At 73.1% G+C, this 56,887-nt stretch carries 47 protein-coding genes and 1 pseudogene (1 of these 48 cut by a window edge); 30 read left to right on the forward strand and 18 right to left on the reverse strand.

The features are described 5' to 3' along the window. The 3 genes and pseudogenes from AB0J72_RS39810 to AB0J72_RS39820 all read right to left on the reverse strand — a co-directional run. A pseudogene (locus tag AB0J72_RS39810) lies at positions 1-329 on the reverse strand (hypothetical protein); the annotation flags it as partial. Between the two features lie 80 nt (positions 330-409). After that, complete coding sequence (locus tag AB0J72_RS39815; protein WP_363408774.1) at positions 410-1,351, reverse strand: S41 family peptidase; 942 nt, start codon at positions 1,349-1,351, stop codon at positions 410-412. Positions 1,352-1,486: 135 nt separating this feature from the next. Continuing rightward, positions 1,487-2,245: a nucleotide disphospho-sugar-binding domain-containing protein gene (locus AB0J72_RS39820; RefSeq protein WP_363408777.1), complete on the reverse strand. Its 759-nt coding sequence runs from the start codon at positions 2,243-2,245 to the stop codon at positions 1,487-1,489. 148 nt (positions 2,246-2,393) lie between these two features. Here AB0J72_RS39820 and AB0J72_RS39825 point away from each other — a divergent pair, with 148 nt between their 5' ends. From AB0J72_RS39825 to AB0J72_RS39835, 3 genes are read left to right on the forward strand one after another with little or no spacing between them, the layout of a single operon-like run. Further along, complete coding sequence (locus AB0J72_RS39825; RefSeq protein WP_363408780.1) at positions 2,394-3,158, forward strand: SDR family oxidoreductase; 765 nt, start codon at positions 2,394-2,396, stop codon at positions 3,156-3,158. After that, the gene (locus tag AB0J72_RS39830; RefSeq protein WP_363408783.1) at positions 3,155-3,940 is read left to right on the forward strand and encodes an SDR family oxidoreductase; all 786 of its coding nucleotides are present in this window, start codon (positions 3,155-3,157) and stop codon (positions 3,938-3,940) included. The genes AB0J72_RS39825 and AB0J72_RS39830 overlap by 4 nt, the downstream gene beginning before the upstream one ends. Continuing rightward, complete coding sequence (locus tag AB0J72_RS39835) at positions 3,940-5,118, forward strand: acyl-CoA dehydrogenase family protein (protein WP_363408786.1); 1,179 nt, start codon at positions 3,940-3,942, stop codon at positions 5,116-5,118. The genes AB0J72_RS39830 and AB0J72_RS39835 overlap by 1 nt, the downstream gene beginning before the upstream one ends. On the opposite strand, the gene AB0J72_RS39840 is transcribed toward AB0J72_RS39835, so the two are convergent. Beyond that, positions 5,108-5,875 (reverse strand): alpha/beta fold hydrolase, encoded by a 768-nt coding sequence (locus AB0J72_RS39840; RefSeq protein ID WP_363408789.1) that lies wholly within the window; start codon positions 5,873-5,875, stop codon positions 5,108-5,110. The genes AB0J72_RS39835 and AB0J72_RS39840 overlap by 11 nt on opposite strands. 47 nt (positions 5,876-5,922) lie before the next feature. Here AB0J72_RS39840 and AB0J72_RS39845 point away from each other — a divergent pair, with 47 nt between their 5' ends. The 7 genes from AB0J72_RS39845 to AB0J72_RS39875 all read left to right on the forward strand — a co-directional run bounded on the left by AB0J72_RS39845 (position 5,923) and on the right by AB0J72_RS39875 (position 15,066). Further along, positions 5,923-7,095 (forward strand): acyl-CoA dehydrogenase family protein, encoded by a 1,173-nt coding sequence (locus AB0J72_RS39845; RefSeq protein WP_363408792.1) that lies wholly within the window; start codon positions 5,923-5,925, stop codon positions 7,093-7,095. A 73-nt stretch (positions 7,096-7,168) separates the two neighbouring features. After that, positions 7,169-8,668, forward strand: coding sequence for a long-chain fatty acid--CoA ligase (locus AB0J72_RS39850; protein WP_363408795.1), 1,500 nt, complete (start codon positions 7,169-7,171; stop codon positions 8,666-8,668). Between the two features lie 11 nt (positions 8,669-8,679). Further along, positions 8,680-12,075, forward strand: a complete 3,396-nt coding sequence (locus AB0J72_RS39855) for a helix-turn-helix transcriptional regulator (protein WP_363408798.1) — start codon at positions 8,680-8,682, stop codon at positions 12,073-12,075. A 179-nt stretch (positions 12,076-12,254) separates the two neighbouring features. After that, positions 12,255-12,755, forward strand: a complete 501-nt coding sequence (locus AB0J72_RS39860; RefSeq protein WP_363408801.1) for a SigE family RNA polymerase sigma factor — start codon at positions 12,255-12,257, stop codon at positions 12,753-12,755. Continuing rightward, positions 12,748-13,584: a hypothetical protein gene (locus AB0J72_RS39865; RefSeq protein ID WP_363408804.1), complete on the forward strand. Its 837-nt coding sequence runs from the start codon at positions 12,748-12,750 to the stop codon at positions 13,582-13,584. The genes AB0J72_RS39860 and AB0J72_RS39865 overlap by 8 nt, the downstream gene beginning before the upstream one ends. 94 nt (positions 13,585-13,678) lie before the next feature. After that, positions 13,679-14,773 (forward strand): exo-alpha-sialidase, encoded by a 1,095-nt coding sequence (locus AB0J72_RS39870; RefSeq protein WP_363408806.1) that lies wholly within the window; start codon positions 13,679-13,681, stop codon positions 14,771-14,773. After that, positions 14,770-15,066 carry a MoaD/ThiS family protein gene (locus tag AB0J72_RS39875; RefSeq protein WP_363408809.1) on the forward strand — a complete coding sequence of 99 codons (297 nt, stop codon included), beginning with the start codon at positions 14,770-14,772 and terminating at the stop codon, positions 15,064-15,066. Before AB0J72_RS39870 ends, AB0J72_RS39875 begins: the two co-directional genes overlap by 4 nt. A 101-nt stretch (positions 15,067-15,167) precedes the next feature. On the opposite strand, the gene AB0J72_RS39880 is transcribed toward AB0J72_RS39875, so the two are convergent. Continuing rightward, positions 15,168-16,007 (reverse strand): alpha/beta hydrolase, encoded by an 840-nt coding sequence (locus tag AB0J72_RS39880; protein ID WP_363408812.1) that lies wholly within the window; start codon positions 16,005-16,007, stop codon positions 15,168-15,170. 127 nt (positions 16,008-16,134) lie between these two features. On the opposite strand from AB0J72_RS39880, the gene AB0J72_RS39885 reads away from it, so the two are divergent. Beyond that, complete coding sequence (locus tag AB0J72_RS39885) at positions 16,135-17,295, forward strand: hypothetical protein (RefSeq protein WP_363408814.1); 1,161 nt, start codon at positions 16,135-16,137, stop codon at positions 17,293-17,295. 6 nt (positions 17,296-17,301) lie between these two features. On the opposite strand, the gene AB0J72_RS39890 is transcribed toward AB0J72_RS39885, so the two are convergent. Continuing rightward, positions 17,302-18,087 carry an LPXTG cell wall anchor domain-containing protein gene (locus AB0J72_RS39890; RefSeq protein WP_363408817.1) on the reverse strand — a complete coding sequence of 262 codons (786 nt, stop codon included), beginning with the start codon at positions 18,085-18,087 and terminating at the stop codon, positions 17,302-17,304. A 149-nt stretch (positions 18,088-18,236) separates the two neighbouring features. Next, complete coding sequence (locus tag AB0J72_RS39895) at positions 18,237-18,641, reverse strand: hypothetical protein (RefSeq protein WP_363408820.1); 405 nt, start codon at positions 18,639-18,641, stop codon at positions 18,237-18,239. A 77-nt stretch (positions 18,642-18,718) separates the two neighbouring features. On the opposite strand from AB0J72_RS39895, the gene AB0J72_RS39900 reads away from it, so the two are divergent. After that, positions 18,719-19,957 carry a serine hydrolase domain-containing protein gene (locus AB0J72_RS39900; RefSeq protein ID WP_363408823.1) on the forward strand — a complete coding sequence of 413 codons (1,239 nt, stop codon included), beginning with the start codon at positions 18,719-18,721 and terminating at the stop codon, positions 19,955-19,957. Here the strand turns inward: AB0J72_RS39900 and AB0J72_RS39905 are convergent. After that, a complete protein-coding gene (locus AB0J72_RS39905; RefSeq protein ID WP_363408826.1) occupies positions 19,954-21,606 on the reverse strand; it encodes a methyl-accepting chemotaxis protein in 1,653 nt (550 codons plus the stop codon). The two genes, AB0J72_RS39900 and AB0J72_RS39905, sit on opposite strands and share 4 nt — an antisense overlap. Positions 21,607-21,679: 73 nt before the next feature. Next, a complete protein-coding gene (locus AB0J72_RS39910) occupies positions 21,680-23,038 on the reverse strand; it encodes a condensation domain-containing protein (protein ID WP_363408829.1) in 1,359 nt (452 codons plus the stop codon). Positions 23,039-23,387: 349 nt separating this feature from the next. Here AB0J72_RS39910 and AB0J72_RS39915 point away from each other — a divergent pair, with 349 nt between their 5' ends. Beyond that, entirely contained in the window at positions 23,388-24,410 is a 1,023-nt protein-coding gene (locus AB0J72_RS39915) for a LacI family DNA-binding transcriptional regulator (RefSeq protein ID WP_344501949.1), read from the forward strand. 228 nt (positions 24,411-24,638) lie between these two features. Here AB0J72_RS39915 and yicI read toward each other — a convergent pair whose 3' ends face one another. Continuing rightward, positions 24,639-27,053 (reverse strand): alpha-xylosidase, encoded by a 2,415-nt coding sequence (gene yicI, locus AB0J72_RS39920; RefSeq protein ID WP_363408833.1) that lies wholly within the window; start codon positions 27,051-27,053, stop codon positions 24,639-24,641. Positions 27,054-27,172: 119 nt separating this feature from the next. Between yicI and AB0J72_RS39925 the strand changes: the two genes are divergently transcribed. The 3 genes from AB0J72_RS39925 to AB0J72_RS39935 all read left to right on the forward strand — a co-directional run bounded on the left by AB0J72_RS39925 (position 27,173) and on the right by AB0J72_RS39935 (position 30,430). Further along, entirely contained in the window at positions 27,173-27,517 is a 345-nt protein-coding gene (locus tag AB0J72_RS39925; RefSeq protein WP_363408836.1) for an MmcQ/YjbR family DNA-binding protein, read from the forward strand. 10 nt (positions 27,518-27,527) lie between these two features. Next, the gene (locus tag AB0J72_RS39930; protein ID WP_363408839.1) at positions 27,528-27,782 is read left to right on the forward strand and encodes an acyl-CoA-binding protein; all 255 of its coding nucleotides are present in this window, start codon (positions 27,528-27,530) and stop codon (positions 27,780-27,782) included. A 1,430-nt stretch (positions 27,783-29,212) separates the two neighbouring features. Next, on the forward strand, positions 29,213-30,430 hold the full coding sequence (locus tag AB0J72_RS39935) for a family 16 glycosylhydrolase (protein ID WP_363409013.1): 1,218 nt from the start codon (positions 29,213-29,215) through the stop codon (positions 30,428-30,430). Between the two features lie 6 nt (positions 30,431-30,436). On the opposite strand, the gene AB0J72_RS39940 is transcribed toward AB0J72_RS39935, so the two are convergent. Next, positions 30,437-31,648 (reverse strand): PucR family transcriptional regulator, encoded by a 1,212-nt coding sequence (locus tag AB0J72_RS39940; protein WP_363408843.1) that lies wholly within the window; start codon positions 31,646-31,648, stop codon positions 30,437-30,439. Positions 31,649-31,713: 65 nt separating this feature from the next. Here AB0J72_RS39940 and AB0J72_RS39945 point away from each other — a divergent pair, with 65 nt between their 5' ends. From AB0J72_RS39945 to AB0J72_RS39965, 5 genes are read left to right on the forward strand one after another with little or no spacing between them, the layout of a single operon-like run. Then, on the forward strand, positions 31,714-33,198 hold the full coding sequence (locus tag AB0J72_RS39945) for an NAD(P)/FAD-dependent oxidoreductase (RefSeq protein WP_363408846.1): 1,485 nt from the start codon (positions 31,714-31,716) through the stop codon (positions 33,196-33,198). Further along, positions 33,195-34,100: an alpha/beta hydrolase gene (locus AB0J72_RS39950; protein ID WP_363408849.1), complete on the forward strand. Its 906-nt coding sequence runs from the start codon at positions 33,195-33,197 to the stop codon at positions 34,098-34,100. Before AB0J72_RS39945 ends, AB0J72_RS39950 begins: the two co-directional genes overlap by 4 nt. Beyond that, positions 34,097-34,948: an SDR family NAD(P)-dependent oxidoreductase gene (locus AB0J72_RS39955; protein ID WP_354891057.1), complete on the forward strand. Its 852-nt coding sequence runs from the start codon at positions 34,097-34,099 to the stop codon at positions 34,946-34,948. Before AB0J72_RS39950 ends, AB0J72_RS39955 begins: the two co-directional genes overlap by 4 nt. A gap of 32 nt (positions 34,949-34,980) precedes the next feature. Then, entirely contained in the window at positions 34,981-35,784 is an 804-nt protein-coding gene (locus tag AB0J72_RS39960; protein WP_363408853.1) for a sterol desaturase family protein, read from the forward strand. Between the two features lie 47 nt (positions 35,785-35,831). Then, on the forward strand, positions 35,832-36,191 hold the full coding sequence (locus tag AB0J72_RS39965; protein ID WP_363408856.1) for a hypothetical protein: 360 nt from the start codon (positions 35,832-35,834) through the stop codon (positions 36,189-36,191). Positions 36,192-36,205: 14 nt separating this feature from the next. Here the strand turns inward: AB0J72_RS39965 and AB0J72_RS39970 are convergent, their stop codons facing one another. From AB0J72_RS39970 to AB0J72_RS39985, 4 genes are all read right to left on the reverse strand, one after another. After that, positions 36,206-37,309, reverse strand: a complete 1,104-nt coding sequence (locus AB0J72_RS39970) for an RNA ligase RtcB family protein (RefSeq protein WP_363408859.1) — start codon at positions 37,307-37,309, stop codon at positions 36,206-36,208. A 171-nt stretch (positions 37,310-37,480) separates the two neighbouring features. Beyond that, positions 37,481-38,926, reverse strand: a complete 1,446-nt coding sequence (locus AB0J72_RS39975; protein WP_363408863.1) for a family 43 glycosylhydrolase — start codon at positions 38,924-38,926, stop codon at positions 37,481-37,483. 121 nt (positions 38,927-39,047) lie between these two features. Next, positions 39,048-39,464: a membrane protein insertion efficiency factor YidD gene (yidD, locus tag AB0J72_RS39980; RefSeq protein ID WP_363408866.1), complete on the reverse strand. Its 417-nt coding sequence runs from the start codon at positions 39,462-39,464 to the stop codon at positions 39,048-39,050. A 93-nt stretch (positions 39,465-39,557) separates the two neighbouring features. Next, positions 39,558-41,045: an MFS transporter gene (locus AB0J72_RS39985; protein ID WP_363408869.1), complete on the reverse strand. Its 1,488-nt coding sequence runs from the start codon at positions 41,043-41,045 to the stop codon at positions 39,558-39,560. 110 nt (positions 41,046-41,155) lie between these two features. Between AB0J72_RS39985 and AB0J72_RS39990 the strand changes: the two genes are divergently transcribed. The 4 genes from AB0J72_RS39990 to AB0J72_RS40005 all read left to right on the forward strand — a co-directional run bounded on the left by AB0J72_RS39990 (position 41,156) and on the right by AB0J72_RS40005 (position 45,505). Next, positions 41,156-41,749: a TetR family transcriptional regulator gene (locus AB0J72_RS39990; protein ID WP_363408872.1), complete on the forward strand. Its 594-nt coding sequence runs from the start codon at positions 41,156-41,158 to the stop codon at positions 41,747-41,749. Between the two features lie 60 nt (positions 41,750-41,809). Beyond that, positions 41,810-42,334, forward strand: a complete 525-nt coding sequence (locus AB0J72_RS39995) for a toxin-antitoxin system HicB family antitoxin (RefSeq protein WP_363408875.1) — start codon at positions 41,810-41,812, stop codon at positions 42,332-42,334. Positions 42,335-42,477: 143 nt separating this feature from the next. Further along, positions 42,478-43,323, forward strand: coding sequence for a DUF4097 family beta strand repeat-containing protein (locus AB0J72_RS40000; protein ID WP_363408878.1), 846 nt, complete (start codon positions 42,478-42,480; stop codon positions 43,321-43,323). Between the two features lie 25 nt (positions 43,324-43,348). Next, positions 43,349-45,505, forward strand: coding sequence for an MMPL family transporter (locus AB0J72_RS40005; protein ID WP_363408881.1), 2,157 nt, complete (start codon positions 43,349-43,351; stop codon positions 45,503-45,505). Between the two features lie 91 nt (positions 45,506-45,596). Here AB0J72_RS40005 and AB0J72_RS40010 read toward each other — a convergent pair whose 3' ends face one another. Further along, positions 45,597-47,357, reverse strand: coding sequence for a TerD family protein (locus AB0J72_RS40010; protein WP_363409016.1), 1,761 nt, complete (start codon positions 47,355-47,357; stop codon positions 45,597-45,599). A 189-nt stretch (positions 47,358-47,546) separates the two neighbouring features. Here AB0J72_RS40010 and AB0J72_RS40015 point away from each other — a divergent pair, with 189 nt between their 5' ends. Next, a complete protein-coding gene (locus AB0J72_RS40015) occupies positions 47,547-49,127 on the forward strand; it encodes a DUF4139 domain-containing protein (RefSeq protein WP_363408884.1) in 1,581 nt (526 codons plus the stop codon). Positions 49,128-49,216: 89 nt separating this feature from the next. Next, positions 49,217-50,317, forward strand: a complete 1,101-nt coding sequence (locus AB0J72_RS40020) for a hypothetical protein (RefSeq protein ID WP_363408887.1) — start codon at positions 49,217-49,219, stop codon at positions 50,315-50,317. Positions 50,318-50,420: 103 nt separating this feature from the next. Here AB0J72_RS40020 and AB0J72_RS40025 read toward each other — a convergent pair whose 3' ends face one another. Then, the gene (locus AB0J72_RS40025; protein WP_363408890.1) at positions 50,421-51,689 is read right to left on the reverse strand and encodes an MFS transporter; all 1,269 of its coding nucleotides are present in this window, start codon (positions 51,687-51,689) and stop codon (positions 50,421-50,423) included. A 101-nt stretch (positions 51,690-51,790) separates the two neighbouring features. Between AB0J72_RS40025 and AB0J72_RS40030 the strand changes: the two genes are divergently transcribed. The 3 genes from AB0J72_RS40030 (at position 51,791) to AB0J72_RS40040 (ending at position 54,595) form a co-directional block, all read left to right on the forward strand. After that, entirely contained in the window at positions 51,791-52,318 is a 528-nt protein-coding gene (locus tag AB0J72_RS40030; RefSeq protein WP_363408893.1) for a hypothetical protein, read from the forward strand. 69 nt (positions 52,319-52,387) lie between these two features. Further along, positions 52,388-53,716: a hypothetical protein gene (locus AB0J72_RS40035; protein WP_363408896.1), complete on the forward strand. Its 1,329-nt coding sequence runs from the start codon at positions 52,388-52,390 to the stop codon at positions 53,714-53,716. Between the two features lie 27 nt (positions 53,717-53,743). Beyond that, positions 53,744-54,595 (forward strand): alpha/beta hydrolase, encoded by an 852-nt coding sequence (locus AB0J72_RS40040; protein WP_363408899.1) that lies wholly within the window; start codon positions 53,744-53,746, stop codon positions 54,593-54,595. 45 nt (positions 54,596-54,640) lie between these two features. On the opposite strand, the gene AB0J72_RS40045 is transcribed toward AB0J72_RS40040, so the two are convergent. Next, positions 54,641-56,887: the 3' portion of a glycosyl hydrolase family 18 protein gene (locus AB0J72_RS40045; RefSeq protein ID WP_363408902.1), read on the reverse strand. The gene runs 342 nt beyond the window's last position; the window shows 2,247 of its 2,589 coding nt (coding positions 343-2,589); its start codon lies beyond the right edge, outside the window; it ends in the stop codon at positions 54,641-54,643.

Genomic DNA, 56,887 nt, shown 5'->3' on the forward strand with positions numbered 1-56,887 from the left:
GTCCGGAGCGGGGCCGCGGGGGCCGCGTGGGCCGCGGGCGGCGGTTCCGCCGCCCAGACCGGCTCGCCCGGCGCGGGGTCGGCCGGGGCGGCCGCGGCCGGGGCTGCGGCTTGCGGCGCGGCGGCAGCGGCGGCCGGGGCAGTAGTGGCCGGGGTGGCAGCAGATGCAGCGGTAGCGGGCGCGCCGGCAGCCGGAGCGGCCAGGGGAGCGGTGGTCGGGGGCGTGGCGGCTGGGTCGCTGTGGGCGGGGGTGCTCACCGTCGGGGCGTCCCGGGTCGGGTCGGCGGCGGGCCGGTCCGGGTCGTCCGGGAGTGGTTTCGTGTCGCTCATCAGTGGTCCTCCGGTGCGGGGCGGTGTGGGGCCGACGCTGCCAGCATCGGCCCCGCACCTAAGAGCGCCGGTCCGCGACCTTAAGAGTTGGATGAGAAAACGAGCGCTTCCCGTGCCTCGGTGAGCACGGTGTGCGACGTCGACGTGGTCAGGATGTGTTCGAGCGCCTTGCGGTGCGCGACGGTGAGCGCCTCGCCGGCCGCGACCGCGATGTCGGGGACGACGCCGGTGCCTTCCCAGTTGGTGCCGGTGACCGGGTTGACCGAGCGGGCGTTGGGCACCGCGACCTCCAGCGTCGGCGAGACGGGGAAGCGCTCGGTCGGGTGCGCGCCGCCCCGGGTCACCTCGCCGATGAGCGTGGCCCGGCCCAGGGCCTTGAGGTCGTAGGCGAACTCCTCCCCGCCGGAGAAGGTGAAGGAGCTGGTCAGCACGTAGACGGGGCGGTCGAGGTAGCGGCTGCCCGGCACGTACGCGAGGGTCCAGAACTGGCGGGTGCGGGCCGTGCCGCCGTCGTAGATGTCGTTGAGGTGCGTGTCGGAGTCGGGGAACAGGTAGCTGAGCCACAGCTGGACGCCTTCGGGGTCGCCGCCCTTGTTGCGGCGCAGGTCGAAGATGAGGGCGCCGGTGTGGGCGACGAGCTCCATCGCGGCGGTGATCGCGGCGCCGGCGGTGCCCGGTGACGCGACGCCGCGCAGGTCGATGTAGCCGACGTTGCCGTCGAGCCGCTGCACGGCCGCGATGTGGTGGCCGGCGAGCCGCTGCGCCTCCAGCCAGGCGGCCTCGGCCTCCTCCGGGTTGGTGGCGGCGCGGTGGTCGGGGGAGCGGACGAGCAGCCGCAGGTGCTTGTCGCCGCTGACCGCGTGGAAGCACTCGGTGACGCGCGCGGCCAGGGCGTCGTCGTCGAGGCCGGCGAACTCACCGCCCGCGGCACGGGTCTCGATCGCGGTGGCGACCTCGGCGGCGACGGACGGGAAGATGTAGTGCCGCCGGACGAGGTCGAGCATGTCGTTGAGCAGGTGCATGGGTGGATCCCTTTCGCACTCGGGTCACTGGTGGTCGGGTGACCCGGGCGGCCGCAGCACCGCGAGCAGGGCTCAGCGGCGGACGGTGACGCCCGGGCGGTCACATCGGCGCTCCACGGCGTCACCTCCTTCGCACTAGGGACTCGCAGTATAGCGAGGCAGCTCGCGGGCGACCTCGGCCGGTGACGGCATGGCGGCGATCTCGTGGGCGAGCGCGCGGGACGCCTCGCGGTGGCCGCCGCGCCCCGCGAGCAGGGTCAGCACCTCGTCGGCGACGGCGTCCGTGGTCACCGCGTCCGGGAGGAGCCGGAGCCCGGCGCCGGCGGCCGTGACGGCGTCGGCGTTGGCGTGCTGGTCGGCGCCCTGCGGCAGGAGCAGCTGCGGGACGCCGGCGGCCAGGGCGCCGAGGGTGGTGCCGCTGCCGCCGTGGTGCACGACGACGGCGGCGTGCGGCAGGACCGCGGCCTGGTCGACCCAGGGTTCGGCGGTGACGTTCGCGGGCAGGGCGCCGAGCTCGTGCGGCGGGACCCGCCCGGTGGCGACGACGACGGTCACGCCGAGCTGGGCGAGCCCGTTGATCGCCGTGGTCAGCAGTTCCGCCGTGCCGAACGCGGTGCCGAGCGTCAGGTAGACCAGCGCGCCGGCGGGAGGCGTGAAGCCCGGCCGTGGCGGCGGCGGGGCGTACATGACGGGGCGCAGCGGGATCCGCTCGGCGGTGGCCAGGAAATCCTTGTCCTGCAGCGAGGGCGGGCAGATGTCGAGGTGCGGGCGGCCCGGTGCCTCGGCGACGCGGGCCGGGTGCCGCAGGCCGATGCCTTCCGGGAACATGCGGCCGAAACCGTGCCACAGTCCGGGGATGCCGCGCCGGTACGCGGCGGCGGCCGCCCCGGGCACGCCCCACCCGTGCACGACGAGGTCGGGGCGCAGCCGGTCGAGCTCAGCCCGGCGAACAGGACGCGCACGCGGGCAGCTTGCCAGTTGACGGGGGCGGTGAAAAACATACACTCCAAGTGCAAATACTCCGGCGGATTGAAGGAGGGGCATGAGCGCTCAGGAAGGGCGGCTGGCCGGAAGGGTCGCCGTCGTGACCGGCGCGAGCCGGGGCATCGGCTTCGGCATCGCCCGGCGGTTCGTGGAGGAAGGCGCCAAGGTCTGCATCACCGCCCGCAAGCCGGACGCCCTGGAGGAGGCGGTCGGCGCGCTCGGCGGGCCGGTCAACGCGGTCGCCGTGGCGGGGCGCGCCGACGATCCGGAGCACCGCGCCGAGACGGTCCGGCGCGTCGCGGACCTGTTCGGGCCGCCCGACATCCTCGTCAACAACACCGGGATCAACCCCGTCTACGGGTCGCTGCTGGAGCTCGACCTCGACGCCGCCCGCAAGATCTTCGAGGTCAACGTGGTCAGCGCGCTCGGCTGGGTGCAGGAGGTGTTCCGCAAGCCGCCACCGCGGGGCGGGGCGGTCGTGAACGTGTCGTCGGTGTCGGCGATCCACCCGCCGGCCGGGATCGCGTTCTACGGCGTCACCAAGGCGGCGCTCAACCACCTGACGTCGTGCCTGGCGGCCGAGCTGGCGCCGGCGGTGCGGGTCAACGCGGTCGCGCCGGCCGTGGTGAAGACGCGCTTCGCCGCCGCGCTGTACGAGGGGCGCGAGGAGGACGTCGCCGCGCTGTACCCGATGCGCAGGCTCGGCGTGCCCGGCGACGTGGCGGGTGCCGTGGCGTACCTGGCCTCCGACGAGGCGAGCTGGGTCACCGGCCAGACCCTCGTCGTCGACGGCGGCGTCACCCTGGCGAGGCGGGCCGGATGAGCGGGCTGCAGCTCAACGGCGCCGCGGTCGTCATCACCGGGGGCGGGTCCGGGATCGGCGCCGCCCTCGCCCGCCGGCTCGCCGGCCTCGGCGCGCAGGTCGTCGTCAACGACCTCGACGCCGGCGCCGCCCGCCGCGTCGCGTACGAGATCGACGGCCTCGCGTTCTCCGGCGACGTCGCCGACCCCGACGAGGTGGACCGGCTCGTCGACTTCGCCTGGGACAAGCTCGGCGCCCTCGACCTGTTCTGCGCCAACGCCGGCGTCGCCCCAGGCGGCGACGCGACCGCCCCCGACGCCGCCTGGCAGCGGGCCTGGCAGGTGAACGTGATGGCGCACGTGTACGCCTCCCGGGCGCTGCTGCCCCGCTGGCTCGCCAAGGGCCGCGGCCGGCTCCTCGCCACCGTGTCCGCGGCGGGCATGCTGACGCTGCTCGGCAAGGCGCCGTACGCGGTCACCAAGCACGCCGCGTTCGCCTATGCGGAGTGGCTGCGGGTCACGTACGCCCACCGCGGCATCGTCGTGCAGGCGCTGTGCCCGCAAGGGGTGAAGACGCCGATGCTGGCCCGCGGCGAGGGGCCCAGCCGCGGCCTGCTGGACCGGTCGGCGCTCACCCCGGAGCAGGTCGCGGACCGGGTCGTCGAGGGGCTCGCGGGCGAGGAGTTCCTGATCCTGCCGCACCCCGAGGTGGCCACGTACTACGCCCGCCGCGCCGAGGACCCCGACCGGTGGCTCAACGGCATGAACCGGCTCCAGCAGAAGATCGACCAGGGCAGGCTGTGATGGACTTCGAATTCGACGCCGTGACGCAGGGCTACCGCGAGCGGCTCCTGGCGTTCATGGACGAGCACGTGTACCCGGCGGAGGCGCGGCCGCACGCGGAGGCCCTCGACGAACTGCGGCTGGAGGCCCGCCGGCGCGGGCTGTGGAACCTGTTCCTGACCGGCGAACACGGACCCGGGTTGACGAACCTGCAGTACGCGCCCCTCGCCGAGATCATGGGTCGCAGCCCGTCGCTGGCCCCCGCCGCCCTCAACTGCGCCGCCCCCGACACAGGCAACATGGAGCTCCTCGCCGAGTTCGGCACCGGGGAGCAGCGCGACCGGTGGCTGAAACCGTTGCTGGACGCCCGGATCCGGTCCGCGTTCTGCATGACGGAGCCCGACGTCGCCTCCTCGGACGCCACGAACATCGCCACCCGCATCGAGCGCGACGGCGACTCGTACGTCGTCAACGGCCGGAAGTGGTTCGCCACCGGCGCCATGAGCCCGCGGTGCGAGCTGCTGATCGTGATGGGCAAGTCTGATCCGGCGGCCGACCGGCACCGGCAGCAGAGCATGATCCTGGTGCCGCGCGGCACCCCCGGCGTCGTCATCCGCCGCGGCCTGCGCACCTTCGGCTACGACGACGGCGACCACGGCGGTCATGCCGAGATCGAGTTCGCCGGTGTACGGGTCCCCGCCGGCCATCTGATCGGCGGCGAGGGCGACGGCTTCGCGATCGCCCAGGCGCGCCTCGGCCCGGGCCGCATCCACCACTGCATGCGGCTCATCGGCATGGCCGAACGCGCCCTGGAGCTCATGTGCCGGCGGGTCACGGCCCGGGTCGCGTTCGGCCGGCCCCTCGCGGAGCAGGGCGTCGTGCGGGACTGGATCGCGGAGTCGCGGGTCCGCATCGAGCAGGCCCGGCTGCTGGTGCTCAAGACCGCGTGGCTGATGGACCGCGTGGGCAACCAGGGCGCCCACACGGAGATCCAGGCCATCAAGATCGCGGTACCGTCCACTGTGGAATGGATCGTGGACAAGGCGGTCCAGGCGCACGGCGCGGCCGGCGTCAGCCAGGACACGCCCCTCGCCGGGCTGTGGGCGAAGGCCCGCACGATCCGCATCGCCGACGGGCCCGACGAGGTGCACCGGCGCTCGCTCGCCCGCCGCGAGCTGCGCCGGTGGGTCAGCTCTTGAGGAAGTCGACGAGGGCCGGCGCGTACGCGGGGGACCGCAGCGCGGTCATGTGGTCGCCGCTCACCGCCTTCCAGCGCGCGTCCGGGATCGCCGCGGCGAGCACCTCGGGCCGCGCGGCGAGGACGTCGTCCTGCCCGACCAGGACGAGCGTCGGCGCGGTGATCCGGTCCAGCGCGATCGGCGTGCGGTGCGCGGCGTGGACCTGCGCGGCGAGGGCGGCCCGGTCCGCGCCGACCGCGTCGGCGAGCATGCGGAACGCGGCGGCCGGGGACGCCTCGACCGCCGCCGGCGACGACGTGAGCAGCACCGCGGCGACCTCGGCCGGCGGCATGACCCGGGTGTCGAGGCCGCCGAGCTCGACGACCCCCGCGCCGACCCCGGACAGCACCAGCCGCCGCACCCGCGGGCCGTTGCCGGCGGCGAAGATGGCCGACACGACCGCGCCCATCGAATACCCGACCAGGTCCACCGTGCCGAGGCCGAGGACGTCGAGCAGGCAGCCGAGGTCGCGGGCCATGGCGGGCTCGCCGTACCGGGCCGGGTCGTGGGGCTTGTCGGAGGCGCCGTGCCCGCGCGCGTCGGGTGCGACGACTTGCCGGCCGGCCGCGACCAGCGCGCCGACGACGCCGGGGACGGCGAAGTTGGTGGTGGCGTCGACCACGAAACCGTGGTGCAGCACCACGGTTGGCGCCTCGGAAGGCTCGCCCCACACCTGGTAGGCGATGCCGGCACCGTCAAACGAAGTGAACCGCTCCATGTCGGCGAAGATTAGTGCACTCGAAGTGCAAATAGGAGAGGAAAGCGATGGATTTCTCGCTCAGCGACGAGGAGAAGGCGGTCCGGGACACCGCCCGGACCTTCATCCACAAGGAGGTCGAGCCCCTCGAGCAGGAGGTGCTGCGCCGCGAGCGCGAGCACCGGACCGGCCTGGACCGCAGCGAGCTGCGCGAGTTGCAGCTCAAGGCGAAGCAGTTCGGGTTCTGGGGGCTGTCGACGCCGCAGGAGTTCGGCGGGATGGACCTGCCGGCGGTGCTGCAGTCGCTCGTCTGGACCGAGGTCGGCCGGTCGTTCGTGCCGTTCCGCTTCGGCGGCGAGGCCGACAACATCCTGTACTTCGCCAACGACGAGCAGCGCCGCGAGTACCTCGTGCCGACCATCGAGGGCGAGCGGATCTCCTGCTTCGCGATCACCGAGCCCGGCGCGGGCTCCGACGCGGCGAACATCAGGTTCACCGCCCGCCGCGACGGCGACGACTGGGTGCTCAACGGCGAGAAGACGTTCATCACCAACGGCAACGACGCCGACTTCACGATCGTCATCGCCGTCACCGACCGCGACAAGGACGTCCGCAAGGGCGGCGCGACCGCGTTCCTGGTCGACCGGGCGATGGGCTGGCGCTCCGAGTTCATCCAGACGATGGGCGAGGGCGGCCCCGCGTCGCTGGTCTTCGACGACGTCCGCGTGCCCGGCCGCAACGTCCTCGGCGAGATCGGGCAGGGCTTCGACCTCGCGATGCGCTGGATCGGCAAGGGTCGGTACATCATCCCCTCGCACGCCCTCGGCATCGCCGAACGCGCGCTGCGCATGGCGATCGAGCACGCGAACACCCGCCACACCTTCGGCCGACCGATCGGGCAGAACCAGGCGATCCAGTGGATGATCGCGGACTCGGAGGTCGAGCTGGAGGCGGCCCGCTGGCTCGTGCTCCGCGCCGCGTGGACCGTCGACCAGGGGATCGACCCGCGCCACACGTCGTCGATGGCCAAGCTGTACGGCGCGAGCATGGTCAACAACGTCGTCGACCGGGTCATGCAGATCCACGGCGGCATGGGGTACACCCGCGAACTGCCGATCGAGCGCTGGTACCGCTCCGTGCGTCTCCTGCGCATCTTCGAGGGCACCGACGAGATGCAGCGCATGATCATCGCGCGGGACCTGCTGCGCGGCTACACGCAGATCGGCGGGCATCTCGCATGAGCGGCCAGCGAAGCGGCTCGGGCCGCTCATCATGGACGCAGTGTTGGGTCAGGCCGACGCCGGAGGCGGCGGAATGACCGCAACGCTGTCCGTCGCGGCGATCCTTGCCGAGTCGTCTCGCCGGTACCCGCGGCGCACGGCCGTCGTGGACGGGGACCTCCGGGTCACGTACGCCGACCTGTGGCGCGAGGCGCTGTCCGTCGCGGGCGCCCTGCGCGACCTCGGGGTGCGGCCCGGCGACCGGGTCGCGCTGCAGTGCCCGAACACGGTGGACTTCCCGCGGGCGTACTACGGCATCCTCGCCCTCGGCGCCGTCGTCGTGCCGGTGCACCTGCTGCTGACGCCGGCGGAGGTGGCGTACACGCTGCGGGACAGCGGCGCGCGGCTGCTCGTCGCGCACCCGGCCGTCGCCGCCGGGGACTTCGACATCCCGGTCGTGGCGCCGTCGTCGCTCCTGGCCGCCGGACCGCTGCGCTCCTACGCGTCGCGGGATCCGTCGGACCCGGCGGTCGTGCTGTACACCAGCGGCACCACCGGACGGCCGAAGGGTGCCGTGCTGTCGCACCTGAACCTCGTCATGAACGCGACCGTCAACGTCTTCGACGCCAACGACGCCCGCCCCTCCGACGTGGTGCTCGGGTGCCTGCCGCTGTTCCACACGTTCGGGCAGACCGTCGGCATGAACGGCACCTTCCGCCTCGGCGCCACCCTCGTCATGCTGGCCCGCTTCACGGGCCCGGCGGCCCTCGACCTCATGGTGGCCGAGGGCGTGGACGTGTTCCACGGCGTGCCGACCATGTACCTGGCGCTGCTCGACGCCGCCGCGGGACGGACCGACCTGCCAAGGCTGCGGCTGTGCATCTCCGGCGGCGCGTCGCTGCCGGTCGCGGTGCTGGAGCGGTTCAACGCGGCCTTCTCGACGTCGATCTTCGAGGGGTACGGCCTGTCGGAGACCTCACCGACCGCCACCACCAACCAGCCCCACTTCGGCACGCGGGCCGGCACCGTCGGCCACGCGGTCTGGGGCGTGGAGGTCCAGGTCGCCGACGCCGCCGTCGACGAGCGGATCGACCTGCTGTTGCCCGGAGCGTTCGGCGAGATCGTCGTGCGCGGGCACAACGTCTTCTCCGGCTACCTGGACCGGCCCGAGGACACCGCCCTGGCGGTCGTGGACGGCTGGTTCCGCACCGGCGACCTGGGCACGGTCGACGAGGAAGGCTTCGTCACGATCGTCGACCGCAAGAAGGACCTCGTGATCCGGGGCGGTTTCAACGTGTACCCGCGGGAGGTCGAGGAGGTCCTGGCCCGCCATCCCGGGGTCGCGCAGGTGGCGGTGATCGGCGTGCCCGACCCGGTGCACGGCGAGGAGATCTGCGCGGTGGTCGTGCCGGGCTCTTCCGCGCCGTCGGGGGACGAGCTCATCGCCTGGTCGAAGGAGCGTCTCGGCCGGCACAAGTACCCGCGCCAGGTCAGGTTCGTGGAGTCGCTGCCGCTCGGCCCGAGCCACAAGGTCCTGAAACGGGAACTGCGCAAGGCCGTCGTTGCCTCTTCCATTGGTGTTACCGAGGCGTAACACTGGCTGGCATGGTTAGTGCATCGACCGTGCAGAAAGTTTTGTTGCGAGGCCGGGACGCCGACCGTGCCGCCGTCGCCGCCCTGCTGACCGCCGCGGCCGCCGGGCACGGCGGCGCCCTCGTCGTCGCCGGCCCAACTGGCATCGGCAGGACCGCCCTGCTCGCGGACGCTCCTGACGATGCCGCCGTCGCGCTGACGGTGACCGGCTGCCCGGCGGAGGCGGCGCTGCCGTACGCCGGCCTGCACCGCCTGCTCGCCGGCTGCCCGCCGTCCCACCGCCCACCGCTCGACGGGCGCCCGGCGCACCCGGCGCCGCGCGAGGGCTGCCGGCCGGCTCCCGCTTCGGGTTTGGCGCTGGCTTCGGCTTCGAGGCTGGGCTCGGAGCCGGGTTCGGGGCGCGGGGATGCGGGCCGGCAGGGCGGCGCGGTGCAGGACCAGCTTGCCGCGGGGATGGCGACCCTGGCCGCGCTGCGGGCCCTGGCGGCGAAGGCGCGCGGGCCCGTGCTGTGCCGGATCGACGACGCCCAGTGGCTGGACAAGCCGTCGCTGGACGCCCTGGCGGTGGCGGCCCGGCGGGCGGGCGGGGACCGGATCGCGTTCCTGTTCGCGCTGCGTGACACCCCCGCGTGCCCGGCCGCCGAGGCGTCCCTCGCCGGCCTGCCGGTCCTGCGGCCGGCGCCCCTGGACCTGCGCGACAGCCGCGACCTGCTCACCGCCGCCCTGCCCGACCTTGCCGGCGACGTGGCGGGCGTCCTGGCCGGGATGGCGTCCGGCAACCCCCGCGCCCTCACCGAGCTGGCCGCCGCCCTCACCGCCGAGCAGCGCCGCGGTCAGGCCGCCCCGCCCGCCACGCTGCCCCGGGACAGCCCGCTGCGCCGCGAGTACCGCACCGTGCTCCGCGCCCTGCCCGCGCCGACCCGCCGCGCCCTGCTGCTGGCCGCCACCGCGGCGCTCACCGGCCCCCAGGACCCCACCGCCGGCGCCCCTACCTGCCCCGTCGCCCCACTGCTCGCCGCCGGCCACCACCCCGCCGACCTCACCCCCGCCGAAGACGCCGACCTCATCCACATCGACGCCGACCTCATCCGCTTCGCGCCGCCCCTGTTCGCCCAGGTCCTCTACGCCGAGGCCGCCCTCGCCGACCGCCACACCGCCCACCACCGCCTCGCCGCCCTGACCCCCGCCCCGCCCTCCGCCCCAACCCCCAGCGGTCCGCCACCCGCCCCCACGCCTTCCATACCGCCACCCGCCGCCACGCCCACCGCTTCCACCTCTGCAGCGGCCTCGCCCGCCGCCACACCCCCCGCTCCGCCACCCGCCGCCGCTCCGCCCGCTCCATCACCTGCCGCTACGCCCACCGCTTCCACATCCGCAGCGGCTCCGCCCGCCGCCACGTCCGCCGCGACGCCGGTCCTCACATCCACCGCGTCGCCATCTGATTCCACGTCCGCTGCACCGCCGGCCGCTTCCACCGCTGCGCCGCAGCCGGTCGCTGGTCCGGCCGCGCCGCAAGCTGCCGCCATGTCCGCCGCGCCGCCATCCGCTGCCACGTATGCTGCGCCGCTGTCCGACTCCTTGTCCGCTGCGGCTCCGCCCGTCGCCGTGGCTGTCGTGGCGCCGGTCCTCACACCCACCGAGGCGACGGCCGATTGCACGTCCGCCGTGGCGCCGTCCGATTCCATGCCGGGTGATTGCGCGGCCGCTGAGGTGCTTGGCGGGTTGACTGCCGCGTTGCACCGGGCTGCTGTTGCCGATGGGTTTGACGATGCGCTGGCCAGTACACTCGCCGCCGCTGCTGAAGGAGTGCCGCCGGCGCTCGCGGCCACGGCGCTGCGGCATGCGGCGGTGCTCACCAGCGGGGCGGTGCTGGCGGCCGAGCGGACCCTGGCGGCGGCCGGGCTCGCGTGGCGGGGCGGGGAGCCGCACCAGGCGAGGATGCTGCTGCGGTCGGTGTTCGGGCCCGGGGTGCCGGAGCACCTGCACGCGGAGCGCGAGCTGCTGCTCGGCGAGATCGACCTGCGCACCGGGGCGAGCGGCGGGGAGCAGCACACCCTCATCGCCGCGGCGGGTCGGCTCATCGCGCGCGACCGGCAGCGCAGCCTCGGGGCGCTCATTCTGGCCGGGGAGGCGCTGCTCGCGACCGGGCGGCACGACCAGTTCGGCGCGCTCGCCGAGCGGGCGCTGCGGCTGCGGAGGCCCGGCGACCCGGTCGGCGCGGTGCTGCTCTTCGAGCATCTCACCGGGCTCGCCGCGATCTTCGCCGGTGAGCCGGCGCGGGCCGGTGAGCCGATGCGGCGGGTCCTGCACCTGGCCGCCGCGGTGGACGACCCGCCGACGCTGGTCCGCGCGGCCGGCGCCGGGATCCTGATCGGCGAGGACCAGCAGGCGTACCGGCTCGCGGTCCGCGCCGCCCGGCTCGCGGGCGGGGCCGGCGACCGGGTCACCGTGCCGCACGCGCTCGACCTCGCCGCGACGGCCGCGTTCGCGCTCGGGGACCTGGACCTCGCCGTGGCGACCGCGACCGAGGGGCAGCGGCTCGCCGCCGCCACCGGGCAGGACACGGTCGCCGACAACTGCCGCGGCATGCTCGCCGTCGTGCTCGGCATGCTCGGCGACGGGCCGGCCAGCCAGGCGTGGGCGCGCAGGTGCCGGGCCAGGGCGGGGGTCGACGTCGACAGCCAGGCCCGGGCGATGTGCGTGTGGGCCGCGGCGCTGCTCGACGTCGCGGAGGGCCGGTACGCCGACGCCGCCGGCCGGCTCTGGGGCGTCATGTGCACCGCGGGCGGCCGCGGGCACCTCGGCGTGCAGATCCCGGCGACGCCGACGCTGATCGAGGCGGTCGCCCGCTGCGGCGACCGGGCCCCCGCGCGGGAGATCCTGCGCGCGTACGACGTCTGGGCCTCCAGCACCGCGAACCCCACCTGGCTCGCCCTCTCGGCCCGCTGCCACGCCCTGCTCGCCGACACCGACGACGAGGCCGACGACCGCTTCCGCGCGGCGATCCGGCTGCACCTGGCGGGGGACTCGCCGTTCGCCCGCGCCCGCACCGAGCTGCTCTACGGCGAGGAGCTGCGCCGGCGCCGCCACCCGGCCGCGGCCCGTGCGCACCTGCGCCGCGCCCTGGCGACGTTCGAGCAGTTCGGCGCGGTGCCGTGGGCCCAGCGCACCGCCGCCGAGCTGCGGGCCGCCGGCGACCACGTGGCCGCGGCGGCGCCGGAGGACACCAGGGCGGCGCTCACCGCGCAGCAGGCCCGCATCGCGGAGCTGGTCGCGGGCGGCGCCACCAACCGCGAGGTCGCCGAGGTGCTGTTCCTGAGCCCGCGCACCGTCGACCACCACCTGCGCAACATCTTCACCCGGCTCGGCGTCCGCTCCCGCACCGAGCTCGCCAAGGTCGTCTCGTAGGCCGGTGATTTCGCCGATGCCCGGCGCTTCCACGGACGCCAGGATGGGCTGACGGCCCGGGTACGCACATCGACGTGCGTGCCCGGGTTTGCGTTTGCTCAAATTTGACGGCGCGGGGGTCAACCGCGCCGGTCTCCGGCGGGTGTTGCCTTCAAGTGGATGCCGGAAGGGGACACGGGGTGGCCGAGGAAGACGGCTTCGAAGAGTTCTATCGGGGGACCCGGCAACGGGTCATGACATTTCTGTACGCCATGACCGGCGACCGCGTCGAAGCACAGGACGCGGCGCAGGAGGCGTACGTCCGGGCGTGGCAGCGGTGGAGCACCATCCGCGGCTACGACGACCCGGAGGCGTGGGTCCGCACCGTCGGGTACCGGCTGTGCGTGAGCCGCTGGCGCAAGGCCCGCAACGCGATCACCGCCCACCGGCGCCACGGCACCGACGCACCGGCGGAGCCGCCGAGCGAGAACACCGTCGCGCTCGTGCGGGCGCTGCGGCAGCTGCCGGCGGCGGACCGCGAGGCGATCGTCATGCACCACCTGCTGGACCTGACGGTCGCGGACGTGTCCGCCCACACGGGCGTGCCCGCCAACACGATCAAGACGCGGCTCGTCCGGGGTCGCAAGGCGCTCGCCGGGCTGCTCGGCACGGATCTGACGGGGGACTACACCAATGCCTGACCCGCTGTTCCAGACACTGTTCGACGACACCGAAGCGGTCCCGTGGGCGCCGAGCGGCGTCGTGCGTGACCGGGCCCGCGCCCGGACCCGCCGGACCCGGGCCGCGGCCCTCGCGGCCGCGACGGTCGCGGTGGTGATGGTCCTCGGCGGGGTGGCGCTCGCCGGCCGCGGCCCGGAGAGGCACGTCCAGCCCGGCATCTCGCCCACCGCCGCACCGTCGGCGACGCCGTCGCAGCCGGCACCGACGACGCCGGCCGCCCCGTCGACCGGCGCGTCCTCGACGAGCGCGTCGTCGCAGCCCGCCGTCGAGCCGACGGCGATCGTCGACAGCCTGTTCCTGCAGCTCGCCGACGTCGGCACCGGCTACAAGTGGGCCGCCACGGAGGACTCCGGCGGCGGTGACTGGACCGTCGAGTACGCCTTCTCCGCGCTGCAGTGCACCGGCAGCAGCATGTCGGGCCTCGGCGACAGCAAGGAGAGGACGATGGTCAAAGGCACCGGCCCGAACGCGTCCGGCGTAACTCAGTTCGTGGCCCGGTTCAAGCCCGGCACCGCCGCCCGGTACCTCGACGAGCTCCGTACGAAGATCCCGGCGTGCAAGCCCTCCAACGGCAAGTCGATCAAGATCACCGACCAGCGCTTCGCCGGCCAGGACGCGCTGCGGGTCGAGGTGACGTACGGCGAGGGGTACACGCCCGTCGCGCTGATCGTCGTCCGGCAAGGTGACCTGGTGTCGCAGTTCTCCGCGCGCGCGGCCGACCGCGACCAGGCGGCAGCACTCGCCCGCAAGGCGGCCGCGCGCATGTGCGGCGGCACCCCGGTCTGCTGACCCGGCGACCCCGGCTCCCGCAAGTGGGTGAACCCCGCTTGCGGGAGCCGGCGTGCGTGGCAGGATGCGAAATATGAGCGGCGTAAGAGTGCTGGTGGGAACACGCAAAGGTGCGTTCGTCCTGACCGCGGACGGCGCGCGACGCGACTGGAGGATCGACGGGCCGCACTTCGGCGGCTGGGAGGTCTACCACGTCAACGGTTCACCCGCAGACCCCGACCGGCTGTGGGCGTCGCAGTCCGGCGGCTGGTTCGGCCAGCTGATCCAGCGCTCCGACGACGGCGGCGCCACCTGGGAGCCGGTCGGCAACGACTTCACCTACGAGGGCAAGGTCGGCGACCACCTCTGGTACGACGGCACCCCGCGCCCGTGGGAGTTCAAGCGGATCTGGCACCTGGAGCCGTCCCGGGACGACCCCGACACGGTCTACGCCGGCGCCGAGGACGCCGCGCTCTTCCGCTCGACCGACGGCGGGCACCAGTGGCAGGAGCTGACGGGCCTGCGCACGCACGAGTCCGGCCCGCGCTGGCAGCCCGGCGCCGGCGGCATGTGCCTGCACACGATCATCCTCGACCCGGTCAACCGGGACCGGATCTTCGTGGCGATCTCGGCGGCCGGGGCGTTCCGCTCCGACGACGCCGGCGTGACCTGGCAGCCGATCAACCGCGGTCTCGTGTCGGGGCAGATCCCTGACCCGGACGCCGAGGTGGGGCACTGCGTCCACCGGCTGGCGATGCACCCGTCCCGCCCCGACGTGCTGTTCATGCAGAAGCACTGGGACGTGCTGCGCACCGACGACGCCGGCGGGCAGTGGCGCGAGATCAGCGGCGACCTGCCGACGGACTTCGGCTTCCCGATCGCGGTGCACGCGCACGAGCCCGAGACGGTCTACGTCGTGCCGATCACCAGCGACTCGGAGCACTACGTGCCCGGCGGCAGGCTCCGGGTGTACCGCAGCCGCTCCGGCGGCGACGAGTGGCAGCCGCTCGGCGAGGGCCTGCCGCAGGAGCACTGCTACGTCAACGTGCTGCGCGACGCGATGGCCGTCGACACCCTCGACGACTGCGGCATCTACTTCGGCACGACCGGCGGGCAGGTGTACGTGTCGCCGGACGGCGGTGACAGCTGGTCGGCGATCGTGCGGGACCTTCCGGCGGTGCTGTCGGTGGAGGTGCAGACGCTGCCATGATCCGCGTCGTGCTCCCCGCGCACCTGCGGCAGCTGGCGAAGGTCGACGGCGAGGTGCGCTTCGACCTCGACGGACCGGTCACCCAGCGCCTCGTCCTCGACGCCCTGGAGGAGCGCTTCCCGGTGCTGCGCGGCACCATCCGGGACCGGGCCAGCGGTCAGCGTCGCGCGTTCGTCCGCCTGTACGGCTGCGAGGAGGACCTCTCCAACGAGTCCCCGGACGCGCCGCTGCCGGAACGGGTCGCCAGCGGCAGCGAACCGCTGCTCATCATCGGCGCGATGGCCGGCGGCTGAGTCGGCGCGATGGCCGGGCGGCTGAGTCGGCGCGATGGCCGGCGGCTGACACGGGTGTCCCCGGTGCCCGAACGGACACCGGGGACGTCGTGACGGGTGGATCAGCAGGCGTTGCTGCGGAAGTCCGACACCGCCAGCCCGGAGAAGCCGCACGTGTACGGCGTGAACCGGGAGTCCTGGTTGAGCCAGCGCTTGAACCAGGAGACCAGCGCGCGGGACGTCGTCGCGTTCGTCGACTGCGGGAAGAAGTGGCTCGCCCCGGTCAGCTCGACGTACGTCTTCGGCCCGGCGAGGGTCGAGTAGAACGGCAGCGAGTGGCTGGAGACCGGCGCGATGGTGTCGGACTGTCCGCCCACGATCAGGACCGGCTCGCTGACGTTGTTCCACGTCTTGTCGCTGTTCCAGGGCGCGAGCGGCACCCCGGCCTTGACCAGCCCGCTGGTGTCGGCGGCGAGCGCCTCCAGCGTGCCGCCGCCACCCATCGAGTGGCCGGCGACGCCACGGCGGCTGCCGTCGGCGCGGGCCCGCACGGCAGACGACGAGGAGCTGACGGCCCAGTTCAGCGCGGCGAGGAGCTGGTTGCCGCGGCTGCCGGGCTGGTCGTAGATGCTGTTCGTCTCGATGCCGACGACCACGAAGCCCCACGACGACAGCCGCGGGCCGATCCACGCGAGGCTCGACCAGGTGGCGGTGAACCCGGGCGAGACGGCGATCACCGGGTACTTGCCGGAGGCCGTCGGGTAGTACACCCGGCCGCCGCCGAACCCGGAGACCAGGCTGGAGATGCTCTCGGACGTGGTCGCGAAGCTGCCGTTGCCGGTGATGTTGGCGGCGGTGGGTGCCTGGCCGATCTCGTCAGCGACCGCCGGACTGGCGACCGCCGCGACCCCACCACCCATGAGCGTGAGGACGACGGCCAGCCTGAGCAGGATGGTTCGCAACGCTGCACTCCTCTCGAAACACCTTCGTAACTTCGATGGGTGTCAGTGTGTGCAGCTCCCGGCCCCGTCCGTATCGGCGAAATCACCGGTGTTCGCCGGTGAACCTCCGTTCGGCTACCGTACGGACATGATCAGCGTCGGCGCCGGGGTCGACCTGCTCGTCGTCGCGTCGGTCCTGGCCGGCGTGCCCCTGGCCCTGCGCGCGACGCCCCGCCCCGGCGGCGGCCGCGGCCCGGGCTTCTGGCTGGCGCTCACGGTGGCGGCCATCTATCTCAATCAGGCGCTGTTCACCGTGTACGTGCTGCGCGTGCACCGCGGTGACCCGGCCTTCATCGCCCGCCACCTGCCGCCCGGCTGGTTCGACCTCGCCGATGGTGCGGCGGTGCGGGCCGTCGCGGACGCGTTCCCCGCGCCGGAAGTCCTCGAGTTCAGCGTGCTGCGCGTGCAGGCGTTCCTCGAGCTGCCGTTCGTGATCCTCGCCTACCTGTGCGTGTGCCGGTGGCTGGACCCCGTCCGGGCCAGGGCGCTGACCGCGCCCGCGGTGCTGTGGGCCGCCTGCGTCGCGTACTCCGTGGTGTTCGGGCTCGTCGAGTGGGGGCTGCGCAACCCGTACACGACGGACGACCTCGTGCTGCGGGCCGCCTCCTGCGTCGTGACGGCGGCGCTGCTCACCCGCCGGCCGCCGCGGCTCACCGGCAGGGCGCCGGCGTCGGGGGTGGAGGTGCTCCTCGCGGTCGGGTCCGCCGCGGCGCTCGGCGTGCTGGTGCTGGTGGTGTACGACACCGCGCTGCTCTACAACCTCGGCCACCTGCCGCGCCTGCTGCCGGTCGCGGCCGCGGCGGGCGGCGTCCTCGCGCTCGCCCGCGGGCTGACCCGCCGGGCCGGGACGCCCCGCGAGCCGGGCCCCGGGATCCGGACCGTCTCGGCAGGGCTGGCCTGGTTCGCGGCGCTGTTCTTCGTGCCGGCGCTGCCCATCCGGTACGCCATGGACCTCGGCACCCCGTGGCTCACCGTCGCCGGCGCGTCCGTCGTCGCCGGCGCGGCACTCGTGGTGACGGTGCGCGACGTGGTGGACCGGGCCGGCGCCGGGCGGTGGCTGGCGCGGATGGCGGTGGCGGTCCTGGCCGGCCTCGTCGCGGCGAGCGCCGCGCTGCTGCCCCCGCCGACCTTCCCCGAGGTGCGGATCCTGCTGGCCGCGGCGCTGTTCCTCACCGCGCTGACCGCGGTGTGCGCCGCGACGGACAGGGCCGCCGCGCGGGGTCGACCCCGCCCGGCGGCCCTGGACTGACGGGCGTTACGCGACGAACTTGACCCGCTGGCGACGGCGGTACGCGACGAACAGGAACGCGCCGGCGGCGACGAGAGCGGCACCCGCGCCGGTGAGGACCCAGACGTTCGTGCCGGTGACCGGCAGCTGCGGGCCGGCGCCGGGGGCGGGGGAGCTGGGGACGACCGGGCTCGGGGAGGCCGGGCTGGAGGGCTCCGCGGCGGCGGCGCAGGCCCGGACCAGGTTGAACGTGCCCTCCTGCAGCGGGTCGGTGAGCGCGACGCCGACGGCGAGGGCCCAGCCGGCGGGGGTCTTCAGCCAGCCGCCGCCGTCGGCGAGCGACCCGCTGACGCCGGCCGGAGCCGGGCCGGTCGGGAGGGGCAGCTTCTCGGCCTTGGTGTTGGCGAGGGCGTTCGCCGTCAGCCTCTTGGCCAGCGCGGTGGGGTCGGTCTCGACGAACGTGTAGACGCCCTCGTCGTCGAGGACGAGCACGACGAGGTCGTCGTACGACTGGCCGCCGTTCTTGACGAACAGGAAGATGTACTGCAGGTCCGTCCACCGGCCCTCGGGCTTGTCGAACAGCCAGCCGTCCTTGTCGGCGACGGCCTTGCCGGTGTCGATGCCGGCGCAGCCCTTGGTCGGCGCGGTGGCGGCGTAGACGGGCTCCTCGAACACGAGCGCCGCGCCGGGGAAGTCGATGTCGCCGAGGTCGTCGCCGGCCGCGGCGGACGAGGGGGCGGCGAGCCCGCCGACGAGCAGTGCGGTGGCGGTGGCGGCCGCGGCGGCGAGCCTGACGATTCCCCGGAGCTTCATGCGGTCCTCTTCTGTGATCGACGACGGACCTGGGGAATCTCCCAGCAAACTCCCAGTGCGGCAACACGCACCATTCGGACGCAAGGCGGCATACGCCCGCAGGGTGGATCGGCCACGTGGCAGGTCTGACCGAAAGTACGAGCGTCCGGTCAACGCAGCGTGGTGAGCCTGGCCCTGATCCGTTGCGGCAGCGAGGGGCGCGTGACCGGTGGGGCCGGTGGGGCTGGTGCCGTCATCGTGGGGAACGCGCCCTCGTCGACCCGCACCACCGTCTGCGTGGCGGGTGGGGCCGGGGCGGTCGGGTGCGGGCCGGCCGGGAGCGCCTCCGGAGGGTGCACGGTGACCCCGTGGAGCCGGCGCAGCTCGTCACGGACCTCGACCCGGGTCCAGTCGCCGGGGGCCCGGACCGTGTGGTCGCGGAGGCGCTGCTCGTACCAGAGCGACACCTCGGCCGGAGGGGCCGCCGTCGCGAACCAGGTCGTGGTGATGTGCCCGCCCGCCGCGGCGTGGGTGCGCAGCGTGTCGAACGGCGTCAGCCCCGGGAAGTGCTCCACCCCCGTCAGCCTAGGCGCAAACTTCCTGCACCCATCGTGCCGAAACAGGTGTACTGTCAGCCCCCAGGAGGCCCGCGATGGTGTTCACGGTGGACGTTCCGGCCGAGCTCGTGCAGGGCGACGCCGACGAGGGCTACGGCGCGGTCGCCGACGCGTTCCGCCGCAACTTCGCCGAGCGGGGCGAGATCGGGGCGGCCTGCGCCGTGTACCGCGACGGGCGCAAGGTCGTCGACCTGTGGGGCGGCTACCGCGACGGCCGCACCAGGGCGCCGTGGCGGTCCGACACGCTGGTCACCGTGTTCTCCTCCACGAAGGGCGTGTCGGGGCTCGCGATCGCGGTCGCCCACTCCCGTGGCTGGATCGACTACGACGCGACGGTCGCCACGTACTGGCCCGAGTTCGCGCGCAACGGCAAGGAGACGGTGACGGTCCGGCAGCTCCTCGCGCACCAGGCCGGGCTCGCCGCGATCGACCGCCCGCTCACCCTCGCCGACCTGGCCGACCTCGACGTGGTCGCCGGCGCGCTCGCCGACCAGCGCCCGGCGTGGCGGCCCGGCACCCGGCACGGCTACCACGCGATCTCGCTCGGCTGGTACGAGGGCGAGCTGCTGCGCCGCGTCGACCCCGCCGGCCGGACGCTCGGCCGGTTCTTCGCCGAGGAGATCGCCGCGCCGCTCGGCGTCGAGTTCCACGTCGGCGTGCCGGACTCCGTCGACCCGGACCGGATCGCGTTCCTGCACGGGTACCGCCCGGCCGAGCTCCTGCTGCACCTGGGCACCATGCCGCGCGGGTTCGTGTTCGGGTTCCTCAACCCGCGCAGCGTGACCGCCCGGTCGTTCGCCAACCCGAAGGTCCTGTCGGAGATCGGCAACTACAACCTGCCCGAGGTGCGCCGCCTGGAGCTGCCCGCGGCCAACGGCACCGGCGAGGTCCGCGCGGTCGCCCGCGCCTACGGCGACGCGGCCACCGGCGGCGCCGCCCTCGGCCTGGCGCCGTCCACATTGGACGCCCTGACCCGCCCGGCCGCGCCGCCGGCCGGTGGCGTGCGGGACGTGGTGCTGCGCGTGGACACCGCGTTCTCGCTCGGCTACCTGAAACCGTTCCCGCGCCTGCGGTTCGGCGCCGCCGGCGACCGGGCGTTCGGCACCCCGGGCGCCGGCGGGTCGTTCGGCTTCGCCGACCCGGAGACGGGCGTGGGCTTCGCCTACGCCATGAACCGCGCCGGCTTCCACCTCTGGGACGACCCGCGGGAGCTCGCCCTCCGCGAGGCCCTCTACAAGGATGTCCTCGGCGAGCGCTCCCAGCGCCCGGACTAGATCCGGAAGCGGCCGACGGCGAGCTGGAGGTCGGCGGCGAGGCTGTTGAGCTCGGCGACGGTCGCGTCGACCTCGGTGAGGGTCGAGGTGGTGGTGTCGGCGGCGTCGGCGACACCGGCGATGTTGCCGGCGATGTTGGCCGCGCCGTGGGCGGCGTCGCCGACGCTGCGGCTCATCTCGCTGGTCGTGGCGGTCTGCTCCTCGACGGCGGAGGCGATCGTGAGCTGGTAGTCGTTGATCCGGGCGATGATCCGGCTGATCTCGCCGATGGCGTCGACGGCGTTGGCGGTGTCGGACTGGATCGCCTCGACCCGGCGGGAGATGTCCTCGGTCGCCCGGGCGGTCTCCTGGGCGAGGTCCTTCACCTCGCTGGCGACGACCGCGAACCCCTTGCCCGCCGCGCCCGCGCGGGCGGCCTCGATGGTGGCGTTGAGGGCGAGGAGGTTCGTCTGCTCGGCGATCGAGGTGATCACCTTGACCACGTTGCCGATCTCGGCCGAGGAGTCGCCGAGCTTGGACACCGTGCGGTTCGTCGACTCGGCCACGCCGACCGCCTCCGAGGCGACCCGGGCGGCGTCGTTGGCGTTCTGCGCGATCTCGCGGATCGAGGCGCCCATCTCCTCGGAGCCGGCGGCGACCGTCTGGACGTTGTGCGACACGGTGCCGGCGTCGCCCGCGACCACGTTCGCGCGGGCCGCCGCGGCCTTGGCGCTGTCGGCGATGCGGGTCGTGACGCTGGTCAGCCGGCCGGTGCTGCCGCCGAGGGTGCCGGCCGCGGCGGCGAGCGTGTGCACGGTGCGCCCGACGCTCTCGTTGGCGCGGTTCATCGCGGCCGCCATCGCGCCGAGCTCGTCGCGGGCGTACACCTCGGCACGCAGGGTCAGGTCGCCGTCGGCGACGCCGCGCAGGGTGTCGGAGACCGACCGCAGCTGCAGGTTCATGCGGCGCGCGATGCCCAGCGCCAGCAGCAGCGCGAGCCCGAGCCCGACGATGAGCGAGCCGACTGTCCAGTTGCGGGCGCTGGTGTAGTCCTGGCGCGCCGCGGCCGCCATCGCGTCGGACTCGGTGGTCTCCTGCTGCTGCAGCTTCGCCAGCGACGCGTTCATCTGCGCCTCGAGGCTCTGCCAGAGGGTGTTCGTGGCGGCCGTGTCCGACGGCACGGTCAGGCCGGGCGCCGGCTGCTTGCGGAAGACGACCACGTCGCGCAGGTTGCTGTAGTCGGTGAACGCCTTGGCGAAGTCGTTGAGGGCGGCCTCGCGGGCGGCGGAGCCGGCGAGCCGGGTGCGGTACTTCGCGATCGCCCCCTCGATCATCGCGTCGCCGCCCTCGACCGCCTGGGTCCCTCGCGGGCCGAGCGTCGGGTCGTAGGCGGACCAGGCGAACAGCGACTGGCCCCGGTAGTTCTCGCTGACGCCCTGCCGGATGACGACGAGCTGCTCGACGCTCTCGAGGTGCCGCGTCTTCAGCTGGCCGAAGCGGTCGTTGAGCCGGGCCATGCTCGTGATCGACAGGACGCCGACGCCGATCGCGACCAGCGCCACGAGCGCGATGCCGATCAGGTTCTTCGTCCCGACGGACCGGTCGGCGACCCAGCCGGCCAGCGCGCCGCGGCGGACCGTCACCTGGACGAGGGTGCTGTCAGTGGTCATGGGACGTCCTTGCCGACGACGGGAACAACCGGGCCGTCCGGTGCATCGGCGTTGCGATCGCGGTATTGAGGGTTTAGACCGCGACAGTCTCGGACAGGGCGGCGGCCACGACGAGCGACTCGATGCCGCGCAGGCACACCTCCAGCATCGCGGGCGAGACGGCCGCGGTGTCGACCCGCCAGGTGAGGTCGACGGCGTCGGTGGCCGCGCCGGCCGCCGGGTCCACGTGCAGGAAGCAGGTCGCGTCCCACTCGTTGGAGCTCGGCCCCCACCGCAGCACGCTGCCCTCCAGCGCGGCGGTGACCTCGGCGGGCGAGGGGATCCCGCTCGGCGGCGGGGCGGAGCGGCGGCGGTCGTTGAAGTAGCAGCCGGTGTCGAGCTCCACGCCGCGTTCGGCGCCGACCCGGTCGACGAGCGCCCACAGGTCGCGCGGGTGGTAGTAGGCGTACATCCCGGCGGTCAGCTGGCTCTTGAACGTCCGCGCGATCACCTCGGCGAACGGGGCGGCGCCCGTGTCGATGACGGCGAGCCCGGCCTGGGCGAGGTTGCTGACCGACTCGGCGAAGCCCGGGCGGAAGCGGTTGCTGACCACGATCCGGAACGCGCCGACCGGCTGGCCCGACAGGCGGCCGAGCATCATGGCGTACGCGGCGAGCAGGATCGTGCCGCTGTGCACCTTCGTCCGCTCGGCCACGGCGGCGAGGGCGAGGTGCGTCGCGGGTGACGTGAGCGTCGCCTCGCACCAGCGCTCGGGCTGCGGCTCGAGCGGCACCGGGAACCGGCGGGGCTCGATCGTGCGCAGGTGCTTCTCCCAGTAGCGCAGCGACGCCTGGTGCTGCCGCCGCGCGCCGGCGCCCTGCTGCGCCGCGGCGAGCTCCAGGGGCTGGATGCCGGCGACGGGCGCGAGGTGGCGGCCGGTGGCGGGGTCGAGGTTGGCGAGGTCGGCGATGAGCGCCTCGAAGCCGTAGCCGTCGATGACCATGTGGCAGTACAGCGCGACGAACCACAGCGCGTCGTCGGTGCCGGGCCGCGCGACGACCGCCATCCGCACCGGCCAGTCGGTGTACGGGTCCCACGGCGCGGCCTCGTACCGGGCGCGGATCGTCGCGGCGAGGCGCTCCGGGTCGCCGTCGTCGTCGTACACCTCCAGGACGACGGAGCCGGAGGACGACAGCGCCTGCTTCGGCGGCGCGTCGGTCCCGGGCCCGTCGGGGACGAGGCGGGTGCGCAGCGACTGGTGGCGGCTCATGATGAACCCGAGGGTGGTGGCGACGTCGCCGACGGTCGTGCCGGCGGCGAGGGCCATCGTGCCGCCGGTCCACTCGGTCGCCTCGACGACCTGCATGGACCGCCAGGCGGCGAACTGTCCCCAGGTAAGTTCCCCGATGCCGCTGCCATCCCCTTGAAAGGGCACGGTGATCCGATGTGTCACGACAGTCCCCAAAAGATGGCCGGCGGCATCGAGGTCAGAGCAATACTCAGAGAGAGCGGACGGCCTTCATGGCGGTCTCCTTTCTAATATTCGCCCGTCGATCGATAATTGCCCGCGGGCAGTGCCGGGAGCGTATCGGCAGGGCCGCTTGAAGCGGAAGAGCCGGCGGTGCCGATTGCGGCGGTTGTCCGCATTCATCGCACCCGTTAGGGGTATTGAAAGGGTCTCTTGAGCGGGAGAGATGAATTGATTTAAGTACCTGATACGAGATTATCATCGTCAATTCGTACCGGTCCGGAAATTTCCTGCCGACTACGACAAAGGCGCCGCGTCGCTTACTGTCGTGACCATGAAGGCGGGCATGGCGACGATCGGTGACGTGGCACGGCAGGCGGGCGTGTCCCCGAGCACCGTCTCGTACGTCCTGAGCGGCAAGCGGACCATCTCCGAGGAGACCCGCCGCAGGGTGCTCGCCGCGATCGACGTCCTCGGCTACCACCCGCACGCCGGCGCCCGGGCCCTGGCCAGCAACCGCTCCAACGTGATCGCGCTGATCATGCCGCTCTACACCGGGCTGTACGTGCCGGTGCTGATGCAGTTCGTGATCTCGGTCGTGACGGCGGCCCGCCGCCACGACCACGACGTGCTCCTGCTCACCCAGGACGAGGGCGTGCAGGGCCTGGAGCGGGTCGCCGCCAGCTCGCTCGCCGACGCGCTCATCGTGATGGACGTCGAGCTGCACGACCGGCGGCTGCCCCGGCTCCGGACGCTGGGCCGGCCGTCGGTGCTCATCGGGTTCCCCGCCGACGCCGACGGGCTCACCTGCATCGACCTGGACTTCGCGGCGGCCGGCGCGGCGTGCGTCGAGCACCTCGCCGACCTCGGTCATGCCTGTGTGGCCCTCGTGGGGTCGCCGCCGGAGGTGTACGAGCGGGAGCTCGGCTTCGCCAGCCGCACCGCCGCCGGGTTCGACGAGGCGCTGCGGCGGCGTGGCCTGCGGGGCACGACCGTCCCGTGCGAGCCGACCCCCGACGCGGTCCTGTCGACGGTGCGCGGCCTGCTGGACCGCCACCCGGACCTGACCGGGGTGGTGGTGCACAACGAGCCGACCGTGCCGCCGCTGCTGGACGCGTTCGCGGCGCTCGGCCGGCGGGTGCCGCGGGACGTGTCGGTGGTGGCGATCTGCCCCGACGAGGTCGCCGAGCGGGGCAAGCCGCGCCTCACGTCGGTGAGCATCCCGGCGGAGGAGGTGGGCCGGCGGGCGGTCGACCTGCTCATGGCGAAGCTCGACGGCCGCCAGGTCCCCGAGGCGACCCTGCTCCCGCCGGCCTTGACGGTCCGCGACAGCGCCGCCCCGGCCCGCCGGCCCTGAACCGCGGTCCTGCAGAGTCTTCTGCGGCTGCCGGCTCGGGCCACCGCGCAACGGCTTTGCGCCGCGGCGGCCGGTGCGGCTCGGCGCCCCCGTGCGGCGTCGGCGTTCAGCAGCGGAAGGATTCGCCGCGGCTCGTACCGTCGCGGAACCAGGGAAACAGCGGCGCCGCCGCGGCCGGAACACCCGATCCTGACCGCGGCGGCGCCGCTCCGCACCCCTGGGAAGTCGCTAGGCGAGCCTGACGGTCAGCCGGTCCACCTCGGCGTCCACGGCGATCAGCACGCCGGCGGGGTCGCGAGTGAGCCGGCCGGCATCGACGGCCGCCACCGTGTCGATGCCGGCCAGCTGCACCCGCCAGGGCGCCGGGCTCCCGTTGTCCCGGCGCACCTCGACGGTCGTCCCGGCCCTGCGCACCGCGAAGCTCGCTCCGGCGGTGCCGCTGAGCCGGCCCTGCGGCGAGGGGATGTCCACGGTCGTGCCCGCGCCGTCGGGCAGCTCGTGGACCCGCAGGGTGACGCCGTCGGCGTATGGGTAGTCGGGGCGGTCGTCGCGCGCGCCGAGCGGCACGACCGAGCCGGGACGGGCGAGCACCGGGAGGTCGCCCATGCCGTACCGGCGCCGGATCCAGCCGGGCCCGCTCAGCACCTCGCCGCTGCGCAGGTCGGTCCACCGCCCCGCCGGCAGGTAGAAGCTGACGTCGCCGTCGGCGCTGAACACCGGCGCGACGAGGATCGAGCCGCCCAGCATGTACTGCCGGTCCAGGTGCGCGCAGGCAGGGTCGTCGGGGAACTCCAGCGCGAGGGGGCGCAGCACCGGCAGGCCCTCGCGGTGCGCGGTGACGGCCGCGCCGTACAGGTAGGGCATGAGCCGCGCCTTGAGCCGGGTGTAGTCGCGCAGGACGGCGACCGCCTCGTCGCCGAAGTGCCACGGCACCCGGTAGGACTCGTTGCCGTGCAGCCGGCTGTGCGAGGACAGCAGCCCGAACGGGATCCAGCGCATGAAGACGGCCGGATCCGGCGTACCTTCGAAGCCGCCGATGTCGTGGCTCCAGAACCCGAACCCCGACATGGCCAGGGACAGCCCGCCGCGGAGGCTCTCGGCCATCGACTCGAAGGTGGCGCTGCAGTCACCGCCCCAGTGGACCGGGAACTGCTGCCCGCCGGCGGTCGCGGACCTGGCGAAGAGCACCGCCTCGCCGTCGCCGCGGCGCTCCCGCAGCAGCTCGAAGACGGCCTCGTTGTACAGGTGCGTGTAATAGTTGTGCATCCGCAGCGGGTCGGCGCCGTCGGACCAGACGACGTCCGTGGGGATGCGCTCGCCGAAGTCGGACTTGAAGCAGTCGACACCGAGGTCGAGCAGGTGCTTCAGCTTGTCCTGGAACCAGGCCCGCGCGGCCGGGTTCGTGAAGTCGACGAGGCCCATCCCGGCCTGCCACTGGTCCCACTGCCACACGTCGCCGTTGCTCTTCCTCACCAGGTACCCGGCCGCCGTCGCCTCCTCGAACAGCGCGGAGCGTTGCGCGATGTACGGGTTGATCCACACGCAGATCCGCAGGCCCTTCGCCTTGAGCCGGGCCAGCATCCCGGCCGGGTCGGGGAAGGTCACCGGGTCCCACTCGAAGTCGCACCAGTGGAACTCGCGCATCCAGAACGTGTCGAAGTGGAAGACCGACAGCGGCAGCCCGCGCTCGGCCATCCCGTCCACGATGGAGGTCACGGTCGCCTCGTCGTAGGACGTGGTGAACGACGTGGACAGCCACAGGCCGAACGACCACGCCGGCGGCAGCGCGGGCCGGCCGGTGAGCGCGGTGTACTTGCGCAGCACGTCGCGCGGCGTCGGCCCGTAGATGACGAGGTACGACAGGACCTGCCCGGGGACGCTGAACTGCACCCGCGACACGGCCTCCGAGCCGACCTCGAACGACACCGGACCCGGGTCGTCGACGAACACCCCGTAGCCGGCGCTGGTCAGGTAGAACGGGACGTTCTTGTACGCCTGCTCGCTGCTGGTGCCGCCGTCGGCGTTCCAGACGTCGACGGTCTGGCCGTTCTTGACCAGCGGACCGAAGCGCTCGCCCAGGCCGTACACCACCTCGCCGACGCCGAGGTTGAGCTGCTCGCGCAGGAAGTGGCCGTCCGCGGTGCGCAGCGCGGCGAGCGCCTTCGGGGCGCTGGTGGTGAGGACCCGCCCCTCGGCGATGAAGTCGAGCCGCCACTGCCCGCCTTGGCTGTTGCCCTGGCCCTGGCCCTGGCCCTGGCTCGTGCCTTGGCTGTGGCTCGTGCCGTGGCTTTGGGGGCCGTCCAGTGCGAAGCGGGCGCTGAGCGCGCCGGCGGTGAACGTGACGGCGTCGTCGTCGCGGGTCACCTTCGCGTCGGCGGCCGGGTCGGCGTCGATCCGGAACCGCGGCCCCCGCGGCGCGCCGCCGGTGTGCCGGCTGACCCGCACCGCGATCACGTCCGGCGCCGGCGTGGTGCACTCGATGGTGAACAGCGGCGTGTTGAGCGTGTCGCCCCGGCCGGTGACCCGGCGGGTCGGCGCGTACACCGACAGGCTGTTCGCGCCGACGGCCACATCCCGGACGTGCACCGGGTACAGGGGGTGCACCCCTTCACGCAGCTGCCAGTACCCGTCGCTGAACTTCATGCACGACCCAATCCCTGTCGAAGCGCTTCGACAGGTGACGGTACGAACCCCTCACCAGCCTGTCAATCGGCCGGGCCCCCGCCGTGGACGCCGCCGGGCGGGGCTGTGAAACTTCCATCGTGGCTGTACCGGATGCGCAGTTCCTCGCGATGGTGGACAGGCTCGCCGAGGTCGAGCGGTCCCACGCCGCGGATTACACGTCGTTCAGCGTGCGCGGCAAGCGGTTCGGCTATTACTGGCCGCGCACGCACACGACCGGCCTGAAACAGACGCTGTCGGAGCAGATCGCCCTTGTCGCCGAGCGCCCCGACGTGTTCGAGGTGCAGTTCACCTCCGGCGGTTTCGGCTGGGTCGTCGTGTACCTGGAGCGGATCGACGCCGACGAACTGACCGAGCTGCTCTACGAAGCGTGGCAGTTATCCGCCCCCGAGTCGCTCGTCCAGGATCACCCGCTGCGCTTGTAGGCTTCGGGTCATGTCCCTCACCGCGGAGTTCGAGCAGGCCCAGATCGACGTCAAGCAGCTCGACCAGCGCCCCGGCAACGACGTCCTGCTGCGGCTCTACGCCCTCTACAAGCAGGGCACCCACGGCGACGCCACCGGCAAGCGCCCCGGCGTCTTCGACATGGTCGGCCGCGCCAAGTACGACGCGTGGCAAGCCCTGGCCGGCACCGCCCAGGAGGACGCCCAGCGCCAGTACGTCGCCCTGGTAGCCGACCTGCGCTCCTGAGCCTCCGGCCCCACCAGCGTCAACCAACGTCTGCGCGCAAGCCTCGGGCCCATGTAGCGCCAGGTCGGGTCATGCAGTGTCGTCAGCGCGAACGCCACACGTCCGTCCGCGCCACATGTCCGCCCCACACCGCGAGTCGCCCGGGCACGCATGTGCGCTCCGGCCGCACGTCGGTCCGCACCGTGGCCCGGCCGTGCCTCGTGCCTGTCCGGCAGCGCGTCTGTCCGCGCCTGGGGCTGGCCTCCAGCGCATCATGTTCACAGCCTGACGGCAGGCGCCTCAATCAAACGTTGGTCAATGCCCCAAAATGTTCCCAAATCGGCATCGACGCTGCGCGATCAACCCCGAATTTGAAGATCGCTTTGTGGGTGGATCGCGCAGCGTCGTTTCACAAATGCCACATTCACGGGCATTGACCAACGTCTGCACGCAAGCCCTGGGATCATGTGGCACCAGGGCAGGGCGCGCGGTGTTGGCAGTGCGAGCGCACCACGCCGGTCCGCACCACGCCGGTCTGTTCCCACGTCGGTCTGCCCCTCACGGCGGTCTGTGCCGCGGGTTGGTCTGTGCCGCATGTCCGTCCGAGCCGCGGGTTCGCCCCGGTATGTGTCGTCCTGGCTGCACGTCTGGCTGCGTCCCGCATCCGGCTGTGCCGCATGTCCATCCGCGTCGGACGTCCGCCCTGCCGCGTGTCTGTCCGGGCCGTGGTCTGGCTTGCTGCGTGCCCACCTTTGCTGCGTGCCCACCTTTGCTGCGTGCCTGTCGGCGCCGCGGGCTCGCCCTCGGTGGGGGTCGTCGGCGCATCACGTTTATGGCCTGACAGCGAGCGCTTCATGCAGACGTTGGTCAATGCCCCGGAATGTTCCTAAATCGGCATCGACGTTGCGCGATCTACCCCCGATTTGAAGATCGTTTTGGGGGTGGATCGCGCAGTGTCGATTTCACAAAAGCCACAATTATGGGCATTGACCAACGTCTGCGTGTGAGGTTGGGGGTCGTGTAGTGCCAGGGCGGGGTGTGCTCCTGATCCGCCCAGGTTTTGGGGCATTTGGGGTGATTCTGTTGAGGTGGTGCTGGGCGGGCTCATCTTGTGGGCCGGCCCGGAGTGCGACTTGGAGCAGGCCGTGTGGCGAGGGCGGCTGCTGGTGCGCCGTGTCGACCTGGCGCGCGGGTTGCTGGCATGTGCTGGGTTCGCCTGGGTTCTCCGGGGTGGTCCGGTCTTCGTCGCGCCGGGTGGTTGATGAGGTGGCCAAGGGGATTGTGGTTGGTGTGTGCGTGTGGGTGCCAGGTACTGAGAGCGCTCTCTTGACCGCGGTCGTCGTGGGTGTATAGGTTCGACCGGGGTCGATCTGTTAAGTAACCGTACGGACTCCGCCAGGTCCTCGGGAGGCCACATGCACGTGAAGCTCATCAAGGCTCGCACCCTGGTCATGCTGGGTGCGACCGTCCTGTCGTTCCTCACCGCGGTCGCGGTGCGGGACGCCGCCAGCAACCCGGCCGCCGCCGCCATCGGAGGGCTCACCTGGTCCGACGAGTTCGACGGCGCGGCCGGCAGCGCACCCAACGGCAGCAAGTGGAAGTACGACGTCGGCGGGGGTGGCTGGGGCAACAACGAGCAGCAGTACTACACCACCAGCACGAGCAACGCGGCCCTCAACGGCGCCGGGCAGCTCGTGATCACCGCCCGCCGGGAGAACCCGGCGAACTACCAGTGCCACTACGGCACGTGCCAGTACACCTCGGCCCGGCTGCTGACCGCGGACCGGTTCACCCAGGCGTACGGCCGCTTCGAGGCAAGGATGAAGCTGCCGCGCGGCCAGGGCATCTGGCCCGCGTTCTGGATGCTGGGCGCCGACATCGGCAGCAACCCGTGGCCGAACAGCGGCGAGATCGACATCATGGAGAACATCGGCAAGGAGCCGAACACGGTGCACGGCACGATCCACGGGCCGGGGTACTCCGGTGCCGAGGGCATCGGTGCCGGGTACACGATCGGGGCGCCGTTCGCGGACGCGTTCCACACGTTCTCGGTCGAGTGGGAGCCGAACGTGCTGCGCTGGTACGTCGACGGCAACCTGTACCAGACCCGGACCCCCGCGGACCTGGGTGGCGACCGGTGGGTGTTCGACCACCCGTTCTTCATGCTGCTGAACCTCGCGGTCGGCGGCTACTGGCCCGGCTACCCGGACGGCACCACCCAGTTCCCGCAGACGCTCACGGTCGACTACGTGCGGGTCTACGGGTACAGCGGCGGTGGCGGCGGCGGGAGCACCGGACCGATCATCGGCAACGGCAGCAACCGGTGCATCGACGTGCCCAGCTCCAACGCGGCCGACGGCAACCGGCTGCAGATCTGGGACTGCAACGGCACCGGCGCGCAGCAGTGGACGATCAACGCCGACGGCTCGATCCGCGCGCTCGGCAAGTGCATGGACGTCTCCGGCGGCTCCACCGCCAACGGCGCGGCCGTGCAGCTGTGGACGTGCAACGGCAGCGGCGCGCAGAAGTTCACGCTCAACGCCGCCGGCGACCTGGTGAACATCCAGGCCAACAAGTGCGTCGACGTGCAGAACGCGGCCACCGCCAACGGCTCGAAGCTGCAGCTGTGGACCTGCGGCGGCGGCAGCAACCAGAAGTGGCACCGCTGACGTAGGTCAGGTCCGGCGCCACCGGAGCACCTCGAGGGCTGCTCCCACGCTCACCACGTTTTCGGACAGGGGGCGAGGGAGCAGCTCGTCGGCGCGGGCCAGGCGGCGCAGCACCGTGTTGCGGTGGGTGTACAGCCGTTCCGCGGCCCGGGTGGTGCTGCACTGCTCCCGCACGTAGGTGAGGACCGTCTCGTGGGTGGCCGCGTCGGCGTGCAGGAGGTCGCCGAGCGTGTCGGCGAGGAACTCGTCGGCCTGCGTCGGCTCGGCGGTGAGCAGGGCGACGAGCTGCACGTCCTCGTAGCGGGCGACCTGCTGCGGCGAGGTGAGCCGGGTCAGCATCCGCTGCACCGCCGCCGCGTCCAGGTGGCTGCGGCGGAAACCGGCGACGTCGGTGCCCGGCCGGCCCAGGGCGACCCGCACGTCGGGATGGCCCGGCAACGACGGCAGCGGCGCGGTCCGGGACGGGAACCAGACCCACAGCGCGGCCGTCCCGGCGACCACGGTCAGGCGGTGCGTGGCGCCGGCCGCCCGCATCACCGTCTCCGCGGCGCCCTCCAGGTGCTCGGTCGCGCCCCACACGATCGCGGCCGTGTGCGGACCGGCCAGCCCGTACCCGAGCTGCGCCTCGGCCCGTGACCGGCTGATCGGCGCGCCCTCCAGCAGCAGCGTCACCGCTGCCCGGCGCTCCGCCGACGCGCCCCGGGTGAGCTCGGCCCGCTCCGCCTCCATCCGCCGCGACACGGTGGCGACGGTGTCGTCGATGAACGTGGAGATCGACAGCGCCGACGCGTCCAGCAGCTCCCGCAGCCGCACCGGGTCGGAGGTCAGCTCGAAGCAGATCTCCATCCACCGCCGCCACGCGACGCTCTGCGCCGTGCGGTACGCGTCCAGCCCGCGCTCGTCGAGCCCGCGGCGCACCATGTCCCGGGCCGCGTCGAGCGCCTCGGCGCCGGTGTTCGCCGGCACGCGCCGCCCCGGGTGCCGCACGTTCTGCTCCGCCCAGTGCAGCAGGTTGGCGAGGTTGGCCCGCTTCGTCGCCTCCGCCAGGACCGGGTCCGCGGCGACGGGCCGCATCCGGTCCCCGCCGAGCGCCGCCGCGTGCAGCTCCTCGATCCAGTCGGCGCGCGGGTCGAGGGCGATCTCCGCACCTCGGCGGAAGAGCTCCCTGACCTCCGGTGACAGCGCCGGCCACGGTACCGACGCAGCATTCTGCACCATCCGGCGAGTATTCCGGTGCACGTTGGACTGGCGCAAGGCGACGTGCAAGGCGCATCGTCGAGGTCATGAGCACAACGCCCGCCGAGCATCTCGACGTCGTCATCGTGGGCGCCGGCATCTCCGGCATCGGGGCGGGGCGCTACCTGACCACGCGCCTGCCGGGCAAGACGTTCGCGATCCTGGAGGCCCGGGCCGCGTCCGGCGGCACGTGGGACCTGTTCCGCTACCCCGGCATCCGGTCCGACTCCGACCTGCACACGTTCGGCTACGAGTTCAAGCCGTGGCGGGACGAGGAGTCCATCGCCTCCGCGCCCAGGATCCTGCGGTACGTGCGGGAGACCGCCACCGAGAACGGCCTCGACGCCCACATCCGCTACCACCACAAGGTGCTCGGCGCGGCGTGGTCGAGCGACGAGGCCCGGTGGATCCTCGACGTCGAGCGCACCGACACCGGGACGCGGACGCGGATGACCGCCCGCTGGCTGTTCTGCGCCGGCGGCTACTACCGGTACGACGCCGGCCACACCCCGCACTTCGAGGGCCGCGAACGGTTCGCGGGCCCGATCGTGCACCCGCAGCAGTGGCCCGAGGACCTCGACTACGCCGGCAAGCGCGTCGTCGTCATCGGCAGCGGCGCCACCGCCGTCACGCTGGTGCCCGCCCTGGCCACCGCCGCCGCCCACGTGACGATGCTGCAGCGCACGCCGACGTACGTGATGCCGGTGCCGAAGAAGGACCCGATCGCCAACGCGCTGCGCCGGTGGCTCGGCGACGAGCGCGGCTACCGGGCGGCGCGCCGCAAGAACATCGCCCAGCAGCGCGCGGTCTGGCGCTTCTGCCAGAAGCACCCCCGCCTCGCCCGGCGGATCATCCGGCGGATCAACGTCAAGCAGCTGCCGCCCGGGTTCCCCGTCGACGAGCACTTCAACCCGCCCTACGGCCCCTGGGACCAGCGGCTGTGCGCGGTGCCCGACGGCGACCTGTTCCGGGCGATCCGCCGCGGCACGGCCAGCGTCGTCACCGACCGGATCGCCACCTTCACCGAGCACGGCGTGCTGCTCGAGTCCGGGCGGGAGCTGGCGGCGGACATCATCGTCACCGCGACCGGTCTGCGGGTGCAGGCGCTCGGCGGGCTGCGGCTGACCGTCGACGGGGCGCCGGTGCACCTGCCGGACACGGTCGCGTACAAAGGCATGATGCTGTCCGGGGTGCCCAACCTCGCCTTCGCGATCGGCTACACCAACTCGTCGTGGACGCTGAAGGTCGGGCTGCTGTGCGAGCACTTCTGCCGGCTCCTCGCGTACATGGACGCCCACGGCCACGACGTCTGCCGCCCTGAGGTCGGCGACCCCGCGATGCCGACCAAGCCGTTCCTCGACTTCGCCGCCGGCTACATCCAGCGAGCCGTCGACCAGCTGCCCCGGCAGGGAGACCGCATGCCCTGGCTCACCTCCATGGACTACCACTCCGACGTGAAGCTGCTGCGCGACGGCCGCGTCGACGACCCCGCGCTGCACTTCTCCGAGGCACTGACGAAGGTGGACGCATGACCGAGGACCTGTTCGCCGAGCTGCCCGGCGGCACGACCATCTGCCACCGGGTCGAAGGCCCCGCGGACGGGCCGGCGCTGCTGCTCGTCGCCGGGCTCGGGCTGGACCTCACCTCGTGGCCGCGGCGGATGGTCGACGGGTTCACCGGCCGCGGGCTGCGGGTGATCACGCTCGACAACCGCGACACCGGCCGCTCCACGCGCGTCCGGGCCCGCCCGCCGGGCATGCTGCGGCAGCTGCTCGCCCGGCCCGTGCCCGGCGCGTACGACCTCGGCGACATGGCCGCCGACGTGGACGGGCTCCTCGGGCACCTCGGCGCCGGCCCGGTGCACGTGCTCGGCATGTCGATGGGCGGGATGATCGCGCAGACCCTCGCCGCCCGGCACCCGGCCCGGGTCGCCACGCTCACCTCGGTCTTCTCCACCACCGGCGACCGGCGGGTCGGGCAGCCGGCCCGCTCGACGCTGCTGCGGATGGCGAAGCGGCCGGCCCGCACCGCCGAGGAGGCCGTCGACCGGCACCTGTCGCTGCTACGGCACATCGGCTCCACCACCGACTTCCCGCCCGACGAGGCCCTCGAGCGCGCGTGGGTCACCGGCGTGTGGGACCGCGCCGAGGGGCGGGCCAACCCGGCGGGCGTCGCCCGGCAGATCGGCGCCATCCAGGCATCCGGCGACCGCACCGCGGAGCTGCGGTCGATCGCCGCCCCGACGCTCGTCATCCACGGCGACACCGACCGCATGGTGCACCCCAGCGGCGGCCGGGCGACCGCCGCCGCGATCCCCGGCGCCCGGCACGTCGAGATCGCCGGCATGCGCCACCACTTCGCCCCCGGCGTCATCGACCGCGTCGTCGACCTGACCGCCGGCCACATCACCGCCACGGCAGGGGTCCGCGAATGAGCAAGGTCTCCGGCAAGGTCGCCGTCGTCACCGGCGCGGGCTCCGGCATCGGGCGGCAGCTCGCCGCCGAGCTCGCCCGGCGCGGCGCGCGGCTCGCCGTCAGCGACGTCGACGAGGCCGGGCTCGCCGCCACCGTCGAGGAGGTCAAGGCCCTCGGCGCCGAGGTGCACGCGGCGCCGCTCGACGTCGCCGACCGCGCCGCGGTGCTCGCCCACGCCGCCGCCGTCGCCGCCCACTTCGGCGTGGTGCACCAGGTGTACAACAACGCCGGCGTCGCGGGCGGCGGGCGCAGCGTCCTGGACAGCGACTGGGCCGCGTACGAGCGGACCATCACCGTCGACCTGTTCGGCGTCATCCACGGCACCAAGGCGTTCCTGCCGCACCTGATCGCGTCCGGCGACGGCCACGTCGTCAACGTCTCCAGCCTCAACGGGATCATGGCGCAGCCGGCGCTCAGCGACTACTGCGCCGCCAAGTTCGGCGTGCGCGGCTTCACCGAGGCGCTGCGCGGCGAGCTGCTCGCCGCAGGGCACCCGGTCCGCGTCAGCGTCGTGCACCCCGGCGGGGTCCGGACCAACATCGCCACCGCCGCCCTGGCGCACGCCCGCGGCCAGGGCGCCGACGTCACCGCCCGCGACGAGGCCCGCACCCGCCTCTACAACGAGAAGCTGCTGACGATGCCCGCCGACCGCGCCGCCCGCATCATCGTCGCCGGCGTCGAGGCGAACCGGCCGCGGATCCTCGTCGGCAACGACGCCAGGTCCGCCGACCTCCTCGTGCGGTGGTTGCCGCGCTGGTACCCGAGGCTGACCGCCCGCCTGGAGCGTCGCCTTTCCGCCGCCACCTGACCGCGGTTGCGCCGGGGTGGCAGAGTGCGAGCGTGCACGAGATCGTCACCTGGCTGCGGGACCTGCCCACCGGCTGGTTCGTGGTCCTGGCCCTGGCCGAGAACGCGGCGCTGGTCGGGATCACCGCCCTGCTCGGGCACTGGGCGCTGAGGCTGCCCGGCGCGCACCGGGTCACCCCGCCGCCCGGCCCCGTCAGCCGCCTCGAGCTGGCGCTGGTCGCCGTCGCGACGGTGCTCAACGCGGCGGTCACCGTCGCCGGCTGGTGGCTGTGGCGCGCCGGGATCATCACGTTCACGCTGCCGCTCACCTGGCGGGCGCTGCCGGACCTCGTGGTGCTGCTGCTGGTCATGGACGTGTTCCTGTACCTCAGCCACGCGACCGTGCACGTGCGGTGGCTGTTTCCGCTCGCCCACCGGCTGCACCACGTCTTCGCCGACCCGCGGCCGATCACCCTGTTCGCGCTGCACCCGGTGGAGGTCGCCGGGTTCGGCGGGGCGTGGCTGGCGATCCTCGCCGTGCACCCGTTCTCGGCCTGGGCGGTCGCCGCGTACACCCTGCTCAACCTGCTCTTCGGGATCCTCGGCCACCTCGGGGTGGAGCCGCTGCCGCCGCGCGTGCGGGCCTCCGCGGTCTTCAAGTGGGTCGCCACCCCGGCCATGCACGCGGGGCACCACGCGACGCCGCGGTACAACCTCGGCTTCTATACGACGGTGTGGGACCGCCTCTTCGGCACGCTCGAACCCGGCTACGACGCCCGCCGCACGGGCGCACCGCCCAGAACGCCTGTAGGCGACACAACGGGCATCGGCATCCCGACAGCGCCGTCCGCCGGATGATCCAGAATAGGTGCTCCACCCCCTCGAGACGAAAGAAGCGAATAGCCATGCGAGCCACCCGATCGATCGTCGCCGCCACGACCATGCTGCTGCTCGGCATGGGGCTCGCCGCGTGCTCGTCGCAGTCCGACGACCTGGAGAAGCAGCTGACCAAGGCCGGCTACACGAACGTGTCCGCCGAGGCCGACTACGACACCGTGTACGACAAGAAAAAGAAGAAGAACGTCAAGAAGCTCGACGACTACGAGGCCGACGCGAAGGCCGGCAGCTGCAGCGTCGAGATCGAGCAGGACTCCGGTGACCACGACTACGTCATCGAGACCGTGAACGGCAAGGACGTCAACTTCAGCAACCTCACCGCCAGCGCCCTCATCGCCGAGCTCGCCAAGCAGAACGTCCGGTGCTGAGGTAGCGCACCGGCTCAGCGCCTGCGGCGCTCGCGGGGTCCCGCCTCGGCCGTCTTGTACGTGACCAGCGGGACCGTGGTCGCCACCGGGGTGGCCAGGCCGTGCGCCTCGAGGTCGCCGATCACCTGCTCGATGCGCTTGTACGCGGTCGGCGCCTCCTCGAAGAGCAGCTGCCGGTCGCCGCACACGACCAGCGAGCCGACCGGCGTGCGGCGCAGCTCCTCGACGGTGTGCTTGGCCTTGCCGCGGCGCAGGGCGTCGGCCCGGGACATCTTGCGGCCGGCACCGTGCGCCACCGAGTGGTTCGCCTCGGCGCCCGCGTGCGCGGCGACGAGGTACGACGGGGTGCCGCGGGTGCCGGCGACCAGCACGTCCCGCCCGTCGCCGGGCGCGGCGCCCTTGCGGTGCAGATAGACGCGGTCGCCGTCCTCGCCGGCGCGGACCTCGGCGAGGTTGTGGCACTGGTCGACGACGGGTTCGGACAGCTGCGCGCCGAGGGCGTCGGCGACCCGGGCCGCGAGCAGCCGCCGGTTGAGCGAGCCCCAGCGCACCGCGTCGTCGTGCGCCGCCAGGTACGCGGCCGGGTCGGCGGCCGGTCCGGCTCCGTGGACCTCGGTGTGCGCGCGCAGGATCCGCTCGCCGAAGCCGCGGGACCCGCTGTGCACGACGAGCACGAGGTCGCCGGCGGCGAGCCCGAGCCGGGCGGCGTGCCCCTCGTCGAGGACGGTGCCGACCTTCGCCAGCTCCACGAAGTGGTTGCCGCGGCCGACGGTGCCGAGCCCTTCGACGTGACCGCCGGGGATCTCCCCGTCGACGAGGCCGGGGTCCAGGGGGACGTCCAGGTCGGGGAACTTCGCGGCCAGCTTCTCCGGCACGGCCCGCTTCAGGCCGATCGGGAACACGGCGATGCCGCAGCCGATGTCGGAGCCGATGAGCAGCGGGTACAGCACCGTCGACGCCATCGCGGCGCCGATCGGCGCACCCTTGCCGGGGTGCAGGTCGGGCATGCCGGCGACGTGCAGCATGCCGTCGAGCGCGGCGACCTGGTGGCACTGTGCGACGGCGTCGGACTCGATCCAGCTGCCGGGGCCGGCGAACACGGAGACGGTGGCGGACATGGTCCTCGCTTCAGCGGGAGGAGGGGCATGGCAACACGGGGGTGTCCGTCAGCGCGTCATGCCGTCCATGATCGTTCGAACCCGCCGGCCGCGGCAACCGGTTTTCGGCGCCCCGGCGCCCCGGCGCCCCGGCGCTCCAGGATCCCCGGAGCGCCGGAGCGTGCGTCGCGCTCAGTCGAGGGTGAAGGTGGCGTCGGCGCGGCTCGTCGCGTCGGTGGCGGTCTGCACGAACAGTTCGGCGCCGTTGTGCCGCACGTACCGGCCGGGGAAGTTCTGCGACTCGAACGACACCGCCGTGCCGCTGGCGAGCCCGGCCCGGCGGAAGAAGCTGGCGTCGGCCTTGAACGTGGCCGAGCCGTCGTTGCGCTCGACCCACACCTCGAAGTTCCTGTGCCGCAGGAAGTAGCCCGGGAAGTTCGTCGACTCCAGCGACACGGTGCCGCCGCCGTTGAGCCCGGTCACGATGCGGAACTGCGCGTCGGCGAGCGGCGTGACGTCCGCGTCGATGCGGGCCCGGAAGTTGTAGTGCCGCACGAAGGCGCCCGCGGAGTTGTACGACTGCAGCCGCACCGGCGTGGCGCCGTCGGGCACCGGGATGCCGAAGTTCGGGGTGCCGTCGGCGTTCCAGTACAGCTTCTGCACGCGGGTGCGGCGGTTCGGGTCGTTGAGGGGGTCGCCGGTGATGTCGCGGTAGCTGCGGTCGTGGTACACGAGGATGTCGCTCTGGCCGTCCTCCGACGTCGTGAACGAGTTGTGGCCCGGGCCGTACTGGCCGGTCGACGCGTTGCTGGTGAAGACCGGCTGCGGGCTCTTCACCCACGACGCCGCGCTGAGCAGGTTCGCCGACGCGGACGCCGTCAGCAGGCCGAGGCAGTAGTTCGCGTCGGTGGCGCTGGCGGAGTACGCGAGGAAGATCCTCCCGTTGCGCTGGATGACGGTCGGGCCCTCGTTGACCGCGTACCCGCGCTTCTCCCAGTCGAGGGTCGGCGTCGCGATCCGGACCGGCGTGCCGGTGATGGTCCACGGGTTGCTCATGCGCGCGATGTACACGTTGGAGTTGGTCGCGATGCCGGGCTCGGACTGCGCCCAGATCAGGTACCGGACGCCGCCCACGACGAACGTCGAGGCGTCCAGGGCGAACGTGTCCCAGGCGGTGGTGATGCGGCCCTTCTCGGTCCAGGTCGCGGTGAGCGGGTTCGCGCCGGTGCCCTCCAGCACGTACATGCGGATCGCCCAGACGTTGTCGGTCGCGCCGGCGGCGAAGTACACGTACCACTTGCCGTCGATGAAGTGGATCTCCGGTGCCCAGATGTGCGCGCCCATGACGCCGCTGGCGTGCTTGCGCCAGATGACGGTCTCGGCCGCGGTCGACAGCCCCTGCAGGGTCGTCGCCCGGCGCAGGACGATCCGGTCGTACTCGGGGACGGTCGCGGTGAAGTAGTAGTACCCGTCGGTGTGCTTGACGATCTGGCTGTCGGCGCGCTGGTTGACCAGCGGGTTGGTGAACTGCACGGCGGGCGACGCGGCGGCGGGCCCTGGGGTGGCCACGAGCGTGGCCACCAGCGCGGCGGACGTGGCGATCAGGGCGGCAAGGACCGCGAGCAGACGGCGGCGCATGAAGACTCCTCGTGGCGGCGGGGGTACGTCATGTTTGCGCTCACATCGGCTCTTGTCAACGGTCCTGCGCCGTCGTCGTGTTCTTTCGCGCTCCTCGTGTGAACGCGAACATGGTCCGTGCCTACGGCACCTGGTCGACCGTGCCCCGCGGGGTCGACGCGTTGCACCGGCGGATCCTGGCCGCCGTCAGGCGCGAGCCGACGACGAGCCCGTAGCGGCGCACCGCCTCCATGCCGTAATTGCTGCACGTCGGGATCTGCCGGCACCGCGTCGGCAGGTGCGGCGAGAGCCAGCGCTGATACCCGCGGATGGCCACCATGCCGGCCCGCCCCGGGCCGCTGGCGGTCGCCCGGGGCTTCCTCGTCGGCGTGCTGATCGCCATCGTGCCGAGCAGCATCGTGCCCAGCATGAAGTTGCAGTCACAGCCCGGCACGTCGCATCCGTCGCACCCGTCGCAGCCCGGCACGTCGCAGCCGCTGAGGCCGTCGCACCCGTCGTACCACTTCGACCTGCGCTGGCCCTCGTTCTCCGTCTCCACGCGCGGCATTGTGTCGTGCCCCCGCAACGTTGATCAACCCCGCTGTCGGCTGTCCGTCGCCGTGCCCGCCGGTCAGGCGGGCACGGCGCGGGCTCAGCCGCGGCTGTGCAGGTGGGGCAGGTGCAGCTCGGCCGGCTCCGGGGGCAGGTCCTTGACGCCGGCGGCGACGGCCTCCTCGTGGCGGCGGTGCGCGGACGGCAGGGCGAGCGAGGCGACGACCGCGAGGACCGCGACGCCGGCGCAGACCCAGAAGCCGGCGGTGAAGGCGGCGTCGGTCGGCAGCCCGCGCGGGGTGCTCTTGGACGTGATGACGGCGGCCACGACGGCGGTGCCGATGCTGCTGCCGATGGTGCGGGCGATGGTGTTGACGCTGCTGGCCTCGCCGGTCTGGGCGGCCGGGACGCTCTCGATGATGGCGTTGGACATGGCGGCGAAGGACAGGCCGATGCCGGCGCCGGTGAGCACGCCCGAGGCGAGCACCTGCCAGACGGCGCCGTGGGCGACGGCCGGGAGGGCGAAGGCGGCGACGACCGCGACGGCACCGAGGAACATCGGGACCTTCGGGCCGAAGCGGCGGTTGAGCAGGCCGGCGATGGGGCCGAAGACGACCATCATGAGGACCGTCGGCAGCAGGAAGAGGCCGGACTCAGACACCGACTTGCCGAAGCCGTAGCCGGTGGCGGCGGGCAGCTGCAGCAGGGTCGGCACGAGCAGGAACGTGCCGAACATCGCGAAGCCGAGGATCAGGGCGACGAGGTCGGTGGCCCAGACGCCGCGGATCGACATCAGGCGCATGTCGACCAGCGGCTCCTTCACCCGCAGCTCGACCAGCACGAAGCCGACGAGGGTGGCGACGCCGAGCGCGAGCAGGCCGGTGGTCTTGCCGTCGGTCCAGCCCCACGACTGGCCCTTGCTGATCGCCAGCAGCAGCGACACCAGCGACACGGACAGGATCCCGGCGCCGAGCACGTCGAGGCGGCCCGGGGTGCGCACCGGCGACTCCGGCATCCCGAAGATCGCGCCGAGCAGCGCCACCACGACCAGCACCAGGGGCAGCCAGAACAGCCAGTGCCACGACAGGTGCTCGACGATCGGCCCGGCGCCGACGATGCCGACACCGGCGCCGACGCCGAAGATCGCCGACAGCAGGCCGACGGTGACGGCGACCTTCTCGCGGGGGAGCTCGTCGCGGACGATGCCGATGGACAGCGGCAGGATCGCGCCGGCGGCGCCCTGCATGGCGCGGGCGACGATGAGCACCGCGAGGTTCGGGGCGAGCGCCGCGAGCAGGGTGCCGGCGGCGAGCACGGCCAGGACGCCGATGAGGACGCGGCGCTTGCCGGCCATGTCGCCGAGGCGGCCGAGGATCGGGGTCAGCACGGAGGCCGACAGCAGGTATGCGGTGAGGATCCAGCTGATGTCCGCGGTCGAGGCGTTCAGGTCGCGGGCGATGGTCGACATCGCGGGCGCCACCAGCGACTGGAGCACCGCGAAGGCCAGGCCGCCCAGCGACAGGTAGACCACCAGCAGCGTGCTGTTGGCGTGCCGGGCGGTGGCCGGCGGTTCCAGGGTTCGCGTCATGAGGTCCTCGCGGAGCTATGTAAACGATTGCTGACTTGCCAAGTATGGGCGGCCCGCAAGCTAAGTCAACAATCGTTTACGTCACACCGGGCGGCGTCTACCCTGGTGGCGTGACGAGTGAGGACGCGACCGGGGTGCGCCGCCGGGACGCCGCGGCGACCCGCCGGCTGCTGCTGGAGGCGGCCCGCCGCCGGTTCGCCGCGGACGGGTACACGGCCGCCACCGTGCGGGACATCGCCACCGACGCGGGCGTCAACGTCGCGCTCATCAACCGGTACTTCACGTCGAAGGAAGGCCTGTTCGAGGCGTGTCTGGCGGGGGTCGGCGACGAGCTCGGCCGCACCGTCGGCGACGTGACGCTGGACCGGATCCCGCACGACATCGCGGCCCGCCTCGCCGGCCCGCACGCCGCCCAGCACCGCACGCAGCTGCTCCTGCTGCTGCGCTCCTCCGGCGACGAGAAGGCCGAGGCGATCCGGGTGGAGATCCTGCGCCGCTTCGCCGAGAAGATGACGGCGGCCGCCGGCCTGCGCCCCGACGACGCCGGGATCCTGCGGGCCCAGCTGGCCCTGGCCGCGTCCATCGGCATCGCGCTGCTGCGCGCCTCGACCGCTCTCGAGCCGCTCGCCTCCGCCGGTCAGGACGACCTCGTCGACCCCCTTACCGACATGTTCACGGCCCTCATGGCACCGCGCGACGCCTGAGTGTGCCACTTTGGCACACGTTGGCTTGCTCGTGTGCCACGTGCGTGCCATAGTGGTGCCATGGACCTGAACTCGTATGTGGCCAACCTCGGACGTGAGTTCGCCACCCTCGCCGAAGCCGGCGGGGAGGAGGCGCGTGCGGTGGTCGAGCGGCTGACCGGGCCGCTCGAGTCGGCGATCCGCATGACGCTGCTCGAGGCGCTGTCCGCCGCCGCCGACGAGATCACCCTCGACCTCGCGCCGGGCTCGGTGGAGCTCCGGCTGCGGGGCCGCGACCCGAACTTCGTCGTGACCCTGCCGCCCGCCCCGGCTGTGGCCCCGGCCGAAGCCAAGGCCGCCACGGCGGCGGACCTGGCGGCGGCCGAGCCGCTCCTCGCCGAGGACGGCCCGGCCGCGCGGATCAACGTCCGGCTGCCCGAGCAGCTCAAGGCCGCGATCGAGGAGGCCGCCGCGAAGGAGGGCCGCTCGGTCAACGCCTGGCTGAGCCGGGCCGCCGCCGCCGCGCTCCAGCGATCCGACCCGCGCGCCGAGCCCGCCGCGGCCGCGCCGCAGGCCAGGCAGGCGCTCACCGGCTGGGTGCGCTAGCCCGCACCGCTCCTCGTCACCACCCTTCACCAGCACTGAGCCGGCACTGAGCCGGCACTGAGCCGGCACCGAGCCGGCACTGAGCCGGCCCAACCGCGCTGAGCAGCGCAAACGGCTCACCTACCCAGGATGTGGGGATCACCATGCCAACTTTCACCACCCCCGAATCGATCACTGTCACTGTCGAGCTGGGTGTCGGCGACGTGCGCATCGTCGCGAGCGACCGCACCGACACCGTCGTCGAGGTCCGCCCGAGCAACGACGCCGACGAGTCCGACGTGCAGGCCTCGAAGCAGGTCCGGGTCGACTACGCCGACGGCGTGCTGCGGGTGACCGGCCCGAGGTCGCGGCTGTTCGACTTCTCCCGCAGGACCAGGTCGGTCGACGTGTCGATCGAGCTGCCCAGCGGCTCGCAGGTGTCCACCGAGCTCCAGGTCGGCGGCGTCCGCAGCGACGGCCGGCTCGGCGAGTGCCGCGTGCGGACCGGCGCCGGCAACGTCTCGCTCGCGGACACCGGCCCGCTGCGCCTGGACACGGCGGCCGGGCACGTCACCGTCGCCGGGGTCGCCGGCAACGCCGAGATCCACACCGGCACCGGCAAGGTCCGCGTCGGCGACGTGCGGGGCAGCGCCGTGGTCAAGAACTCCAACGGCGACACCACCATCGAGTCCGCCGCGGGTGACGTGCGGGTGCGCAACGCCAACGGTGACATCGCCGTCGAGCGGGCCGGCGCGGGCGTCGACGCGAAGACCTCCAACGGCGCCATCCGCCTCGGCGAGATCGCCCGCGGCTCGGTCGTCCTCGGCACCGCCATGGGCGACCTGGAGATCGGGATCGCCCAGGGCACCGCCGCGTGGCTCGACGTCACCACCGGCTTCGGCCGCGTGCACAACCTGCTCGACAGCGCCACCAAGCCCGAGCCCACCGACGAGACGGTCGAGGTCCGCGGCCGCACCTCGTACGGCGACATCACCGTCCGCCGCTCCTGACCTCATTCACAACGGAGGAACCGCCATGTTCGACAGATGGGGCAAGTTCGTCGTCCGGCGCGCCTGGTGGGTCATCGCCGGCTGGCTCGTGGGCGCGGCGCTGATCATCGGGCTGCTGCCCGGCCTCTCCGACATCACCAGCGGCGACCAGGGCAGCTTCCTGCCCGACAGCTACGAGTCCGTGCAGGCGATCAACCTCGCCAAGGCCGCGTTCCCGGAGCAGGCCACGTCCACCGCGATCGTCGTGGTGAAGCGCGCCGACGGCGGGCCGCTGACCGCCGCCGACCAGACCCGGGTCGGCGCCCTCGCCACCGCGATCGACGGCGCGCACGTCGCCGGGGTCGGCAAGGCGCTGACCGGCCCGCAGGCCGTCGCGCCCAACGGCCTGGTGCAGCTCGTCACCGTGCCCATCACCGCCGCCCTGACCGACGCGCAGGGGCAGCTGGACGCGGTGACCAAAACCCGCGACGTGATCAAGACGGACCTCGCCGGCACCGGGCTCAGCGCCGGCGTCGCCGGGCAGGTGGCCCAGGTCGTCGACAACAACGACACGTTCAACACCGCGTTCGCGGTCGTCGGCGCCGCCACGTTCGCGCTGATCATCGTGCTGATCCTCATCATCTTCCGCAGCCCGATCGCCGCGCTGCTGCCGATCGTCGTCATCAGCGTGGTGCTGCAGGTGTCGTCGAACCTGATCGCGGCCGCCGGCAAGGCGTTCGGCTTCAACGTCGACCAGAGCCTGCAGACGCTGCTGCTGATCGTCCTGTACGGCATCGGCACCGACTACCTGCTGTTCCTGCTCTTCCGGTACCGCGAACGGCTGCGCGCCGGCGAGGACCGGAAGACCGCGATGGTGCACGCCGTCGCCCGGGTCGGTGAGGTCATCACCTCGGCCGCGGCCGCCGTCATCGTCGCCTTCCTGGTGCTGCTGCTGGCCAGCTTCGGCGGGTTCGGCTCGCTCGGCCCGGCGCTCGCCATCGCCGTCTTCGTCATGCTGGTCACCGGCCTGACCCTGATCCCGGCCCTGGTGAGCCTGATCGGCCCGGCGACGTTCTGGCCGTCGAAGGCGTGGCGGCGCGAGCCGAAGGGCACCGCGTTCCTGCGCATCGGCGCGGCGCTCGGCCGGCGGCCCGCGGTCGCGGCGGTCGCCTCCGGCGTGGTGCTGGTCGCGCTCGCCGGCGGGGTCCTGCTGTACAAGGCGGACTACGACTTCGCGGCGGGCTTCCCGAGCACGACCGAGTCGGCGAAGGCCGCCGCCGACCTGGAGCGCGGCTTCCCGCAGGGCGCGCTGGACCCGACCGAGGCGTACCTCACCACCGGCGACGGCAGCCCGCTCACCCCCGCGCAGCTCGACCAGTTCGGCGCCGCCGCCGCCAAGGTCGCCGGGGTCGGCGGCGTCCAGCCACCGGTCACCGCGGCCGGCGGGACCGTGGCCCGCTTCGCCCTGCTGCTGTCGGTCAACCCGGCCTCCAACGAGGCGATCGACCTGGTCCACGACCACCTCCGCGCCGACCTGCACGCCGTCGCACCACCCGGCACGAAGGTCCTCGTCGGCGGCACCACGGCGATCTACGCGGACATCAACGCGGCCAACAACCGCGACCTGTCGGTGATCCTGCCCGTCGCGGCGCTGCTCATCGCGGTCATCCTCGGCCTGCTGCTGCGCAGCGTCGTCGCGCCGCTCTACCTGGTGGTCGCGGTGCTGCTCAACTTCGCCGCCACCCTCGGCGCCGCGATCTACCTGTTCCAGAGCCTCGCCGGGCGGCCGGGGGTGACGTTCCAGCTGCCGATCGTGCTGTACCTGTTCGTCCTGGCGATCGGCACCGACTACAACATCCTGATGATCGCCCGGCTGCGGGAGGAGGCGCGGGCCGGCAACGAGCCCCGGGCCGCCGCGGCGCTCGCCGTCCGGCACGCCGGCCCGTCCGTCGCCGCGGCCGGCCTGATCCTCGCCGGCACGTTCGCGGTCCTCGCCCTCGCCCCGGTGTCGTTCCTGCAGCAGATCGGGTTCTCGGTGGCGGCCGGCATCCTGCTGTCGGCGTTCGTGATGTCGATGTTCCTGGTGCCGGCGCTGACCGCGCTGCTCGGGCACGCCGCCTGGTGGCCGGGGCACGGCGACGCCGCCCGGACCCCGGCCGTCGACCTCGGCAAGCCCCAGGAGGCGCCGGCCGGGTCGCACTGAACCAGGAAGGCCGCGAACGGCAGCGGCGGCACCGCCCCGGACCCGACCGTCCGGGGTGGTGCCGCCGTCGTGCCGTCGTCGACGCCGGGGGTCAGTCGTCGTCGACGGCGACGCCGTGCAGGGTGGCGAGCCCGGCGAGGCCGTGGTCGTACCCCTGCCCGATCGCCCGCAGCCGCCACCGGCCGTCGCGCCGGTAGACGGTGGCGAGCAGCAGGCTGCGCTCGGTGGTGGCCGCGTCGAGGGTGGCGCGGGCGTGGGTGGCGCCGTCGCCGGTGCGCGCGACGAACTCGACCGGTCCGAGGTCCCCGAACGTGTGCGTGCCGGTGATCGCGGCGGCGAGCACGATCCGGCTGACGTCCTCGGGGATCCGGCCGAGCCGGACGTCGACGAGCGCCTCGTGCGGCACGTCGAGGGTCAGCTCCACCGACCCGTCCGCCGCCGCGGGCTGGTTGTAGAAGACGAAGTCGGCGTCGGCGCGGACCTGCTCGTCCGCGTCGGTGAGGAACGCGACCACGTCCACCTCGGCGCCCGCGCCCGCCGGCCAGCTGACGGCGACCGTCCAGTCCTCGACGCCGTCGGGCAGGTCGATGACGGCGCCCCGGGACAGGACCACCGCCGCGGCGACCGGCGGCGGCTCGACCGGCGCGGCACCGGGTGCGGCGGCCGGCGGTTCGAGGGCGTCCGGGGTGCGGACGGGCAGGGCGAGGGCGGTGACGGTGGCCCAGCGGCGGTCGTTGTCCGCGCCGGGGAGGGCCACGACGCCGTTGACCCGGGCCGTCAGGTTGACCGCGGCGATCCCGCCCAGGTCGGCGATCCGGTGGCGGACCTCCGCCGCCTCGGCGTGGGTGCCGCCGAGCACGAGCAGGCACCGCCCGGCGAGCGGTCCCGCCGGTGCGGCGGCCCGCTGCGACGGCACGCCGGCCCGGGGGCGGTCCTCCGGCTTCGGCGTCCCGGGCTCCACGTCCGCCAGCAGTGACGCGAACGTGGCCTCGGAGACGACCGGCACGGCGTACATGGCGGCGGCGCGCAGCTTCGAGGTGGCGGCGGCCGCGTCGTTGGTGACGAGCAGGCCGGTCCTGCCGCTGACGGTGTTCATCACGTCGAGCCCCGCCTCGGTCGCGCGGGCCGCGAGGGCGTCCCGGGCCGTCGCGGTGGTCCCGGTGATGGCGACCTTCGCGCCCTGGACCAGGCGGCGGCCCGGCGTCCAGCGACCCGGCCACGCCCACGGGCAGACGGGCCGCGGCAGCCGGGCCGGGTAGACCGGGTCGACGGCGGCCGGGTCGCAGGCGCTCAGCGGCAGGTCGACGGCGAGGGCGTCGGCGGCGGCGAGGCTGTGCCGGAGGATCTCGGTGAGGACCCGGGTGTCGTCCTCGGCGTCGTGCGGCCGGGCCTGCGCCACGCCCCAGTGCGCGGCGAGCGCCGCCAGGGACAGGCTCGCCGTCGGCAGGTCGAGGCGGCGGCTCAGCGCGAGCGTGCACAGCCGCCGGCTGACCGGGAGGCGGTGCACGGCCCGGTGCGCCTCCGCGGCCAGGAACTTCCAGTCGAACGCGGCGTTGTGCGCGACCAGCACCCGCCCGTCGAGCAGCCGCGCGAGCTGCCCGACGACCGCGTCGAAGCGGGGCGCGCCGTTGAGGCGCTCGCGCGTGATCCCGTGGACGTGCACCGGGCCGGGGTCGCAGCCCGGGTCGACCAGGGTCGACCAGACCTGCCCGAGGGTCCCGTCGGACTCCATCTGCGTGACGGCGATCTGCAGCACCCGGTCGCTGGGCGCGTGCAGGCCGGTCGTCTCCACGTCGACGACGGCGTACCGCAGCGGGTACCGCGTCGCCGCGCTGGCCGGCAGGGTCAGCATGACCGTCACAACAGGGTCCTTCCGGTGGGCGGGAGGCGATTCTGAACCCGCCGCGCCGCGGAACCGCGCCGCGCCGCGCGGCGTGTCGCCGACCCGCGCCGAACGGTGGCGGGCCGGCGGGCGGAACGGTCACCCGCCACGCCCCGAACGGCGGTGGCGGTGGTGACGGCATGCGTTACCGTGCGGGAGGTGCAGAACGAGATCGTCGCGGTCACCGTCTATCCCCGGCAGGCCCGCGTCACCCGGCGCGGCCAGGCCACCCTCGAGGCCGGCGAGCAGCTCGTCGAGATCGGCCCGCTGCCGATGGGCATGGACACCGACTCGATCCGGGTGAGCGGGCGCGGCCCGGCGGCAGTCCTCGGCGTCGACGTGGTGCTCAAGCGCCACGCCGAGCCGTCCGACGGCACCGTGACCGCCGTCCAGGAGGAGCGGCGCGCGCTCGAGGACGAGCTGGCCGAGATCGCGGACGCCGAGACGGTCCTGCGGCAGCGGCAGGCGTTCCTGACGACCCTCGGCGAGCGGGCCAGCGGCGCGTACGCACGGGCCCTCGCCACCGGCGACGCCGCCGCGGAGACGGTCACCGCGTTCACCGCCACGATGGGCGGCGAGCTGTCGTCGGTCCTGGCTGGCGTCCGCGACCTGCAGCGCCGGCGCACCCGGGCCGCCGACCGGATCGCCGCCCTGGACCGGCAGCTGCTGGACCTGTCGGGCAAACGGGAACCGGACGCGCACTACGCGGTCGTCGCGCTCGCCGTGTCGGCGGCCGGGCCGGTCCAGCTGGACGTGTCGTACCAGGTGCCCGACGCCGGCTGGCGCTCCACCTACGACGTGCGGCTCACCGGCGAGACGCTGCGCCTGACCTGGTTCGGCCTGGTCGAGCAGCACTCCGGCGAGGACTGGCCGGAGTGCGAGCTGGCGCTGTCGACGGCCCGCCCGTCCGGCGTCGTCGCGATCCCCGAGCTGCAGCCCTGGTACCTCGACCTGCTGATGCCGCCACCGCCGATGCCGCCGATGCAGTCGTTCGCGGCCTACGGTGCCGCGCCCGGTGGTGCTCCCGCTCCCGCGATGGCCCCGGCGCCCCGCGCGATGGCGAAGGAGCAGTTCGACGGGTTCGCGGAGGTCGAGATCGCGCAGGCCAGGGTCGAGGAGGGGCCGGTCGCGGCCACCTACCGCCCGGCCCGCGCGGTCCCGGTGCCTGCCGACGGCACCACGTCCCGCGCGACGGTGCTCGTGCTCGACCTCGGCAGCCAGCTCGACCACGTCGTCGCGCCGTCGCGCTCCACCGACGTGCACCTGCGGGCGAAGGTGACCAACACGTCGCAGCACACGCTGCCGCCCGGCCAGGCGGCCGTCTTCCACGAGGCCGACTTCGTCAGCAAGACCGCCCTGTCGACGTGGGCGCCCGGGGAGGAGCTGGAGCTGGCGCTCGGCCTCGACGACCGGGTCCGGGTGGAGCGGGAGCTGACCCGCCGCACCGCGACCAAGGCGACGCTGGGCTCCAGCCGGCGCCGCGAGGTCGAATACCGCACCACCGTCGGCAACTTCACCGGCCGCCCGGTGCGGATCACCGTGCTCGACCAGCTGCCGGTCGCCCGCCACGACACGATCACCGTCCGGGAGACCGTGCTGGAGCCGCCGCCGGCGGAGCGCACCGACCTCGGCGTCCTCACCTGGCGCCTGGTCGTGCCCGAGGGGCAGAGCCACACGGTGCGGCTCGGCTACCGCGTCGAGACCGCCAAGGGCGTCGAGCTGTCGGGCTGGCGCGAGTAGCGACGCTCCCGGCGCCGGGCGCCGGCGTGAGCGGCGACGGAGAGCGCCGCACCGGCCGTCGATGTACAGTCCACTGGGTGGTCACTTCGATGACTTCCGCCCAGGATCTGTGGGGCTACGACTTCCGGTACAAGCGCGACATCGCTGAGCTGAGCTACCGGTATGTCCTGAACCCCGCCTCACCGCACAGCGACTGGGCGCTGCGGGAGATCATCCAGCCGGCGTTCCGCGCGCTGCACCGCGAGTACGGCGTGACCGCCGAGCCCCTCGCCTACGGCCAGCTGCCGCGGGACCGGCCCGGCCGCGCCACGTACGTCATCTACGGGCCGACGAACCCGCTGCTGATGCCGCCGGAGGAGCAGCACTATCTCGCGGCGCTCGCCGCGACCGGCGCCAGGACCAACATCATCTCGGCGTACCCGCTGACCGAGACGAACGAGGACCGGCCCGACTACGCCCTGGCCCGCACCGTCGTGCCGCAGCTGTGCGACGCCCTCGACATCAACGCGATCTACCCCGACCACCTCGACCTGGCCCGGGTGCTGCGCACCAACACGTGGCAGGACGTGCACGCCAACGCGATCGGTGAGACGGTCCGGGTCAAGTACCACCCGACGCAGAGCGTCGATCTGGACGACCGGGCCGTGCTCGACCGGCTGCGCGTGCGGCACGCCGGGGAGGTCGCGGAGCTGGCCCGCATCCACCGCGAGCACCACCTGTGGCAGCGCAAGCCCTACACCGACGGCTCGATCATGTTCCCGCACGACGGGCACTGGCTGGTGTCCCAGACGGTCACCGACAAGGTGTGGATGACCGCCGCCGACTACGACCTGATCACGTCGTTCGACGAGGGGACGCAGAGCCTCACCTACACGGGGGAGCGCCTGCCGAGCTCCGACGCGCCCGAGTTCCTGATGCTGAGCAGCCTGATGGCCATGCAGGGCCGGCGGCCGCGGCTCCTCGTGCACTTCCACCACCGGGAGCTGACCCGCGGCCGGCGCCACCGCGATCTCGTCTCCGACACGCGGATCGAGAGCGGGCGCTTCGCCGCGGGCCGGCAGTTCTTCCGGGAGCTGCGGCAGAAGTCGACGAACTGGTTCATCATCCGCGAGCACGGCATGGTGTGGACCGGCGACTCGGTCGTGGAGTTCGAGGACTACGTCCGCTCCGTCGTGTCGGCCACGACCTGACGGCGGCGGAGGAGGTGCTGAGCAACGAGGAGGCGACCACCGCACAGACCCTCCGGTCGATCGAGGCGGCGCTGCCCGACGGGGTCCCGGTCGTGGCGGCCCTTCACGAGCGCTGCGGCACCGCCTCCGCCGCCGGCTCCTTCCGGGGCGCCGCGGTGACCTCGTGCCGGCGGGCCAGGAACAGCATCGGCAGCGCCACCAGCTGGAGCAGGCCGCCCAGCACGAACGAGGTCGGGTAGCCCCACAGGTCGGCGGTCCGGCCCAGCCCCGGCTGGGCCACCACGCCGCCGCTGCTGGCGACGAGCGAGTCGAACGACAGCACGGTCGCCCGCCGGTCCGACGGCAGCAGGCCGTTGAGGTACGCCTGCCGCGACGGCAGGATCGCCGCGGACACCATGCTGTACAGCGCGAGGAGGGCGATCGCGAGCGGTACACCACCCGCCAGCCCGAACCCGGTGAGCAGGGCGCCGTTGAGCACCACCCCGGCGATGACCACCGACATCCGCCACCGGAACAGCGACTGGAACGCCATCGCCAGCAGGCCGCCGACGGTCTGCGCCGCGGCGTTGACGGCCGCCGCGATGCCGAGCAGGCCGTAGGCGCGCCGGTCGCCGGCGAGCTGCAGCAGGTAGGGCTTCATGGTGAACGCGACGTAGTAGCTGACCCCGGCGGCGACCATCGAGCCGAGCATGACCCAGCGCACCGCCGGCCGCCCCCAGCCGTGCCGCACCGACTCCGTCAGCACCCGCCGCACGTCCTTCACCGGCCCGCTGCCCCGCCGGGGCGTGAACCCGATGTCGTGCATGACCCGCCACGCGACCATGGTGAGCGTCAGCAGCAGCGCGGCCCGGACGAGGAACGGGACGCCGACGTCGGTGGCCTGCGCCACGTACGCGCCGCCGAGCGAACCGGCGAGGGTGCCGATCCCGGCCGCCACCTGCCCCCGCGCGAACACCTGTTCCAGCCGGCCGTCGTACCGCAGGTGGTGCAGCGCGTCGACCAGCCACGCCTCGGTGGCGCCGGAGAAGAACGTGAAGCCGACCGCGAGGACGACCGACACCCCCGCCCATGCCCACACCCCCGCGTGCAGGCGCCAGGCCATCCAGTACAGCAGCGTCGTGGCCGCAAGGGTGCCGCCGCCCAGCAGGTACGACGCCCGCCGCCCCCACGTGTCGGCGATCGACCCGGTGGGGATCTCGAACACGGCGTAGCCGAGCGTGAAGCACGCGTTGGCGGCGAGGGCCTCGGTGTTGCTCAGCCCCGCCTCGAACAGCAGCAGCGAGTTGATCCCCCAGATGAACGTGACGGCGAGGGTGTTGAGCAGCACCAGTGTGAGGTAGAGGCGGCGCACGTGGCGGCTCGTCACGGCCATGGCGCCAGCTTACGGCCTGAGCCCCGTCTATTTGGAGGTTTGTCGATGGGGGCCACGGAACGCGGTCGGGTCCCGAGCGTCCCTTGGCTACAGTCATGGTCATGGGGAGTGAGTGGGGGAGTGACACGGCCGTGGGCACGCCGGCGGACCCGGTCGGCCCGGCGGAGAGCACGGCGGAGAGCGCGGCGGCGGACGGGGCCGCGGACGGCGACGGCTGGCAGCCGCGGTCGCGGGTCGGTGCCGTGGTGGCGGCGCTGCTCAACGGGGACCACGACGCGGCCGAGCAGGTCGCCGACGAGTCGCAGGAGCACGACAAGCACGCCGACAAGGACCCCGAGGTCCTGGCCGCCGCCATCCGGCTCGCCGTGTGCAGCCTGTTCGACGAGGACACCCCGCCCGACGCGATCGCCGACTACGTCGCGGTCATGGCCCGCGACGTCGAGGTCGACCAGGACGCGGCGGTGGCGCTCATCCGCGCCCAGCTCGGCCACGAGGACGAGATCGCCGCGTTCCCGGAGCAGGTGGTGATCGACACCACATGGTCGGTGTTCGGGTACCTGTGCGAGCAGCGCCTCGGCCGGGAGGACTCCCTGGAGCTGATCGCGCAGGCCGAGGCGGAGACGCTGTAACGGCCGGTCAGCCATCAGTCACCGAATGGCGGATCTCATTACCGGCCGCCTGTGCCAACATCAACTTCCGTGGATGCTGAGACGCGGATCGTCGTGCGGTTCGAGGGGCCGGGTGCCGGAGCCGGCCCCCTCGCCTGGGGACAGCGGCAGGTGTGGGCGGCGATGGTCGAGATCGACTCGTCGATGAGCATGGGCGGGGCGATGCCCGTCAGCGGCGGCCGGACCGCCGAGGACTACGCGGCGGAGCTGCGCTTCTTCATGTGCCGCTACGCGGCGATGCGGACGCTGCTGCGCTTCGCCGACGACGGCACGGTGACGCAGGAGGTGTTCGGCTCCGGCGAGACCGCCCTGGTGGTGCTCGACGCGGCCGAGGGCGACGACCCGGCGGCGGTCGCCGAGGATCTCGCCGCGCGGTGGCGGGAGCGCAAGTTCGACTACGAGCGCGAGTGGCCGCTGCGCATGGGCGTGGTCCGGCAGCACGGCGCCGTCACGCACGTGGTGGCGCTGATGTGCCACATCGCCGCCGACCTCGGCGGGGTCGCCGTGATGATGCGGGAGCTGGCCGGGCGGGACCAGGTCACCGGCGAGCCGGCCGGCCCCTACGAGGCGCCCCAGCCGCTCGACCTGGTCCGCCTGCAGCAGGAGCCGGCGATGACCCGGCAGACCGCCGCGGCGATGCGCTACTGGGAGTCGCACCTGCGCGCCATCCCGGCGTCGATGTTCGACGCCCCCGCCGACCGCGGGGCGCCGGTGTTCTGCCGGCTGCGGTGGCGGTCCCGCGCGATGCACCTGGCGGCCGAGGCGGTGTCGGCCCGGCTCGGCGCCGACCCGGCGTGGGTGCTGCTCGCCGCCTTCGCCGCCGGCCTCGAACGGCTGCGGCCCGGCACCGGCCCGTTCGTCGCGATCAACATCATCAGCAACCGCTTCCGGCCGGCGCTGCGCGACGTGGTCAGCCCGATCACCCAGGACGGGCTCTGCGTCCTCGACGTCGCCGGGGTGAGCCCCGACGAGGCGATCGCCCGGGCCCGGACGGCGTCGATGAGCGCGTCGAAGTACGCCTACTACGACCCGGCGGCCCGCGCGGCGCTCACCGAGCGGGTCAGCCGGGAGCGCGGCGAGGAGCTCGACCTCACCTGCATCTACAACGACCGGCGCACCCCCCGGCCGGCCGGGCCGACCGGGGCCGCCGGGGCGGTGCCCGCCGAGACGCGGGTGTTGTCGGAGGAGCCGCTGCGGTCCCTGGGGCCGAAGCTCATGATCGTCGTCGAGGACGTGCCGGACGTGGTCCAGCTGTCCGTCGACGTCAAGACCCGGTTCCTGTCCCTGCCGGACCTGCGGGCGCTGCTGCACGAGATGGAGGCGTTCGTCGTGGACGCCGCCGGCCAGCCGGTGGCGTAATCCGCCCGGGAACGGGCACTGACCCGCATGCCTTACATCACCGTCGGGACGGAGAACGCCGGCCCCATCGACCTGTACTACGAGGACCACGGCGCCGGCCGCCCGGTCGTGCTGATCCATGGCTTCCCGTTCAACGGCGCCACGTGGGAGAAGTTGTCGATCCCGCTGCTGGCGAGCGGGCACCGGGTGATCACGTACGACCGCCGCGGCTTCGGCAACTCGTCGCAGCCGTCGACCGGCTACGACTACGACACGCTCGCCGCCGACCTCGACGCGCTGATGACGAAGCTCGACCTGCGCGACGCCGTGCTCATCGGGCACTCGATGGGCACCGGGGAGGTGACCCGCTACCTCGGCACCCGTGACTCCCGGCGGGTGGCGCGGGCGGTGCTGCTCGCGCCGCTCGCGCCGTTCCTGCTCAAGACCGCCGACAACCCCGAGGGCGTGGACCGGAGCGTGTTCGACGGCATCCAGGCCGCGATCCTGGAGGACCGCTTCGCGTACCTCACGAAGTTCTGCGAGGCGTTCTTCAACTGGGACGAGAACCGGGGCACGCTGGTGAGCGAGGAGGCGTTCCGGGCACACTGGGAGATCGGCGCGCGGGGCTCCGCGAAGGGCACCCACGACTGCGTCGCCGCCTGGCTGACCGACTTCCGCCCCGACCTGCCGCGCATCGACGTGCCGGTGCTCATCGTGCAGGGCGACCAGGACCGCGTCCTGCCCTACCCGGCGACGGGCGGGCGCCTGCAGCCGATGCTGCCCGACGCCCGCCTCATCACGCTGAAGGGTGCCCCGCACGGCATTCCGTGGACCCACCCGCGGGAGGTGGTGGCGGCGACGATGGAGTTCATCGGCGCCACCGCCATGACGCACGCCTGAAGGGCCGTGCCGGGCCTTACCGAAGGGCCCGGCACGACCCGGTCATCAGCAGGCGCCCTGGTCCTCCCAGACGCCCCACTGGCCGGTGGTCGTCGGGTTCTCGCCCTGCGTCCACCACTTCGCGCGGTACTTGCGGCCGCTGTACTGCACGACCGTGTTGCCGCTGTACGCCGTGCCCGCGTTCCACACCGGCAGGCCCGCGCACCCGGTGCCCGTGGACGTGCTCGGCGACGTGCTCGGGCTCCTGCTCGCGCTCGGCGAGGTGCTCGGCGACGTGCTCGGGCTCTTGCTCACCGACGCGCTCGGCGACGGGGACGTGCCGGAGCAGACGCCCTGGTCGACCCAGACCGCGTTGGTGCCCGGGGTGTCACCCTGCGTCCACCACTGCGCCTTCCACGTGTGGCCGTTGTGCGACACCAGGTTCCCGCCGGTGTACACCGTGCCCGCCGCCCACGGCGGCGCCGTGCAGGTGCCGGTCGACGGGGTGCCCGAGACGGTGGGGGAGACGGTCGGCGCGGTGCCGCCGCGGCCGTAGTCGGCGGCGAGCGCGTAGGTCTGGCCGCCGATGGTGAGCGTGAAGTTCGACGGACCCGAGATCGGCAGCTGGTAGTTCAGCGTCACCTCGGCGTACGAGCCCGCGGCGATCGCCGGCACGTTGAGCCGCACCCGGTGGAAGTCGCCCTTGAGGCCGCCGACGTTGCTGCCGGTGTGGCCGGTCGACACGGTGGTCAGCGCCCAGCCGGACTGCTGGCCGAGGTTGCCGGGCGCGGTGGTCGGGTAGTCGAACTCCAGCTGCGAGCCGGCCGGGATCGCCGCGCCGGTGTTGTTGATGAGCCGCAGCTCCGGGTTGATCGGGTAGTTGTTGTCACCCAGCGCGAACCCGCCCATCTGCACGCCGACGTTGAGCGTCTGCGTCGGCAGCGTGATGTTGGCCTTCTTCGCGCCGTACGGGGCGGCGGTCTTGAACTTGTCGTAGAGCAGGTTCGTCAGCGTGTTGCCCATGTACCACTCGTTGCGGGCCGCGTCCCACGCGTAGTCGCCGGCGAGCTCCCAGATCATGACGCCGCCGATGCCCTTGTTCACGACGTAGTCGGCCTTGGTACCGAGCGACTGGTCGTCCTCGGTGGACAGGAACACCTGCTTCTGCGCGTTCCACAGCCACGGCGCGACGAGGGCGCTGGAGTAGTTGCGGGTGTACGTGCCGGTGATGCGGTCCTCCGGGTCGGTGGCCGGGGTCAGCCCGTAGGCCTCCAGGTAGTCACCGGCCCGCCCCTCCTGCAGGTTCTTCGCGTGCCACATCGGGTTGGCGCCGGCCGGCACCTCGGCGTTGAGCTCTTCGTCGTGCCACAGGTTGTCGATGCCGACCGCGCCGTTGCCGCACGGGGTCGTCGAGCCGATCGCCCCGCCGGTGCCCGCCGGGCACTTCGTCTGGTCGGGCAGCGCCGCGCGTCCCCACAGGCCGTTGGTGCCGCCTGTCACGCCGCGCCAGCCCCGGGTGTAGTACGGGACGCCGATGTTGATCCGGCCGGACTGCATCGCGCCGCGGAAGTAGTGGTACGCCCAGTCGGTGTTCAGGTAGCCGATGTTGGAGTACGCGCCGTACACGCCGCCCTGGGACAGCTCGGCGTCGTCGCCGTTGTCGTACAGCGCCGCGTTCGGGCCGACGAAGTGGTTCCACGAGCCGTGCAGGTCGTAGGACATGATGTTGACGTAGTCGAGGTACTGCAGCGCCTGGTAGGACTCCAGGCCGCGCAGCAGCCAGCCGGAGGCGGGCGCGGCGACGGTCACCATGTAGTACTTGCCGTCCGCCGCGGCGGCCGCGTCGAGCTTCTCCCGCAGCGTCTTCATCAGCAGGTGGTAGGAGGCGTTGAGCCCGGCCCGCTTCGCGTCCGCCTGGGCGAAGTCGAGCGGGTTGCCGGCCTTCGCGTTCGATGTCGGGTACTCGTAGTCGATGTCGACGCCGTCGAAGCCGTACGTGCGCAGGAACGTCACGACCGAGTCGGCGAAGGTGTTGATGCCGGCGGTGTTGATGCTGTTGTCGGCGTTGGTCGTCATCCGGTAGAAGCCGCCGGAGTCGACCCGGTCGCCGTTGTCGTTGAAGAACCCGCCGGTCTCGGCCCAGCCGCCGACGCTGATCAGCGTCTTGACCGCCGGGTGCTGCTTCTTGAACTTGTTGAGCAGGTTGAAGTGGCCGGTGTACGAGTAGGCCGGGTCCATCTCCGCGCCGGCGACGCCGGGCCACGTCATGTTCGTCGCCGCGTTGTTCGCCGCCGACGGCGTGCCGACCGAGAT

Origin of the sequence: Dactylosporangium sp. NPDC049742 (assembly GCF_040674675.1) — a bacterium.
Classification (GTDB): Bacteria; Actinomycetota; Actinomycetes; order Mycobacteriales; family Micromonosporaceae; genus Dactylosporangium; species Dactylosporangium maewongense.

Coding starts and splice junctions, on each gene's coding strand:
- AB0J72_RS39850 (WP_363408795.1), top strand. CDS start 7,169: ATGACCGCAACGCTGTCCGTCGCGGCGATCCTTGCCGAGTCGTCTCGC.
- AB0J72_RS40000 (WP_363408878.1), top strand. CDS start 42,478: ATGCCAACTTTCACCACCCCCGAATCGATCACTGTCACTGTCGAGCTG.
- AB0J72_RS39885 (WP_363408814.1), top strand. CDS start 16,135: ATGATCAGCGTCGGCGCCGGGGTCGACCTGCTCGTCGTCGCGTCGGTC.
- AB0J72_RS39955 (WP_354891057.1), top strand. CDS start 34,097: ATGAGCAAGGTCTCCGGCAAGGTCGCCGTCGTCACCGGCGCGGGCTCC.
- AB0J72_RS39945 (WP_363408846.1), top strand. CDS start 31,714: ATGAGCACAACGCCCGCCGAGCATCTCGACGTCGTCATCGTGGGCGCC.
- AB0J72_RS39965 (WP_363408856.1), top strand. CDS start 35,832: ATGCGAGCCACCCGATCGATCGTCGCCGCCACGACCATGCTGCTGCTC.
- AB0J72_RS39930 (WP_363408839.1), top strand. CDS start 27,528: ATGTCCCTCACCGCGGAGTTCGAGCAGGCCCAGATCGACGTCAAGCAG.
- AB0J72_RS40005 (WP_363408881.1), top strand. CDS start 43,349: ATGTTCGACAGATGGGGCAAGTTCGTCGTCCGGCGCGCCTGGTGGGTC.
- AB0J72_RS39890 (WP_363408817.1), bottom strand. CDS start 18,087: ATGAAGCTCCGGGGAATCGTCAGGCTCGCCGCCGCGGCCGCCACCGCC.
- AB0J72_RS40025 (WP_363408890.1), bottom strand. CDS start 51,689: ATGGCCGTGACGAGCCGCCACGTGCGCCGCCTCTACCTCACACTGGTG.
- AB0J72_RS39845 (WP_363408792.1), top strand. CDS start 5,923: ATGGATTTCTCGCTCAGCGACGAGGAGAAGGCGGTCCGGGACACCGCC.
- AB0J72_RS40010 (WP_363409016.1), bottom strand. CDS start 47,357: ATGCTGACCCTGCCGGCCAGCGCGGCGACGCGGTACCCGCTGCGGTAC.
- yicI (WP_363408833.1), bottom strand. CDS start 27,053: ATGAAGTTCAGCGACGGGTACTGGCAGCTGCGTGAAGGGGTGCACCCC.
- AB0J72_RS39940 (WP_363408843.1), bottom strand. CDS start 31,648: ATGGTGCAGAATGCTGCGTCGGTACCGTGGCCGGCGCTGTCACCGGAG.
- AB0J72_RS39865 (WP_363408804.1), top strand. CDS start 12,748: ATGCCTGACCCGCTGTTCCAGACACTGTTCGACGACACCGAAGCGGTC.
- AB0J72_RS39815 (WP_363408774.1), bottom strand. CDS start 1,351: ATGCACCTGCTCAACGACATGCTCGACCTCGTCCGGCGGCACTACATC.
- AB0J72_RS39975 (WP_363408863.1), bottom strand. CDS start 38,926: ATGCGCCGCCGTCTGCTCGCGGTCCTTGCCGCCCTGATCGCCACGTCC.
- AB0J72_RS39825 (WP_363408780.1), top strand. CDS start 2,394: ATGAGCGCTCAGGAAGGGCGGCTGGCCGGAAGGGTCGCCGTCGTGACC.
- AB0J72_RS39915 (WP_344501949.1), top strand. CDS start 23,388: ATGAAGGCGGGCATGGCGACGATCGGTGACGTGGCACGGCAGGCGGGC.
- AB0J72_RS40040 (WP_363408899.1), top strand. CDS start 53,744: ATGCCTTACATCACCGTCGGGACGGAGAACGCCGGCCCCATCGACCTG.
- AB0J72_RS39835 (WP_363408786.1), top strand. CDS start 3,940: ATGGACTTCGAATTCGACGCCGTGACGCAGGGCTACCGCGAGCGGCTC.
- AB0J72_RS40030 (WP_363408893.1), top strand. CDS start 51,791: ATGGGGAGTGAGTGGGGGAGTGACACGGCCGTGGGCACGCCGGCGGAC.
- AB0J72_RS39830 (WP_363408783.1), top strand. CDS start 3,155: ATGAGCGGGCTGCAGCTCAACGGCGCCGCGGTCGTCATCACCGGGGGC.
- AB0J72_RS39900 (WP_363408823.1), top strand. CDS start 18,719: ATGGTGTTCACGGTGGACGTTCCGGCCGAGCTCGTGCAGGGCGACGCC.
- AB0J72_RS39995 (WP_363408875.1), top strand. CDS start 41,810: ATGGACCTGAACTCGTATGTGGCCAACCTCGGACGTGAGTTCGCCACC.
- AB0J72_RS39935 (WP_363409013.1), top strand. CDS start 29,213: ATGCTGGGTGCGACCGTCCTGTCGTTCCTCACCGCGGTCGCGGTGCGG.
- AB0J72_RS39950 (WP_363408849.1), top strand. CDS start 33,195: ATGACCGAGGACCTGTTCGCCGAGCTGCCCGGCGGCACGACCATCTGC.
- AB0J72_RS39970 (WP_363408859.1), bottom strand. CDS start 37,309: ATGTCCGCCACCGTCTCCGTGTTCGCCGGCCCCGGCAGCTGGATCGAG.
- AB0J72_RS40020 (WP_363408887.1), top strand. CDS start 49,217: ATGACTTCCGCCCAGGATCTGTGGGGCTACGACTTCCGGTACAAGCGC.
- AB0J72_RS39840 (WP_363408789.1), bottom strand. CDS start 5,875: ATGGAGCGGTTCACTTCGTTTGACGGTGCCGGCATCGCCTACCAGGTG.
- AB0J72_RS39905 (WP_363408826.1), bottom strand. CDS start 21,606: ATGACCACTGACAGCACCCTCGTCCAGGTGACGGTCCGCCGCGGCGCG.
- AB0J72_RS39855 (WP_363408798.1), top strand. CDS start 8,680: ATGGTTAGTGCATCGACCGTGCAGAAAGTTTTGTTGCGAGGCCGGGAC.
- AB0J72_RS39985 (WP_363408869.1), bottom strand. CDS start 41,045: ATGACGCGAACCCTGGAACCGCCGGCCACCGCCCGGCACGCCAACAGC.
- AB0J72_RS39875 (WP_363408809.1), top strand. CDS start 14,770: ATGATCCGCGTCGTGCTCCCCGCGCACCTGCGGCAGCTGGCGAAGGTC.